The sequence below is a fragment of the Paenibacillus zeisoli genome, from assembly GCF_003994465.1.
Lineage (GTDB): Bacteria > Bacillota > Bacilli > Paenibacillales > Paenibacillaceae > Fontibacillus > Fontibacillus zeisoli.
On record NZ_RZNX01000010.1, the window covers coordinates 1 to 57,355 of the forward strand.

Here is a 57,355-nt window from a genome sequence, read left to right on the forward strand (position 1 = left end):
GGTTCGAGTCCTCTCGACCGCATATTGAATTGAAGGAACGATCTTTTTGCAGATTGCAAAGAGATCGTTCTTTTTTATCTAAGATATAAGAAGGCCCCCGGTCTCCCATTAGAGGAGTTCGGGGGCTTATTTTCGAGCTTATGAAGTAATCGTCTGAACCAGCAAATAAACATTAAGTGTAATAATGATTCCTGTTACGACCCAAGCTAGGATGTTAATCCACGTTTTGTTGGCGAACTCGCCCATCTTTATTTTACTGCCCGTAAATTTCACCAGAGGAACAACGGCAAAAGGGAGCTGTAAGGAAAGAATGACCTGGCTGAAAATCAATAAGTCCTGGACTCCAGAATCTCCATATATGGCAGTTACGATAACTGCCGGTATAATGGCGATCAAGCGCGTAATTAGACGGCGCAGCCACGGCTTGAGTCGGATATTAATGAAGCCTTCCATTACAATTTGACCCGCAAGTGTACCGGTAAGCGTCGAGTTCTGACCTGAGGCCAGAAGGGCTACTGCGAACATGATGCTTCCCAAGGTAGTTCCTACAATTGGTGTTAGCAGATGATAGGCATCACCGATGTCCGTAACTTCGGTCAGACCGCTGGTATGAAAAGCTGCTGCCGAGACGATGAGAATCGCGGAGTTAATAAATAGTGCAAAAGTTAAGGCGATCGTCGAATCCCAGGTCATATACTTGATGGCTTGACGTTTGCCGATGGCTGACTGGTCAAATTGACGAGTCTGAACGATAGAAGAATGCAGGTATAAGTTGTGAGGCATGACCGTAGCCCCGAGAATAGCAATGGCGACATAGAGCATCTGTGGATTGCTGATCACTTCAGCACTTGGAATATAACCCGTAAGAACACTCCCCATATTCGGACCTGTAAGGAACAGATCAATACCAAAGCAGACGGCAATGGTTGCAATCAGCACAATGATTAGCATTTCAAGGAACCGGAATCCTTTATTCTGCAGGATCAGAATCAGCAGGACGTCTACCGCGGTTATGATGACCCCGTATAGTAAAGGCAGGCCGAATAATAAGTTGAGCGCAATGGCGGTACCAATGACTTCTGCCAGATCACAAGCCGCGATGGCCAGCTCACACAAAATCCACAGTCCCCAGACAACCGGTTTGGAGTAATTGTCTCTGCAGGCTTGCGCCAAATCCTTCCCTGTGACAATTCCGAGCTTACCCGCCAGGGACTGAAGAAGTATAGCCATCAGGTTGGAAATTAAAATAACAGAGAGCAGCGTATAGCCGAATCGCGAGCCTCCTTCGATATCCGTTGCCCAGTTGCCGGGGTCCATGTAGCCAACGGCCACCATGTAGCCGGGCCCTGCAAAGGCCAGGAACTTTCTGAACCACTTGGCATTGGTTGGAATCCGAAGAGAGCGATGCGCTTCCGGAAGCGATGGAAGTCCTTGATTTGATCTCCAGCCGGGCAAACGCCCAGCGGTACTTTCTTGCAAATCCTCCATAGAAATCACCTCTTCATTGATAATTTAATCCGTTATTAGTGCTTTCACTCATATTGTACACCTACAATAGTTTTTGTCTAGGGAAACTTTTTGGTGAAAACGTTTTATTGCTAATTATTTTTAATGGGCTGTGATGCTTCGTGTTCAAAGGCATTTGTCCGGTATTTATATGTATGCCGCTCCGGAATAAAAGGCTACTTGGCCAGCAATAATAATAACGAACAATATTTAGCTTAGTTGACATGCCGCCTAAAATTATTTAATATGTCTAAGTACTGAAAAAAGATCGAAATTTAATTAAACGGGTGATGAGCATGTCTTACAGACCAATTGTTGAGAACGTGACCGAAGCCAGCAGCAACCAGAAGGATGGCTTGTACGAATTTATTGTCAAAATGGTCGATGGAACGAAGTGCCGCGTGTTCTATCATCGCTATCCGGAATGGAAGCTTACGAACATTAGCCGTCTTCTTCAAAGTCCTTGCCCGATTTGCCGCAAAGATTTCATTTGCAAATGCATGGATAACTTTGCCGGAGATATCGGACAACAGATCGTAGACGGACAATATTTGGATAAAGCGGAAGCCAAATAACACGGGCGTTAGGCAGATAAACAAGGTGCGGGGGTTAACCTCGCGCCTTTTTTCTATTAAGATAATAGAAGGTGCAGTACTGACCAGTGTAGCGCTCTTCTTTATATTTTAACCAAATTCTAGGTTGTCCTTGCACTTTGTATAAGCTGATACACAGGTAGGAGGGTGGATATGAGCCGTCTCAATCATATTGCAGATCAAGGACCGATTGTATTGGTAGACGGGGTTTGTCATCTGTGCCAGGGACTTACGAAATTCCTAATTAAACGTGACCATGCCGGGCGTCTGCGGTTTGCGTCCCTGCAATCGGACGCGGGGCAAAGACTTCTTGAACAAGGCGGGATGCCGCTTGATTCGTACAGTACATTTGTATTTATTGAAGACGGGCACTATTACACAGGTTCCAAGGCGGCTCTGAGACTCGCACGATTGCTCCCTTTTCCGTGGCCATTGTGGTATGTATTCGTCGTAATTCCGCCCTTCATTAGGGATGCGGTGTATGATATTGTTGCACGCAATAGGTATCGATGGTTCGGCAAGGATGATGCCTGCATGGTCCCGACTAAGGAGATCAGGGAAAGATTTCTGGATTAACAGATTAGCTGATAGTCAAATGTATAATAAGGACTTGCTAGCTTTATATAATTATGATATTCTAACTGTAAAATTAAGGAACAACGGCAACGGAAGCACCGTTCATGAACCGAGTTATCGGTTTTTGAACGGTGCTTTTTTTTGTTGTTCATTAGGGGGATGAGTAGATGGTTCCTGTAAGGATTGTGCTTGCCGTGCAGGATGAATTTTATATTGAAGCGTTAATGCATTACGTCAGGTGCAGTGAATTCAGCCAGAAGATAAGGGTAACGGCGTTTAGCAAGGTAGAGGCCTTTGTGAAGAGAATGATGGATGCCGGTGAAGTGCCTGATGCAGTTGTAGCAGATTCTATGTATCTGGAAGCCTGGACTCCTCCGGCAGGAGAGAGGGAGATACTCAGAATAAGCCTCATTGAAGGAGAGCGTGATAGGCAGGAAGGTGTTGTTGTTCTACATAAATATCAACCGCTGAAGGAGCTGCTCACCTCCATACTGACGGCTGTGCAAGGCCAGCGAAAGCCTTTGGCAACCCCTTCTGGCAGCACAAGTGTGATCGCAGTCTATTCGGTTAGCGGAGGCAGTGGCAAGTCAACTACAGCTCTACAGCTTAGTAGACAGCTCAGCTCAGAAGGGCTGGAGGTGCTGTATCTGAATCTGGAGAGTGCTGGAAGCGGGCTCTCCGAGGCTTCAGGAAGACAAGAGCAAGATATGAGTGGACTGGCCCGTCTTCTTTATGATCTGCAGGCTGCGGAAGATAAGGGGGAGAGGCTGGCCCTGTCTGCTGCAGATTATGTCATCCGTCAACCTGCGCTTCAGGTGGCTATGTTCGAGCCGCTCTCAAATTTAAATGAATTATTGGAACTTTCCCGTGAACATACGATGCGGCTTATTGATTGCCTTGTCAGCAGCGGTATCTATGACTATATCGTGCTGGATACGGATAGTTATCCGTCTGAGAGAACCGAGGGGATACTGGAGCGCTGCGATCAGCTGATCTGGTTGATCTTGGATGATATCGGCTCTGTTCACAGGACTGACCGATGGCTTGCTCACCTTGAGCGAACGAGGGGGGATCTCTATACGGCTCTAATTCAGAAGTCTATTTTCACTGTCAACCGGTACCTGGGAAATCTGGTGAACCAACTCCCGCTTGAGAAGGTAGTTCCTTATCTAACTCTGCCTTATATTCCTGCTTGGAAGCAGTTGGATTCCTGGGAGGTGCTGTTTCGTTCGCCGGAATATCAGCGTGATCTGATGAAGCTGTGCAGCCAGATTATGGAGGTGTCAGGCAGCCGAACTGATCCTGTGCTAGGAGGAGAATGGAAATGACGGAGCAGTGGTTCAGACAGCTTCGCGGCGAGATTAGAGCAGGTCTCGATGTCACTTCAAGTATGAGTGACAGTGAGCTCATGGAGCATATCGAGCTCCGGGTGCTTCGGGATAAGCAAGTCAAAGATCTGACCGCGGCGGATAAGAGGAAGGTAGTTCGCAGAGTCTACGATTCTTTTCGGGGACTAGACGTTCTTCAGCCTCTGGTGGAGGATAAGTCCATTACGGAAATTATGATTAACAGCCATCAGGAAATTTTTATCGAGCGTAAGGGGCATGTGAGCCAGATCGATATGAAATTTGAATCCAGAGAACGCCTTGAGGATATTATCCAGTCCATCGTGTCGGCAGTGAACCGCGTAGTGAATGAATCGACGCCGATTGTCGATGCCCGTCTCAAGGATGGATCACGGGTGAATGTGGTACTTCCGCCAGTTGCGCTGAAGGGACCCACCATGACGATTCGTAAATTCCCTGAGCAGCCGATGACTATGAATGATATTGTCGCTACTGGATCACTGAGCGAAGAAGCGGCAGTATTTCTCCAAGATCTTGTTCGGAGCAAATATAATATCTTCGTCAGCGGAGGAACAGGCTCGGGAAAGACGACCTTTCTGAATGCTTTATCTCAGTATATCCCTTCGGATGAACGTGTGATTACGATTGAAGACTCGGCAGAGCTGCAAATTACGACCGTCCCTAATCTTGTATCGCTGGAGACACGCAATTCGAATACAGAGGGCAAGGGTGAAATATCTGTTCGGGATTTGATTCGGTCTTCTCTGCGTATGCGGCCCAACCGGGTGGTCGTGGGCGAGGTGCGGGGGCAGGAGGCACTTGATATGTTACAGGCAATGAATACTGGGCATGATGGGAGTCTCTCTACAGGCCACGCGAACAGCACGTCTGATATGATCAGCCGGCTGGAGACTATGGTTCTGAGCGGAGCAGAGCTTCCGATCCAGGTGGTAAGGCAGCAGATCAGCTCGGCCATTGATATTTTTGTACATTTGTCCCGCTTAAGGGACCGTTCCCGCCGGGTGACTGAGATTTCAGAGGTGATAGGCATGAAGGACGGGGAAGTAATTCTGAACTCGATTTATGGTTTTAGGGAGACTGGAGAACAGGGAGGACGTATTCTTGGCGGACTAGTGCCAACGGGTAATTCTCTTCATCATACCTCCAAGCTTAGCATGGCAGGACTTCCAGGCAATAAATATGAAAGGGAGCGGCTGCCTAATGAAAGTTCATGCCCAGCGTAGCCATACACCCGTGAAAAGCAGTGCTGCATCAGTACTCCCCGATTACAAGGTGCACATTCTATCACCCCGTCAAAAGACGATCAGTATGATTGCAGGCGGAATCGTGCTTTTTACGGTAGGATATATATTCTTTCATGCCTGGCTTCTGTCCGCTATTGTGGGGATTGGCGGAGTACATGCCCCTAAATTCTGGAGTAAGTATCTTCTGACAAAAAGAAGAGAGGCGCTGTCCCTGCACTTCAAACAGGCTTTGTACTCTCTTTCTTCTTCGCTAGCGGCAGGCCGCTCGGTTGAGAATGGATTCCGCGAAGCGATCTCTGATCTGCGTCTTTTATATCCGGATGCACGAAATGATCTCATTTCGGAGCTTCATATTATTTGCACAAGAATGGAGTATGGGCAGCCTGTAGAGGAGGCGCTGCAGGATTTTAGCCAGCGTGCGGGGATCGAAGATATTACGAATTTTGCCGATGTGTTCACAACCTGCAAAAGAACAGGTGGCGATCTCGTAGAAATTGTGCGGCGGACCTCCGGCATTATTAGCGAGAAGCTGGACATCAGCCAGGAAATCTCCGTCATGATTGCACAAAAGCGATTTGAGTCCAAAGCGCTGCTCGGAGCACCGATCTTTTTCCTGCTGTTCATGAACTTCTCTTCACCGGACTATATGCAGCCCTTATACAGCGGTATTGGACTATTCATTTCGGGGATTGCTCTGCTCATGTTCGGAGGGTGCTTCTGGCTGATCAATAAGATTATGAATATACGAATATAGGAGGGCGCTTGATTGCTTACGTGGATAGTTGTTCTAAGTACACTCGGCGCCAGTTGGGGACTCTTGTATCACAAATCAGCACGATCTTTCAAGGACTGTGGAGAATTCCAAATGGATGGCCTCAGACTTCAGAAGCTGGCTCCCCCCATGCTCTACTTGTTGGATAGAGTGCGGTTTGCCGGACGCTTTCCGATGTTCTTTTTCAAAGTACAGCGGTCAGTCCAGAAAATGTGCGGAGAGCGTAGAGTAGGTGATTTCACGCTTATATTTCTGGCGGAGATGCTTTCCTATTCATGGCTTATGCTGACTGCAGGCACCATATTCTCTCTTCTCATGGGAGGGGATCCAGCTGGGTTTGGAATTGGAGTCATGCTTGCCGTGCTGATCCCGGCAGCGTTGGTTACAGATTTGCACCGGAAGGTCGTTAGAAGGGAACAGGAGATCATTGTGGAGCTCCCGGAACTGCTGAATAAGATTATTCTGCTTGTTGGGGCCGGGGAGACGGTGCAGAAGGCAATTCGGCATTGTCTTGAGCGCAAACGGGATCAAGATAACCACCCTCTCTACCGAGAATTGCTTCAAATGTCACGCGAGATGGATAGTGGATATTCGTTTCAGCAGGCCTTGGAAAGCTTCAGCAAACGCTGCGGCATACAGGAAGTATCCGCTTTTACCACGGCAGTGCTGCTTAACTTCCGTCGTGGGGGGAGCGATTTCGCACTCGCTCTTCGTGACTTGTCTCATTCTTTATGGGAGAAGCGCAAGGCGGTCAGCCGGACCCGCGGAGAGCAGGCCTCATCCAAGCTTGTGTTCCCTATGCTGCTGCTTTTTTTGATCATTGTTGTTCTGGTTGGTACACCGGCCTTTATGGCTATGAGCTTATAAAGAGATTAACTATTTGAACTTACTTAGGAGGAAATAGAATGTTGACGACAATTCAAGGGAAAATGAAGCGGTTGTGGAAGGATGAGAAGGGGCTCGGGATGCTTGAGATTATCTTGATCATCGCGGTAATTGTAATCATAGCCGTTATTTTTAGAGAACAGCTCTCTAATATTGTTAAGAACTTGTTGTCAAAGGCAGGATCGAAGACGGACGAATTTATGGATGGAGAATGATCCAAAGACTGAAGAGAGATATAAGAGGTAGTTTTACGCTTGAGGCCTCGTTAGTCATGCCAATTGTTCTGATGTGCACGATGCTGCTGCTGTTTCTCTGCCTATACTTGTACCAGACCTCCATTCTTCAGCAGACAGCTGCTGTTGCGGCTGAACGTGCGGCCAATACCTGGGATAACAGCTACAGGGATGCCCGAACGGGCGCCGTGCAAGCAGATAAGCATGATGGATTGTACTGGAGATTAACGGACGACTCGATGGTACAGGCTTTGTTCGGCTGGGCGGGCGGTGGGCAGCCATCCTCTCTCTCCCTGCCCTCGAGTGGGACAGGTGATTCACTGGCTGCAACCAAGCTAAGTCATACAGGTCAAGAGGTGCCATCACACATTAATGGAACGATGGAATACAGCAGGAATCTGCTGTTCAGAAGGGTGACTGTTTCGCTGGATAGGCTAATTCACCTAGCTCCACTGGAACGAGCCATGGACAGCGATCTGAAGCAGCTTGGACAAGCGTCCTCCTATGTTGTTGAACCCACAGAATGGATTCGTACTGTTGACCTGGGGAGGTACTATGCTGCCAAATTCAAGAGCCGGAAGGGATCGGGAGCAAGCTCGAAAGAAGCTGGAGCGGCTCTGAAGCAGTATGCCAAATAGAGTACCGGTCAGGAGTGAAAGAAGGGGAGTACATGTTTGACAAGGAGCGCTCTGAGCGCGGTGCTGTAACTATATTTTTGATTATTATTTTTGCTTTCATCTTTGCATTTGTCTCCATATTTATTGATTACTCACGAATGTCGGCTCTCCAGGCCCAAAGTGAGCAGATTTCCCATGCCGCGGTACGCTCTGTTCTCTCGGCTTACGACCCGGATCTCCTTGATCGCTATGGTTTATTTGCTTATGGAGGAACCGACGAGAACTACATTATGTCTAAAGTGCTTAAAGATGAGTTCAGCCTGCTCACCCGCAGTGATGACCTGTCGATTATGAAGGCGAAGCTGGATAGCTCATCGGTTCAGCTGGAGCGGCCGCTGGGAACCTACCCGGTCTTTACCCAGCAGATTCGTGAACAAATGAAATATAAGGCTCCCATTGACTTCACGATTGAGGTCGTGAATAAGTTTAAACCGATGTCGAGCGTGATGAAAGAAGCTTCCAATACGGTGGATGTGATGGGTAAACTTCAAAAGCTTTATGATGAGCGTGAGGATAAGCTTAATCAGCTGGTCGACCACCAGAAGAAATCTGCGGCCGCGGTACAGGAGCTTTCTTCATGGGTGACAAGTAGAGGGACCTCATCGATTCCGGATGAGCCGTTAAATGGAAGCATCTCTTCCCTAAGGGATGCAGCAGCGCAGTTCGAAGATTACAAATCCAAGACAGAAGAAGATAGTAAGAGAAAGCCAGTAGATAGAATGTATGATACACAAATTTCGTCCTATACAAATGGAGTTTCACAAGCTTTTAATCATGTAACCAGAGGTCACAGAAATGCGGCAGAGAAGCATCAAGATCATCTCCCTGCTGCCAAAGAGCTTGCTGAGCAAGTCAAGCTCATTAATGACCAGATGAAGCAAGTAATTATAGATTCAGAGAATCGCTCCGCGAATAACGGATATGACCAGGTAGGCACAGGTGTATCTGGAGCAGACCAGGCGGGAAGTGAAGAGATCAGGAAGATTAGGGAGCAGAGCAGGAAGCTTCTTCTTCCTGATAGTCTGCTTACCCAAATAGAGACGAATATTGAAGATCAAAGAGTGAGCTTTACTCGTCTTGATGGGCAAGTAAGTAGACTTCTAACACAGGAAGGATCGCTTCATAGCATTACAGGCAGTTCAGGGCCAATCAAGAATTCGATTATGACTACAGGACAAGAGGCAGATAATTATCTTCGAAAGTTTGTGGACTCGGGCGGAGCGCTAGATCAAGAGTCGAAGCAGATTGAGTCCTATAGAAGTTACGATGAGGCCCGTAAGAAAACGGAGCAGGAAGCTAAGGGAAAGCTTGAACAAGCTGGAAACATACTTAAGCAGTTATCCGGATTGAAGGATAAGATGGATGCCAAGCAAGAGGAGTTTAATACTCTCGAAGGCTATTTCAAAGAGAACATCAATTTAAATGCCACGGGCAGCTCCGGCGGGGCAGGCCAGGCCTCTTCAAGCAGTGACCCTTACGCTTCAGGCCAGCAATCGATGGACAATATGGATAGTCTATATGGATCTATGTCATCCCTTCTAAGCGGAATGACAGATAATTGTTACCAGATGGAATACGCAGCCGATTATTTTGAACACTTTGATGTGACGAAGCTGAAAGACATCGTGAAGAGCGGCGGCTCAGGTTCGCTTAACAGCGTGTTAGATCAATTTGGCCCTGAGCAGCAGGAAATGGAGTATATCCTTTATGGCTTTCATAACCCTGGAGGGAATGTTGCAGCGGCCTATGGAGAGATTTTTGCATCCAGATTGGCAGTTAGAACCATGGAAGGCTTTATTAAGAACAGCTCGGCGGGCAATCCACTGTTGATACTTGCCTTGGCCCTGCTGTACGGCATAGAACATGCTATTCAGGATATGGTGACCCTGTGTGAGAAAGGGAGTATCCCTCTAAGTGATTATTTCAAGGTTGAGCTTAGCTACCGGGATTATTTAAGGATATTTATGCTTCTTCACGGACAAAGTGATGAGCGGCTTTCCCGAATGCTTGCTTTGATCAGGCTTAATACCGGAATTAACCCTGATCAGCGGAACACTTATATTTCGAGTGAGGTTACGATCGCAATGCCGCTGTGGTTTTTGCCAGGGGTAGCCAAAGCCCTCAATGCGTCCGGAGTTCTTGAAGGACGGGTGGAAGGGAATCAATATTATGCGGTTAAAAAAGCGGACTACTCCTATTAGAGCGTGGCGTAATGTCCGGGGAAGTATTGTACTTGAGGCGTCGCTTGTACTGCCTGTATTTCTGCTGTTTATATTTTTTCTTATCTATATGGTGCAGATGACCGTGATTTCTACACAAATGCATAATGTGGTCTCGAATGCGGTGAAGCAGGTGTCTACTTCGATGTATCCTATCGCGCTGGCTGTTAAGTCCCAGGAAGATAAGGGAGAAGGGGAGGAAGACCAAGTCAATCTTCAGATGCCCAAAGTTTCATTATCCGAATGGGCTGCCAAATTCACCTCGCAAATGCAGCCTCCATTCTCGGATTGGGTTAGGGAGGCTGCTGCCAAAGGAGATGAACCGCTGCAGGATCTTAAGAATCAGCTGTCTGAAGCGCTTCTTGATCCAGTGATAAAGCCGCTGCTGCACCCTTTTACGGAGGGTACGATTCTTAACGAAGATCGGATGCATGTCAGTCAGGTCATTGTGCCGGATTTGAAGACGGGTAAGAACCCCTACTTTGGCCTAGAAATCAGCTATGAATTGCCTATTAAAGTGCCGTTCACCTCGGATAAGATTGTGCTTCAATCTAAAGCCGTGGAACGACTCTGGATTGGGGATACCAATGAGCAATCGGATGATAATGCGGCTGGGGAAGGAGCAGATAAGAAGGGTCAGGCGGCCGTGGTCTTGTCCAAGCCCGATCCTGCTTATACGGGGAACCAGGCACTTATTCAGGCAAGAGCCGAGCCTGGCAGTAAAGTGACTTTAACTGTGTACTACAAGAGTGGCAAGAGCGTCGCAAAATACCTGGGAGAAGCTGTTGCGGATTCATCAGGCAATTTGGAATGGAAATGGCTGATATCCGGGAACACCACACATGGGACTTGGACGTTTGTGCTGGAGACAAATGAAGGTGTGCGGACAACGGATAGTTTTCAGGTGACTGGAAAAGGCAGTAAGAAGTAAGTAATCGGAGGAGACTTTATGGAAATAGGATTTGTGGGTTGTTTGATTTTTCTGCTAGCGGCCTTTGTTACGGATATTAGATATATGAAGATTCCGAATAAGCTCACGGTTCCTGCGATGATAACGGGAGTAACGTACCAAATATGGACTGATGGCTGGGTCGGGCTTGCTAGTGGGCTTAAAGGGGCAGGCGTTGGATTCGGGATCATGCTAATCCTGTACTGGAGCGGAGCGGTAGGAGGTGGAGATGTGAAGCTGTTCGCAGGAATTGGGGCCTGGATGGGAACGGGCTTTACAGTTACCTCTCTGGTCTACTCTATTATTTTTGCCGGAGTCTTAGGCCTCGTGATTCTGATCTGGAGAAGAGAAGCCATTCGAAGGGTAAGAGGAGTGCTGAATAGTGTAATGGGGGCCATCATCCTTAGAGGGCTTGGACCCCTTAAGAGCAAGGAGAGCGATATGCTGAGCTTTCCCTTCATGCTTGCGGTGTTGCCAGGTGTGTTGACTGCTTACTACTACTTGTAAAGTTTAAGGAGGTCTTAAATTGCTAAGTTTGCAGACTGATTACGTACGCAGTGGCGGAACATATATGGTTCTCTCAAAAGAAGAGGGGCTCGTGCCAACTGAGCTCAGCCGAGTACAGTGCGGTATGATCGCTTCCACAGCAATTCCGCATCTGCTCCAACTCGACGTAAAGGAAGTCGATCTTAAAGTAAGTTTCCATTACGATATTACCGGCAAAAGAATGCTGTCGCAGTGTATGAAGAGTGAGAAGATCAGCATGCCGGAGTTCTACGTTCTCCTTCTTCAATTGGTAAATGCTCTGGATGAATCCAAGCAGTATATGTTACAGCCAGCGAATTACTGGCTTGAGGAGAATTACTTATTTGTAGACGGCAGCTTGAATTTCGGGAAAGTATTTCTTACGTACATTCCTGTGCAGGAAGAATTTAACTCGGAGCCGATCCAGAGTCAGATCCTCTCATTGATCATGAAGCTCATCACATCGGTATCCGTACTTGAGGGGACAGGTGTACAGAAAATCATGCAGTTCTGCGGAAGTGACCTGTTTTCCCTGGCTGGGTTTAGAAAGCTCCTCCGGGAGCTGCTTGCCGGAGATGGCGAGAAGAATTATCCTGAAGCTGAGAGTTCCAAGCGGGCTTTAAATTCTAACCATGAGCTGTTCATGAACAAGAGAAATCAGACAGTCAGCCAACCTTTTGCAAAGAACGCAAGCAGAAGCCTCCACCCGCTTGACCCTCCTATGAAGAGCATTATCCATGAGACGAATATGAAGAAGCAGGAAGAGGGAGACAATTCAGAGAGAGAGGAGCCGACGCAGGCCAAGAGCTCATCTTCAATTCGTACCTATGTCTTATTAGGGACAGGACTCTTTGTGGCACTGTTGTGGAAATTATTATACCTCGATAATCCCGGTACCTCTGGACTATACATGTGCGGGGGGATCAGCATTCTGGTGATTGCTGCAGTAATCTGGTTCTTAAGTGGACACAGACCTTTAACTGACTTGGGCAGTAAATTTAAGTCCAGACATGAGGAAGTAGAAGGTAACGGAGGATATGCAGGATCTTCTGTTGAACAGGCAGCTGGAGATCAAGGGAGATGGGGTAAATGGAACCTCGATGAATTTCTGAATGAGAATAAAAAAACAAACGAAGACACAGTTAGATCGAAGAGCTGGGATGAGACAGAATGGCGGTGGAATGATCAATTCCTGGTCCGGGAGCAGGGTGTAGCCAGCAGCTCATATCCGGCAGACGCAGAAATTCCTGATTTTAAGGAAACACAGAGTGGCGCACATAGTCCCGTAAGCTATGCCCCCACTAAAGCACCAGACTTAAGAAATGTGAATCATTCTGATGATGGAAGCAGCAGCTATTACGATCAGCTCAGCGGGAAGACGGAAATGCTTGCACCATCAAGACAAGCTACAGTTCTGCTTAATGGACAGGGAAATACGGGTGATCATCCCCAAACACCTTATCTGGAAAGGGTTGAGCAGGGAAGCGGGAATTCCGAGAAAATTATCCTTTCAGGAGTTACCTTTGTGATCGGCCGATCTGAGGAGGTCGTCCAATATGTTGAGAGGGCAGTTGGGACTTCACGCGCTCATGTTGAACTGACCATTCAGGGCAGGAAATGCTCAATTAGAGATCTGGGCTCAAGGAATGGGACCAAGCTTCAGGGGGAGGTTATCGCTCCATATAAGGAATACCCTCTTGAAGTTGGAAATACGTTCTCGATTGCTACAACAAGCTTCAAGCTATGCATGTGATAATACGCAGGGCCATGTCATTGTACTTTATATGTTCTCTTTTAAACCATTATTTCTGTCCTTTTAAATCATTAAGAGCTCCCATCAAAGTGGGAAATTGAAAAGTGAATCCAAGCTCCAGTGCTTTGCGGGGCATCACCCGCTGTCCGTCCAGCAGCAGTGTGGATTGCTCTCCTAACAGAGTCTTAAGCAAGAGAGCCGGAAGGGGGAACCAGTAGGGGCGATTGATTGCCTTTGCAGTTGTCCGGCCGAACTCCTCATTAGTTACAGGGGAAGGGCTAACGGCGTTGATGGGCCCGGCGACAGCCGGATTCATGACGGAGTAATCTATTAACCGAACCATATCCTTCAAATGAATCCAGGACATCCATTGCTGGCCGGTACCCACTCTTCCGCCTATCCCCAGCAGATAAGGCAAGCGCATAAGCGGATAGGCTCCTCCTTGATTGCCTAGAACCACACCGGTTCGCAGGGTGACCAAGCGAATAGCCTGGTTCGTCAAAGATTCGGCCTCATGCTCCCATTTCAAAGTAACTTCGGATAGGAAGTCCTGCTTAAGTGTAGGACTGTTCTCATCGAATACCTCAGTTAGTGAGGTTCCGTAAATACCGACTGCCGAACCTTGAACAATAACCCCAGGCTTATTTTGAAGCTTACCCAACAGGGCTGCGATCGCTTGAACTGATTGAAGTCGTGAGTCAAGAATCCTCTTCTTGCCTTTCTCTGTCCAACGCTGATTAAGTGAAGAGCCTGCCAAATTGACCAATGCATCCAAGCCTTCCATAGTCTCAGGTGACTTTTTGAGTTCTTCCCAGGTAATATACGTTGGGTTAGTAGCAGCCCTATTTCGATCAGATGCCGGACTTTTGCGTGTAACTATAATAATCTCATGACCTTTCTCTAGCCAGTAGGACACGAGAGCGCTCCCGATAAATCCGGTTCCTCCGCAGACAGCCATCCTCATATTGACCCCTCCTTTAATGAATGGAATTATAAACAATGACTACTTACTATTCACGATATAGGTATGTAATTAAATCCATACTAATAGGCACTTTCATCTGGCTACACTAAGCTTATAAAAAGAACCCACCGAGGCGCTAGGCCAAGAGGGTGGGTCCATTCAGGTCTTTCAAGCGAATCTCTATCATTTATTCATTAAGTGCTGGTAAGGCGAATAATCAATCTCATTCTTCTTAAGAAACTTAACCAGGAACTTGTTGTCACGCTTTGGCGTCGCTACAATATATCCTTTGATACAGTGATCACGAGTCACTTCAGATGCGCCGCTCTCTATCGCGATTTTGCCAATTTCAGCAGCGATGGAGTGTTTGGCAATATCCCGAAATGCCTGAGGGACGGGGGAAACCAGCTTATCCAGAAAAGCTTTGGCGTCGTCGGTCCACATCGGGCGGCTTCGCTCAACCCAGTAATTCTGCCAATCCAGCTTGGACTTGCCATCTGCCTTTGGCAGCACTTTCATAAATTTGCGGAACATGAAGAATCCGCCAATGGTCATGGCACCCAGCATAATAAATCCCCAGAAAACAATGGAGTTCATGAACCAGCGGTCAGGCGCAGACGACACCGCGATCGAGAAGACGTTCCAATGATACATCTATACTTTCACCTCAAATTTTCAAATTCACAATCAGTCTGTACATACCGGCACATTCGATTAATTATTAGGAATTATACCTTATTTCTAGATTTATTTCGATATTCACGCTAAAATATACTGAATCAAATTCATTAACTAAGGGGGATACAAAGAAGTGCTGAAGATCGGTTCCCATGTATCGTTATCCACTAAGGGATTGCTAACTGCCACGGGCGAAGCAGCCTCATATGGCTCAAGCTCTTTCATGATATACACAGGCGCACCGCAAAATACCCGCCGTAAGCCTGTTGACTCGCTATTTATTGAAGAAGGCAAAGCGGCTATGGCTGAGGCTAATATAGACGAGATTGTCGTACATGCCCCTTACATCATAAATTTGGGTTCTTACAAGGAGAATACATACCAATTGGCGGTCGATTTCCTTAAGGAGGAAATTCGCCGTACGCATGCATTGGGTGTAAGGAACATTGTGCTTCATCCGGGCGCATTCACGGACAAGGATGTAGATTATGGAATCGACCGTATTGCTGCAGGACTTAATAAAGTGCTGAACGGCACAACCGAGACGGATGTGAGCATTGCTCTTGAGACTATGGCCGGAAAAGGAACCGAGGTTGGACGAACTTTTGAGGAGATTGCCCGGATCATCGATCAGGTCGAGCATAAGGAACGTCTGACGATCTGCATGGATACGTGTCACATTCACGATGCCGGCTATGATATCGTTAATAACCTGGATGGTGTACTGGACGAATTCGACAGAATTATAGGTCTGGACAGAATCGCAGTGGTGCATATTAATGATAGTAAAAACCCGGTTGGTGCAGGAAAAGATCGCCATACTCCGATTGGCTCCGGCTGGATTGGATTTGAGGCGATTCGCCGTGTGGTCCACCACGAGAAGCTTCAAGGCCGTCCATTTATTCTGGAGACGCCTTGGATTGGCAAAGACGCTAAGACCCAGCGTCCGATGTACGAAGTGGAAATTGCCTTGCTTCGCGGAAATGTGGCCGAGCGTTTCGGAGAGAGCTTCCTATCCGACGTTGAACAAGTTCATGCATTCTTTAATAAGCAGGAAATTTACCCTCGTGCCTTCATTATCAGTACCTGGGAACTGCTTAAAAGTGATGCGAAGGCCAAAAAAGCAGATCCGCGAGAGCCGCTGGAACGTCTTTATGACGCTGTAGTAGAAGCGGGCTTGTTCCCAGAATTGACAGAAGAACAAATCAATCAGCGTATTATTGCCTGGCTGGCAGTAAATGAGCTTACGGTTTAGGTAAATTTAAGGAGGATTTTTGTAACAAATGGACACTCACATTAAAGCAGGTCTTCAGCCTGTAAAAGAATATCAACAACATCGCGCACGTATGCTGATTTCCTGTCCCGACAGTCCGGGAATCGTAGCAGCCGTATCCCACTTTCTTCATCAGCACGGAGCCAATATTGTTCAATCGGACCAATATACGATGGACCCGGAGGGCGGCATGTTCTTCATGCGCGTCGAATTTGACCTGAACGATCTGAGCGGCAAGTTGATGGGGATCAAGAGTGATTTTCAGGAAATAGCGGACAAGTTCCAGATGGATTGGAATATCTTCCCTCTGAACGAGAAGAAGAAATTGGCCATCCTCGTGTCGAAGGAGGATCACTGTCTCGTTGAGCTGCTGTGGCAGTGGCAGGCCGGTGATCTGGATGCGGAAATTTCTATGGTCATAAGCAATCACGCGGATATGCGGGAGTATGTGGAATCCTTTGGAATCCCATACCATCATATTCCGGTTACTCCCGATACGAAGAAAGAAGCGGAGCAGCGCCAGCTTGAACTGCTAAACGGGAAAGTCGATCTGATCGTGCTCGCCAGATACATGCAGATCGTCTCACCGGCTCTGATCGAGCCTTACCGGAATCGGATCATTAATATCCATCACTCCTTCCTTCCTGCGTTTGTCGGGGGTAAGCCTTATGCTCAGGCATATGACCGCGGCGTTAAGATCATTGGCGCAACCGCTCACTATGTAACCGAAGAACTCGATGGAGGTCCAATTATTGAGCAGGACGTTCAGCGTGTCAGCCACCGTGATAATGTAAGCGAGCTGAAGCGGATTGGCCGGACTATTGAACGGGTAGTACTGGCCCGTGCGGTAAAATGGCATATTGAGGACCGGATTCTCGTTCACCAGAACAAGACGGTCGTGTTTAACTAACAGAGATATATAATTAAAAGGCACCCTGGCAAGAACGGGATACAATCTCGTCTTTTGCACAAGGTGCCTTTTGGCATTCAGATTCTATTTGTATTCATTCACGGTCAAGATCGCTGGAGACTTCCCGCTTAACGATATCTTTGGTCTGCTCAAACAAATGTCCATCTTGGAGCATATCGATGAACTGCTGCATCCAGCTGTAGAACTCAACGGAGTGATAGAGTTTGTGTAGATCCTTGAGCGCATTCTGGCGGATATCCTCTGGAGTATCCGGATGAAGAATTAATTCTTTTAGATCGGGAAGGACTTGCTCAATGGTCTCCATCATCACATCTCGTTCTCTCTGAAGTTTAGTGGAGAAAAAATTGCGAAAGGTAACGTAAAAGTCACTCTGAGCACGGTACAGGTCCTTACGGTCTCTCTTGGTATCCAGCTTCTCGATCATTCGTGAGTCCAGCAGTGAACGGGCGGCATAGCTCATGTTGCTCTTGCTCATTCCCATTTTGTCTTTCATCTCTTCCAGTGTCATGGGTTCGTCCTCAAAGAACATGGTCCCATAAAGGGCACCGGCCGATGGAGTCACTCCATACAAATCCATAGTGACACTGATGGCCCCGATAACCCGGTTTCTAAGTTCGATCCACTCTTTATACTTTGGCTCATCTTCTCTCATGGCTTCCATACCTACCCACCATCCGAATTCAATAATTGTTGAATCTTTGTTCATTATAACGGCTATTTTGAACTATTACCTAGTAAAACTACTACTTTTACAATTTTAATCAAAAACATGTCGAGAATTTACCTGGTTTTGACCCTTGATTTTAAAATGAATGTACAATATTTATTATACACAAGAGTTATTAAGCGGATTATACGGCTTATTAATTAACAATTCAAAAAAAACTGTACATATGGATAGATAGGGGCTGTTGTAAGTTGAAGTTGAAGTTGAAGAGATTTCGCAAATGGGGAGAAATACAGGTTCTGTGGTTCGCCATACCCGCAATGATTCCATTGACCGTCTTTTGGATCCTACCTATGTTCTACATTATTTATCTGAGTATGACGGATTGGGATCTCATGAGTCCTGTTAAAACCTTTGTGGGACTTGAAAATTACACTTATCTCTTTAAAGATCCTGAATTCTACCAATCATTACAGACGACCTTGATCTTTACGGTGGGAAGTGTGATTCCGACCATGATCGGGGGTCTTTTGCTGGCCCTTCTACTTAGCAGCAAGCTGGCGGGCTCCGGCATATATCGAGCCATTATTTTCTCCCCATGGGTTACACCGACGGTAGCGGTATCTATCGTATGGGCCTGGATATTCGAGCCGCGTTCAGGAATGGCTAATGCCATTCTCAGTGAATTAGGCATGCAGACGGTTCCCTGGCTGCAGAATTCCGTTTGGGCGATGGTTGCCATCCTCATTGTGACTATTTGGAAAGGGTTAGGCTGGGTCATGGTATTCTATCTGATTGCCCTGCAATCCGTACCTGAGAGTTTGAGGGAGGCGGCACATATGGATGGTGCCGGGAGATTAACCTGCTTCTTCAAAGTCACTCTGCCATTGATCTCACCAACTACATTCTTTCTGTTCATCATTCAGACGATAGATTCCCTGCAGGCTTATGACCAGATCAATATTCTAACGCAAGGCGGTCCCGCGGGCTCAACGCGTACGGTGTTATATCTGTACTATCAGGCTGCCTTCGACCAGTTTAATGTGGGCCAGGCCTCGGCAGTCGCACTTTTACTCGTAGTCTTTACCGCCTTATTCTCTTTAGCATCCATGTTCATGTCCCGTAGAAGTGTTCACTATTTATCGTAAAGGAGATACCTCCATGAAATTAAGTCAATTGCTTCCGCGGCTCTCTCGTCACGCTTCTCTGCTTGTAATTAGCTTCGTCATAGCATTTCCATTCCTGTGGATGATCACAAGCTCGTTAAAGTCTGATGGGGAAATTCGACGCTTTCCGCCTGTGCTATGGCCTGAAAGGCCACTTTGGCACAACTTCTCAGCAGCCTGGGAGGCGGCTCCTTTTGGACAATATTTACTAAACAGCGTCCTAGTTGCGTTAGTGATTGTCCTAATCCAGATCATCAACTCGGCTATGATGGCTTATGCATTAACACATATGAATTTTCGGTTCAAAAATGCACTCATGGCGATCATTCTAACGAACTATATGCTTCCTGTATCCGCGACTTATCTACCGAGCTACATTATCTTGTCCAAGCTTGGTCTCATTGACACTTACACTGGGCTTATCATTTCCAATGCGGTCAGCATTTTCTCCATCTTCCTGATTCGTCAGGCTTTCATGCAGCTGCCCAAGGAGCTCGCTGAGGCGGCAAAGATTGACGGAGCGGGACATGTGCGTATCTTATTCTCAATTTTGTTTCCGCTTGCGCGATCCTCTTTTATCATTTTGGCACTACTGACCTTTATTACGAACTACAATAACTATTTCTGGCCCATGCTGATTACGAAATCGCCGGAATTAAGTCTGGTATCTGCGGGTCTCAGGTCCTTCTTTGTCGAGGGTGGGGGTTATGGTATGAAGTGGTCACTAATCATGGCAGGCAGCACTTTTACCATCCTGCCGCTGCTCATCCTGTTTGTTATTGCCCAGAAGTGGATCATTAAGGGGGTGAGCAATGCCTTCAGTGTGAATAAAGGATAGGAACCCATACAAATTCATCTTCAATTAAATTAGAGAAAAGTGGAGGTTAGTGAAAATCATGCGTAAATCTAAATCTATTATGGCATCCATTCTAGTACTTACTTTTATCCTTTTGTCCGCCTGCGGGAATAAGGGTCAAGCGGACTCGGCCGCCAAAGCGGCTGCAGGTGCCGCTAAAAGCTCGGAGCCTGTTGAAATTGAATTCTGGTACGGTCTTGGGGGTAAGCTTGGTGACAATATGAAGCGCTTGATTGACAAGTTCAATTCTTCTCAGAAGGAAGTTGTGGTGAAGCCCGTTGTCCAGGGGAACTACGATGAGACCAAGAAGAAGCTGCAAGCCGCAATGGCTTCCGGGAAGGTTCCTGCCGCTGTACTTTCTTCTGATATCAGCTGGGCTAAGAAAGGGCTATTCGCTCCGCTGGATGATCTTATTGCCAAGGAAGGATCTTTTAACAAAGACGACTTCATCCCAACCTTCCTGGATCAAGGGAAAACAGACAACAAACAGTACTTTATCCCTATGTATGGGACGACTCAACTGCTCTATTACAATAAGTCCATGTTTGAGAAGGCTGGGGTAACTGCCGAAGATATGAAGACCTGGGAAGGCCTAGCTGAAGCCGCTAAGAAATTGACGGTAAAGAGCGGTGACAATGTTAGTGTGTACGGCTGGGAACCTATGTGGGGTTACGAGAATCTGCTGGATGCCGTTCTCTGCAAGGGCGGCAAAGTGATTAGTGAGGACGGCAAGACTATCCTGATCGACAGTCCTGAATGGATTCAGACCTGGGACAGCTTCCGCAAATGGATTCATGAAGACAAGACGATGGCTATCCATTCCGGGGGTCAGGGCTGGGAATATTGGTATAAGACCATTGATGACGTCATGCAGGACCGTGCAGCAGGATACACAGGATCAAGCGGAGATCAGGGCGACTTGGATTTCACCAAATTGGCTGCTGCTCCGCAACCAGGTTGGAATGGACATACACCAGCTCCTGTAGCGTCAGCCATTCTTGCAGGTATTCCGGCAGCAGCATCACCTGAGCAGCAGGCGGCGGCAATGAAATGGTTCACTTTCTTCACAAGCGCACAGACTACAGCCGATTGGTCCATGAATACGGGGTATATCGCTGTTCGGAAATCAGCCATGGAAGAGCCGGCGTTCAAAGCTTTTGCTGAGAAAAATCCGCAGAGCAAACAGCCACTCCTGCAAGCTCAAACTGCCTCGGCCCCATTCATTGATCCTACTGGCGGGAAGATTACGGATGCACTCAAAATCGCTGCCGATAAGCTGGAAATTCAAAATTTACCGGCAGATCAAGTGCTTAAAGAGGCTAAAGATACAGCACAGCGCGAACTAGATCGTGTGCAAGGGAAATAATCATGAGATATCAGGAGATTGTAATCGAACAACAGGGACAGCAGGGAATCTTGTTTCATCACTCTTTCACGCTGGACAAATCTGGGGAATGGCTCGCGCTGCGAGCTGTTCACCCTCTCACACAATGGCTTCAGATATGGGTTAAAGATCCCCAGGGAACCATGCGGCTCCAGTATCTAGGCAAAGGGGAGGAGAATACACTTCTCCTCACAGCTGGGGCAGAGGATTCAAGCTGTGGCTCGGTGCCCGGAGCGATACCAGAGGGGGATTGGAGCGTTCAAGTGCTGGCGGTTAATCGTGAATCGGCCCCGGCGTACACTCTTCACATTCAAGCTGGGGAAGGAACACCGGAGATTGAGGGAACGCTTCATCCGGTAGGTGCGCAGTTATGGAGCAGTCTGTCTGCTGCATCAGGGGCACTAAATTATGAGAATTATGATTGGAACCGGATCTTCTCCAAGGAATCCCGGTGGTACCGCGGAGACTTCCATATGCATACTAGACTTACAGACGGGAAGCAGACGGCAGAGGAATTAAATGCTCAGGCAGTCAATCAAGGACTGGATTTCATTGTAGTTACCGAGCATAACTTTCTAACCACTGGCTGGCCGGAATCCGATCTGCTGGTTATTCCGGGGGTTGAAGTCACCTCCAGCCAGGGTCACTGCAACATTCTGGGCATTCGCAGATCGATTGACTGGATTAAAGATGGAGCAGCGCCTGTTTTTGAATCCGCGGCAGGAATGGAGTGCATTCTTGCAGAAGCGCGAAGCCAAGGTGCGGTGTGCAGCTTGAACCATCCGGAGCTTGCCCCTTGGGACTGGCAGCTGGATGTGCGTCTGGATGCGTTCGATACGATTGAGATCTGGAATGATCCAACCTTTCCGGATAACGAAAAGGCGACAGAAGAGGCTTTGAAGCTGTGGGATATTCTCTGGAAGAACGGAGTTATCTTGTGGGGCATTGGAGGAAGTGACACGCACAATCTTCCGCATGAGAGCTATGTTCCGGGCGGACTTCCCTCTTTGGTTGGCGACCCTGTCACCTGTTTGTGGAGTGACGAGTTGTCCGTTCAGGGAGTTCTTGATGCAGCCCGCTTGGGCAGAAGTTACGTAACAAGGGGTCCAGTTCTGGAGCCGCGTTTATATCAGAATGATTTGGCATATAGGCCTGGTGATCATGTGCTGCAAGAAGAACAATATAATTCACTATCTCTATATGAATATGAACTCCATGTACAAGAAGCCGGCGAGGGAAGCTATATCAGGTGGATGATCGATGGGCAGGAGATAGGCCGAACCGGATGTGGTCAAGAAGGGACCTATACCTACTCCTTTACATGGCCATCTGGGGAGTATCACTTCATCCGGGCAGAGATCCGTAACTCGTCAGGAAGTCTGTTGGCTTTTATCAACCCGATCTACCAAGGAACCCCGGTACCCAAGCTGAGTACCTGGGGGGAACTGAAGGCACAGATGAAGAACTAGGGAATGGGATATTGAATTGCAAATAAAAGGGGAGCCGGGAATGCCGAAGCTCAGAGTATCAGGCCGGGAATATGAAGTAGATGGCATATTGTTTGATAAGGATGGCACACTGCTTGAATTTCTGCCTCTATGGGGTAGATGGGCAGAGTTCTTGACAGACCAGGTTGCAGAAGCAATCCGCAGCATCGGAGGATTCCCGGTTCCGCTTGAAGTCAAGCGTGAATGGCTGGGCTTGGACATGAATGAACATGGCCGGATTACCGGATACGATCTTGGAGGACCGTTATCGATGGCTTCCATACCGGAAATTGAAGGCATACTTGCCTGGCAGCTGTACAAGCAGGGATTACCCTGGAATGAAGCTATAGCTAAAATTCGTATTTTCCGTATGAGAGCCACGAAATATATTGAACATGAGCGTCCTGTCTTTCCGGTGCAGGGGCTTCAAGGATTTCTCAGTCAATGCAATGAACTGAACGTACCGCTCGGTGTAGTTACTGCAGACCAAACCGATGAAGCGGTCAAACACTTAAGCTGGATGGGCATAAGCGGTTTTTTCAAAACTATTATGGGAAGTGACCTTGTATCTGAGGGAAAGCCCTCTACTGAAATTATCTATAAGGCATGTGGAGAACTGGGGACTGCTCCTGAAAGGACAGCTTTAATTGGGGATACCAGCGGGGATATGCAGATGGGGCAGGGTGCAGGTATGGCTGTTACGATCGGGCTCAGCCGAGACGGCAGTATATTGCATGGCGCGAAAGAAATGATAACTACTTACGAGGCTCTTGTAATTAATTAGGATATATCAAAGGAATGAAGCAAAATGGGCTGGTTATACTTAGGTGCTGCCATTATTCTGGAACTTACCGGTACCATGACTATGAAATATTCAGAAGGTTTCTCAAGGCTCCTGCCTTCGATTCTCATGTTTGTTCTATACGGATGCAGTTTTACCTTCTTGAGCTTCGCGGTTAAAACACTGGAGCTGAGCATGGCCTACGCCATCTGGTCCGGTCTGGGTACCGTGTTGATTACGACTGCGGGTGTTATTCTGTACGGAGAACGAATAAATTTGTTGAAAATTATTTGTGTGGCTTTGATTATTCTGGGTGTGGCAGGACTTCGTCTTACGTCTATTTCTGGCAAACCAGGTTGAAATAATAATGAATTAATTGGCCTTATCGAGATCATTCGGGCGTACGTTGGTGCCCCCGGCTCGGATAAGGCCTTTTTAATATTAACAGCATACCAGACAACTCGTATAGATTGGCCGTGCTTAGGGAAGTTGTAATCTAGTAGGATTTTGCTCATTCTGTCAGGAGGCATAATTCCTGTGCGAAAAATGGCGAGATAACGCGTTTCGTGGGATTTATGAACAGACAGTATGGAAATGGACCCCTTAATTGTGGTACAATGCATAAATAAGTCAAAATGACTTTTTCAATTTGGACGTTATGTTTGATCCCTTAATCAAACTTATCTAAAGACCTTTGAGGAGGAAACAATTTAATGGCTGATCAAATCAAGGAAATCGCTGACAACAACGTAATCGATAATTTGTCGATTGCCACAATCCGTACTCTCTCAATTGATGCAATTGAGAAAGCAAACTCCGGTCACCCGGGTATGCCGATGGGATCTGCTCCTATGGGCTATCAATTGTTCGCAAAAACAATGAACCACAATCCGGATCATCCGACTTGGATCAACCGTGACCGTTTCGTATTGTCCGCAGGACATGGTTCGATGCTTCTATACAGCTTGCTTCACCTTAGCGGCTATGATCTGTCCCTTGATGATCTGAAGCAGTTCCGTCAATGGGGAAGCAAAACTCCGGGTCACCCTGAATTTGGGCACACTGCCGGCGTAGATGCAACAACTGGACCACTGGGCCAAGGTATTGCTATGGCTGTTGGTATGGCGATTGCAGAAGAGAACCTGGCTGCGACATATAACAAAGACGGCTTCAAAGTCGTTGACCACTATACTTACGGCATTTGCGGCGACGGAGACTTGATGGAAGGGGTATCTGCTGAAGCTGCATCCCTTGCAGGTCACTTGAAGCTTGGCAAATTGATCTTCCTGTATGACTCCAATGATATTTCGCTCGATGGCGAGCTTAACCTGAGCTTCTCCGAGAATGTTAGACAACGTTTCGATGCTTATGGCTGGCAGACTTTGCTGGTTAAAGACGGGAACGACCTGAGCGCAATCGCAGCTGCGATTGAAGAAGGTAAGAAGGACACAGCTCGTCCAACTCTTATCGAAGTGAAGACCGTAATCGGATACGGCAGCCCGAACAAACAAGGTAAAGGCGGCCACGGCGGTACTCACGGTTCACCACTTGGTGCGGATGAAGCTAAGCTGACCAAAGAATTCTACAAATGGGTATACGAAGAAGACTTCTATGTACCTGATGAAGTACGCCAGCACTTTGCTGACGTTAAGAAGCGCGGTATTGAAGCGAACAAAGCTTGGGATGAGCAGTTTGCGAAATACAAAGCAGAATTCCCTGAACTTGCTGCACAATTTGAGCAGGCTATTGCCGGCGAACTTCCAGCGAACTGGGATGCCGAGCTTCCTAAGTACACTTCCGCAGACAAAGCGCTTTCTACTCGCGTAGCTTCCGGTAATGCACTTAATGGTCTGGTAAAAGGAGTTCCACAGCTTCTCGGCGGATCTGCTGACCTTGAGAGCTCTACAATGACTCACTTGAAAGGCCTTCCGGTTCTGACTTCGAACAGCTACGAAGGACGCAATGTGTACTTTGGTGTTCGTGAGTTCGGTATGGCTGCTGCTATGAACGGGATTGCTCTTCACGGCGGACTCAAAATCTTCGGAGGTACGTTCTTCGTATTTACAGACTACCTGCGTCCAGCAATCCGTCTTGCTTCTATCATGGGTCTTCCTGTTACTTATGTACTTACTCATGACAGTATCGCGGTTGGTGAAGACGGCCCGACACACGAACCGATCGAGCAGCTTGCTTCGATTCGTATTATCCCGGGTCTGACTGTTATCCGTCCGGCTGATGCTAACGAAACTTCGGCAGCTTGGGCATATACGACAGAGAACAAGAGCAACCCGGTTGCTCTGGTACTGACTCGTCAGAACCTGCCTGTGCTTGAGAATACGGCAGAGCTTGCCCGTGAAGGAATCAAACGCGGTGGTTATGTAGTATCCGATGCCAAAGACGGTAAGCCGGTTGCTCAGCTGATCGCTACAGGTTCTGAGGTTCAGCTTGCAGTTAAAGCTCAAGCAGCTTTGGCTGAAGAAGGTATTCAAGTTCGCGTTATCAGCTTGCCGAGCTGGGATCTGTTCGACAAACAGGATCAAGCTTACAAAGATTCTGTTATTCTCCCAGAAGTTAAAGCTCGTGTTGCCATCGAAATGGCTCATCCGTTTGGCTGGGAGCGTTATGTTGGCGAGAAAGGCTCCATTATCGGCATCAGCACGTTCGGTGCATCCGCGCCTGGTGACAAAGTGATTGCTGAGTATGGCTTCACTGTAGAGAATGTTGTCAAACACGTAAAAGCACAACTGTAATCAACGATAAACGACCGAAAAGGGGAACGGAAAACGATGCCGCAATTTCAAAATGTAACCGTAGATAAAGCAGCCAATATTTATTTTGATGGAAAAGTAACCAGCCGTGCCGTGTACTTGCAGGATGGAAGCAAAGTTACACTGGGTATCATGCTGCCTGGTTCTTATGAATTTGGAACAGACACGGAAGAGGTTATGCTTATTCAATCCGGAGATCTGAAGGTTCTTCTTCCAGATGAGACGGAGTGGAGAGAAATCAACGGTCAGGGCGAGTTCACTGTTCCCGCAGGTCGGAAATTCAAGCTTGAAGTGAGCACGGTGACGGATTACTTGTGTTCATATAAATAAATTACCCTCCCAAACCCTCCCTTCCAAGGGAGGGCCCCAAGGGCTACGCCCTCTGGACACCCGGAATGGGTCTAGGGAGATTGGCTGGCTGAACTTAGCTTTGGTAGAGCTGGGATCGCTTGCCGTCCCTTCGGGACCCGCTTTCAATGGGATGGGTTTGGTAACTGAAAAGACTGGCTTAACAAGCGGCTTCAAAGCTTACGGAGTTTAACTCGTGCTTTGGGGCCGCTTGTCGTCCTTTCAGGACCCTCTTTACGTGCTGCGAGTGGCGAATGGTGAAGCTGCATAGGGTTATGCGTTCCTGGGTGCTGGGAGGCGCTGTCCCTGCGGGATACGCTTGGGGCTGAGCAGAGATTGGTTACTTGGCGGGGTGTGGCACCTGGGATGTGGGCTGCGTGCTGGGGGACGCTGTCCCTATGGGATGCGCTTGGGGCTGAGCAGAGACTGTTTACTTGGCGGGACGTGGCACTTGGGATGTGAGCTCCGTGCATGGAGGTGCTGTCCATGCGGGATGCGCTGGGGCTGGGCAGAGACTGTTTACTTGGCGGGACGTGGCTCATGGGATGTGGGCTGGGTGCTGGGAGGCGCTGTCCCTGCGGGATGCGCTTGGGTTAGAGCAGAGACTGTTTACTTGGCGGGACGTGGCACTTGGGATGTGGGCTGCGTGCTGGGGGACGCTGTCCCTGCGGGATACGCTTGGGTTTGAAGCAGGGCTGAGTGGGCGCCTGGGTATGAATGCAAAAAGAAGGGCAGCCAAGGAGTNTCATGGGATGTGGGCTGGGTGCTGGGAGGCGCTGTCCCTGCGGGATGCGCTTGGGTTAGAGCAGAGACTGTTTACTTGGCGGGACGTGGCACTTGGGATGTGAGCTCCGTGCATGGAGGTGCTGTCCATGCGGGATGCGCTGGGGCTGGGCAGAGACTGTTTACTTGGCGGGACGTGGCTCATGGGATGTGGGCTGGGTGCTGGGAGGCGCTGTCCCTGCGGGATGCGCTTGGGTTAGAGCAGAGACTGTTTACTTGGCGGGACGTGGCACTTGGGATGTGAGCTCCGTGCATGGAGGTGCTGTCCATGCGGGATGCGCTGGGGCTGGGCAGAGACTGTTTACTTGGCGGGACGTGGCTCATGGGATGTGGGCTGGGTGCTGGGAGGCGCTGTCCCTGCGGGATGCGCTTGGGTTAGAGCAGAGACTGTTTACTTGGCGGGACGTGGCACTTGGGATGTGAGCTCCGTGCATGGAGGTGCTGTCCATGCGGGATGCGCTGGGGCTGGGCAGAGACTGTTTACTTGGCGGGACGTGGCTCATGGGATGTGGGCTGGGTGCTGGGAGGCGCTGTCCCTGCGGGATGCGCTTGGGTTAGAGCAGAGACTGTTTACTTGGCGGGACGTGGCACTTGGGATGTGGGCTGCGTGCTGGGGGACGCTGTCCCTGCGGGATACGCTTGGGTTTGAAGCAGGGCTGAGTGGGCGCCTGGGTATGAATGCAAAAAGAAGGGCAGCCAAGGAGTTATGGCATGCCCTTCTTTTGATTTGGTTTACAGCTTTTTACCGGCGATGGTCTGGCCGATCCAGCTCTCATAGATCTTGACGACGGCGGAGAGGTCCTCCTCGCCATAGCCCTGGGTCTGGCCGGCTTGGAACAAGCTCTTGGCCAGGTTCAGCATCGGAGACGGGATGGAGGCGCCATCGGTCAAGGATGAAGCGAGCTTGAGGTCCTTGAGCATGAGCTGCAGCGAGAATTGGTTGCTGAAGTCATGATCGATGATCTTCTGGCCTTTCAGATCAGCGGCTTTGCTTCCGGCAGAACCGAGCTGCACCAGTTCAAGGAAGGCGTCAGCGGGAAGGCCGGACTTAGAAGCAATCGCGAAGCCTTCGGCAAGAGCCAGGTTGTTGATGCCTACCATGGTATTGTGGGCAAGCTTGGCAACGGAACCTGTTCCGTTGTCGCCCATATGTAGGATTTTTTTGCCCATCGTTTCAAAGATGTCGGAGGTTGACTCCAGGGTATCCGCCGGGCCGCCGACCATGAATACAAGCGTGCCGCTGACAGCTGCCGGAGAGCTTCCGGTAACAGGTGCATCCAGGAAGGAGCCGCCAAGTGCTGTAATTTGGGAAGCAAGCTTTCTGGAAAGTGAAGGGGAGATGGTGCTGCAGTCAATCACAATGCTCCCAGGGTGTAGTCCTTGCAGAACGCCATTATCGCCTTCATATACCTCTGCGATCGAATTGTCATCGCTGACCATGGTAATGATAACATCATTGCCTTCAGCTGCTTCGCGAGGGGAGGAGACGGCTACTGCGCCTTCCTTAACTAAAGCCTCTGCCTTGGAGGCGGTGCGGTTATATACGGTAACAGAGTATCCCTTTTTCAGCAGATTGGAGACCATAGGCGCACCCATCGTACCTAAACCGATAAAGCCTATTTTCTTCATAACTTGTTCACCTTCTAATGTCGAATTGTGATCCACATTCTATTTTAGCACGCCTCACGGCCAGAGTGTACAATGTGCCCTTGTCTTCACCAGGAATATACAGTATTCTAGTTTTAAGTTGTTTCTTGGATAGGTAGATTAAACCATACAAATATAAACGGAGGTAGTTTTCGTCATGTCAAAAAAAGTAACTTTTGATTACAGTAAAGCCCTTACGTTCGTCGGTCAACATGAAATTGACAATCTTGCAGAGCCAGTTCGTGTGGCTCATGAACAGTTACATAAAGGAACAGGAGCCGGTTCTGATTACCTGGGCTGGATCAACCTTCCTACAGAGTATGACAAGGAAGAGTTCGCACGTATCCGTAAGGCTGCAAGCAAAATCCAAAACGATTCTGAAGTATTGATTGTAATCGGAATCGGGGGTTCATATCTTGGAGCGCGTGCGGCGATTGAAGCTCTGTCTCACTCGTTCTACAACACTCTGCCTAAGGACAAGCGTAAGACTCCGCAGATCTTTTTTGCCGGAAACAATATCAGCTCCACTTATGTCACACACCTGCTTGATCTGATTGAAGGCAAGGACTTCTCGGTCAACGTGATCTCCAAATCCGGTACAACTACGGAGCCGGCTATCGCTTTCCGTATTTTCCGTGCAGAGCTTGAGAAGAAGTATGGCAAAGAAGAAGCGCGCAAGCGGATCTACGCTACCACGGACCGTGCGAAAGGTGCCTTGAAGAAGCTTGCTGACGAAGAAGGTTACGAGACGTTCGTTATTCCTGACGATGTAGGCGGACGTTATTCCGTACTTACTGCTGTAGGTCTTCTCCCAATCGCAGCTGCTGGCATTGATGTTGAACAGATCATGCAAGGTGCTGCAGATGCTTCCAAAGAATTCAGCAACCCGAACCTTGCCGAGAATGCAAGCTACCAATATGCAGCAGTGCGTAACGCCCTGTATCGTAAGGGCAAAGTAACCGAGATTCTCGTGAACTACGAGCCATCCCTGCACTTTGTATCCGAATGGTGGAAGCAGTTGTTCGGCGAAAGTGAAGGTAAGGACTATAAGGGGATTTTCCCGGCGGCTGTGGACTTCTCAACAGATCTTCACTCGATGGGACAATTCATTCAAGAGGGTAACCGTAACATCTTCGAGACGGTTATTCAGGTGACCGATGTGGATCATCATATTACGATTGAATCGGATCCGGATGACCTGGACGGTCTGAACTTCCTGACAGGCAAGACCGTAGACTTCGTGAACAAAAAGGCATTCCAAGGAACCCTGCTTGCTCATACGGATGGTCAAGTACCTAACCTGATCGTCAACGTTCCTGACTTCTCTCCTTATTCCTTTGGTTATCTAGTGTATTTCTTCGAGAAAGCCTGCGGAATCAGCGGTTACCTGCTCGGAGTGAATCCATTTGACCAACCGGGTGTGGAAGCCTACAAGAAGAACATGTTCGCCCTTCTTGGCAAACCAGGCTACGAGAAAGAGAAAGCTGAGCTTGAAGCAAGACTTTCCGAATAGTCCGAGTTATTCCTACAATAGCAGCAAAAGATATATGTGCACAAAGAGCAGTTCGCCGCAAGCCGGCCGGACTGCTCTTGGCACATCATCATACGTCTGAAAGGTAATACGTTATGCTAGAGAGATATAGAACGGTCAGAGAATCGGGCAGCAAAGAAATTGTCATCAAGAAATCCAGATTCATTGGTCATATCATGCCAGTTGCATCAGAATCCGAGGCTATTGCCTTCATCGAGCAGGTTAAGAAAGAGCATTGGAATGCCACACACAATTGCTCTGCCTATATGATAGGTGAGCGTGACGAGATTCAGAAGCAGTCCGATGATGGGGAGCCAAGCGGCACAGCCGGTAAGCCTATTCTGGAAGTCATACGGAACCAGGGACTTAAGAATGTGGCTATTGTAGTTACCCGTTATTTTGGCGGGATTATGCTGGGAGCCGGAGGCCTGATTCGGGCTTATACAGACGGAGCCGTCGCAGCCATAGAGGCAGGGGGAGCAATAACCCTTGTTCTGCATCGCCAAGTCTATGTTGAAGTGGAGTATACCTGGCTCGGCAAGATTGAGAACGAGCTTAGAACACGAGGTGTCCGTACAGGACAATCTTCTTTTGCAGATAAGGTTACTTTATTATGTCTTCCTGAGGACCAGGACGCAGAAGACTTTACTGCCTGGATGATCGATCTAACACAAGGACAATCCGTAATTACAGAAGGTGAGAGGATTTACTTTATCGAAGGGGAATAATGCGAAATGGCAAGAAGAGCAGTGGAACAGGAGTTGTCTAGGGACAGGATCATGGATGCCGCCAGGCATCTGTTCATAACCAAAGGATATCGTGCGATATCGATGAGAAGTATTGGACAGCATCTGGGTTACAGCCACGGGTCCCTCTATTATCACTTTAAAGAGAAGGCAGAGTTATTCTATGCAATTGTTGTACAGGACTTCAATCATGTGGACCTGTTGTTTCGCCAGGTCATCAGCAGCCCCAAGGTAGAAGGCTTGACCAAGGTAGAACAGCTTATGCTGGAGTTCATCAAATTTGGAATGGATCACCCGCATCAATATGAGATTATGTTCATGCTCCGTGATGAAGAGATTTTATCCTACTGTCGTGCAGAGCAATCCAAGTGTTTTGACGTATTCTCATCCATTGTGAAGAAATACATGAGGGAAGAAGACCATCCTTTGGCTAATCATACGTCTGTTCCTCTTAGCATGTTTTTGGGTCTGCATGGATTCATTTCTTTCTACATTCAGGATCATCTTACATTTGAAGAGATTCAACCCGCTGCCATTGCCCATGTCAAAATGCTGAGTCATAGCCTCTAATTTCGCGTCGAGAGACGTTTTTATTTTTACTATATCGCTTTAACTGAGTACTTCTTTGTAGCTGTAATCCTTCATAACGTTAATATGGTGATGTACTATGTAATCATCAGAATTACAGCCCAGTCCGTTAAGCGGAGCTGGGCTGATTGTCATTCTTCGTATATTTTGACGTGATATTGTCTGGATCTTGGCCCATCAAATTCACAGAAATAAATGCCCTGCCATCTTCCCAGGAGAAGCCGTCCTTCATGAATAATGACGGTCTGTGAAGGACCTGTTGTAATCGACTTGAGATGGGAGGCTGTATTCCCTTCGGCATGACGATATTTAGGGTGTTCCCAAGGATAGACCTCGCCCAGCCGCATAAGCACATCGTGTCTCACATCTGGGTCTGCGTTCTCGTTGATGGCAATCCCGGCGGTGGTATGAGGGCAATAGATAACGGCCAGCCCTTCCTTAACTCCGCTCCTAGTGACAATGCTGGCTACTTCCCTTGTAATGTCCCGGAGTTCATCTCTTTTGCTGGTAGAAAGCTCAAGTGTAATTAGCATAAAGTCCCCTGCCTTTCTATTAAATTAGAGTAAAAAAGAAGCCGGGTAGGCTTCTTCTTATTCATAATTACCTTTGTTCATTCAGTCTGCGGTTCATCATATACCCATTACCTTGATGAATGACAAATTTGGAGCTTAGCTGCTCTGCGACCTCAGCGAATGAAACCGAGCAGCCAAGACAGAGACGATTGTCACGAATAGGAACTCCGCAGCATTCACAAGGATAAGTTAGATTCTTGCAGTTCTTGGGCAATCGGCCTTCTCTAATAAATTGAATGATAACAGACTTTTTAATTTTGGTAGAATGGCTTAACTCGTCGGTAGTAGTAGTTGGAGATCTCCAAAGCAGGTCCAGGCACAGGGCAAGCTCTGCATCAAGTTTTGCACTGCAGGTGGTGCATAAGTCCCTGAGATTTTTTCTATATACGGACCCACAATTAGGACAATTGCCTGTTAACAGTTCCATATTCATCATTCCTTGTAGGTGGTATAGGTAGAAAGTTCTAGTTATATCTTACTGTATGGCCTGGTATGTATCAATAGACTTGGAGAAAAATATATATGCAAGAGGCCAAGGTAACTTTCCCTTTCTATTATTAACAAAAAACGGTCTAATCTAAACATACGAAACAATTGACGATTGAAGCAGGTATTTGGTAAAGTAAGTGATAAGAATTAATACCCAGTAATTTGATAAGAATTTGTATTCATCGGTGATAGTATACGCCGGACAGTGATATATTCGAGTCGACCGTTTGATGTGAGGAAGGGACGTGAGTCAATATGCACGTAGAAGTCAAAAATTTGAATAAGCATTTCGGTTCTTTTCATGCAGTTAAGGATGTCAGCTTCGGCATTGAGAAGGGCCAGCTAATCGGTCTTCTCGGACCGAGTGGCGGGGGGAAAACCTCGATTCTGCGGATGCTCGCAGGGCTGGAGAGCCCGGACTCCGGCGAAATTCTATTTCACGGACAGCGTGTGAACCATCTAACACCTCAGGAGCGCGGAATCGGATTCGTATTTCAGAGTTACGCTTTATTTAAGCATATGACTGTATTTGATAATATAGCCTTCGGCTTGAAGGTGAAGAAAGCGCCTAAGGATAGCATTCGGGACCGAGTGATGGAGTTAGTGGAGCTAACGGGTCTAAAGGGATTCGAGCACCGTTATCCTCATCAGCTGTCTGGAGGACAGCGTCAACGTGTAGCCTTCGCCCGTGCGCTTGCGCCAGAGCCGCAGCTGCTTCTGCTGGATGAGCCTTTCGCGGCGATTGATGCCAAGATTCGGCAGGAGCTTCGTTCCTGGCTCCGAGAGCTTATTGAGCGCGTAGGAATTACCTCGATCTTTGTTACTCACGACCAGGAAGAGGCCATTGAGGTAGCCGATGAGATTATGATTATCAGTCATGGGCAATTGGAGCAAAAGGGAACACCTTGGGATATCTATAAGGACCCGTCAACTCCTTTTGTGGCCCAGTTCATTGGTGAATCTACTCAGGTAGACAATGCCGCCAAGCTAAAGGGATTTGATGAAGCTAGCAAGGGTGTTGATACAAAGGCGTTGATCCGCCCAGAGTATATTGAAGTAGGGACAAAGCATGAGTTCCAGGTGCTGTCTGCTACGGACAGCGGTATCGTGAAACATTTACATTTCCGCGGCAACCAGTGGCTGGTTGAAGTAGAGGTAGGCGGCTATACGTTAACAACCTACCGTTCACTGGAGAAAGAGAATCTGCATGTAGGACAGCAGGTTCAAGTGCTCGTGCATAGGGCATATCTCTATAATGAAAAGGGAAGCTGGATGGCTGAGAATCGGTTCAAGGTGGACCCGCTCACGGTGATTATTTAGCCAAATATATTCTATCGTTGGTATCATACGTTAAACTGACTATCTTAACCGAAGATTATTTCTTCGGTTTTTTGTTATTTTCTTTAAGGGAATACGGCTTATTGTGGTCCGAAAAATATTCTGGAATCTAACAATTTGTAACTAAAATGACGATATAAAAAAAGCAGAAAATCTCATTACCAGAGGGGAAATGCAGACGGGAGCATAACTGTTTTCTTACATGAATTATGAGGTTCAGCTGGGAACAACAAGAACGCAGCAAGATAACACAAGCAGGGGGATTATATGAAAAGTACAATGAAGTCGGCTTCTATTTTTTTATTATCTTTGACATTATTATTCACAGCGGCCATTCCACAACAGGCTAAGGCGGCTATTGCGGGTACAGGTTGGGAAAAAGTTGGGTCCAGCACAACAGACCTAGCTGATTATATAACGTTACTAATTGATGATACCGCACCGGTAAGTGACATGATGAATTTGGACAGCAGTTCAACGGGCGACGGATCCGGCTCTACAGTAAAAGGTACCCCGTACGTTGCTTTTGATAATGGAAGTACAGGGCATGTTACAGTAGCCAAGCTTGTGGATGGGACATGGACGCAGCTCGGCAGTAGTCCGATTACAACCAATCGTTCTACCCGGGTCAGGATGGTTATGGACCAGGGTACACCGTACGTTATTTATATTGATCAAAATAATCTCTACCAAACGGTGATCAAGAAGTTTAACGGTACAGCATGGGAGAGCGTGGGACCTGCCTTTGAAGGTAGTTATACACAATTAGCGGTTGATAAGGGTACCCCGTATATTTTTTACAGGGATTATAAATACGATGGTAAGGCCACTGTAAGAAAGCTTGAAGGAAACACTTGGGTGGATGTCGGTCCTGGAGGTTTCTCGGATGGAGGCGTCAGTGTTCCTTCACTTGCTGTTGATCAAGGCACGCCGTATGTGGCTTACCAAGATGATGCGCATGGTAGCAAATTAACGGTTATGAAATACAACGGAGAGTATTGGGAGCCAGTTGGGAATCCCGGATTCAGCGCGGGTATCGCCGGCGGAGGAAATAAAGGTGCCATTATTCTTCGTATCAAGGATGGAACTCCCTATGTCATGTTCTCGGATGGAGCTTACGCCGACGAGAGAGGCTATGGAAAAGCAACTCTTATGAAATTTAATGATGTAAAATGGGAAAGCGTAGGGTCAGCCGGGTTCTCAGCAGGCGGAACAGCCTCATTATCTTTTGTATTTAATGGGGATACTCCTTATGCAGGCTATACCGATGTAGTGAATGCAGCCAAAGCAACGGTTATGAAATTCAATGGTACTGAATGGGAAACAGTCGGCAAAGCAGGCTTAACGCCTTCTGATGCTGAAGATACTTCTATAGCGGTGGATGGCAATGGAACTCCGTTTGTTGCCTTCTCGGATTATACGCAAAATGCCAAATTATCATTAATGAAATACAACCCGCATGAGCTGCTGAACAGCAGTACGACACTATCCAGCTCCTTAAATCCATCGAAGGAATATCAGCAGGTTACGTTTACTGCTACTGTAACTGGGAACGATGAGGGCGTAACTCCAACAGGGAGCGTGCAGTTTAAAGACGGGGATAATTTACTTAACCAGGTTGGACTGGATGAATCGGGTAAAGCCACCTATTCTACGAGCAGCTTAAGTGTAGGAGGACATACGATTACAGCGGTTTATGGCGGTGATCCGATGTACGATGTCAGTACATCTGCATCGGTTACCCAGGAGGTCAATTCCAATATTGTAGTCAATAACCATCCGCAGCTTAGACCTACAGTAACTACGGTATCAAGTTATCCCAACCCTTCCACACCAGGCCAAGAAGTACAGATTAAGGTAAAGATTGCATCGAGCCCAAGTACTTCTGGTGATGTGCATGGAACGGTTATTATTAAGGATGGCTCAACTCAATTGGCTGAGATTGCGGTACAACCATTGGGGATATCGAATGGATATACATTTGCATATTATTCCACTAGCGATCTTGCGGTAGGAGATCACCCGCTTACCGCTGAATACAGCGGAGATGGTTTGTTTGGACCTAGTTCTACTTCTATGCCATATATCCATGTAGTAGGACAGGGGTCTTCGACTACGCCAACACCGTTACCAACACCGACACCAGTGCCAACGCCGACACCTGTGCCAACACCAACACCAACACCAGTGCCAACACCGGTACCAACACCGACACCGGCTCCACTACCGGAACCAGTGCCAACACCAGAGCCAAAGCCAACTCCGGCACCGGATGTTGAGGTTTTCAAGAAAGATGTATTGAAACGCGGTGCAGATGTTGAGCAGACTATTGAGAAGAAAGTGAATGAAGCGCTCAAGAATCAGAATTCTGGCTTCACACCTGTCGATACCAAGAATCATTGGGCAGAACAGACGATTGACATCTTCACGAAGCTGAACATTATTAGAGGCTACGAAGATAAGACGATTAGACCGAACCAAGACATGTCCAGGGGAGAGTTCGTTGCGATTCTCGCCCGCATATTTGATGTGGGCGGAACACATAATGCCGAGCTCAAGGATGTCAAGGGACACTGGGCGGAAAAGCCGATCGTGCAGTTTGCTCAAGCGGGAATCATCAGCGGTATCGGAAATGGAGCCTTCAACCCGAATAATGCAATCACCCGCGAAGAAATGGTCGTGATTCTATCAAGGATTGTTAACCTCCAAGGAGCTGCGCAAAGCTCGAACGGACTCGCAGCGAACCCGATTGAATTAGCGGCTGAAGCGGGAATTATTAAGGGCAGCGGCAACGGGAAATTGAATCCGCATGGCACTTCTCAAAGAGCAGAAGCGCTGCAGCTTATTCTTAATACACTCAAACTCAACTCCAAAATTAAAACGATGCTTGAATTGCTATAACAGGGCATCGGCTAAGAATTATTAGCTGTATCAGAAGGCGCCCCGATGAAATTCGGGGCGCTTTCTTCATGTGCAGACACCTAGATAAGGCTGTCCTGTTGAGCGCCCATTGCCATAGAAGAGGATGCCCTGCTTGGGTTAATAGCGTTCTTGTTGAGCTTTTCCCAGTGGGCTATAATAAAAAAAGACTTAATAACCAAGAACGTGGGCAGCGATGCAAATGCAAGTGGGAAATTACAAGTGGTAAGTTGAGGAGGAGTAAGGCTGTGGGAGATCAGCTTAGGTTCTGGGGGACTGGAGATGCGATGGGAGTCCCCCGGGTATACTGCGAATGTGCAGTCTGTGAAGAGGCGAGGACCACAGGCGTCAACAGGCGTTATCGTTCTTCCGTTATGGTGGATGTCGGTGATGAGTCTTTTCTGATTGACTGCGGCCCTGACTGGCGTGTCCAGATGGAGCAGCGCAAGCTGCGTTTTGTCCGGCATATCGTTGTCACCCATGCTCACTTCGACCATATTGGCGGTCTGCCTGAATGGGCAGATGCATGCAGGTGGCTGGAATGCAGAGGGCAGCTGTATGCGCCCCGTGAGGTGATTGGGCTCATCTTGAGGCAGTATCCGTGGCTCGGCGGCCATGTTGATTTCCATGAGATAGATGAGGGAATCTTGCTGGGTGGGTGGAGTATTCAAGGCTGGAAGGTATTCCATGGCAAGAACGGATACTCTTACGCCTATAGAATGGAGAAGGCGGGGTATGCCTGGGTCTACTGTTCGGATGCGATTGCACTTCCGCCGGAGGATCAAATCTTGATGCACGGCTTGGACTTACTCGTTCTGGGTACTAGCTTCTATAAAGAGGAGGCGCCCTTCTTTACCCGCTCGGTGTATGATATTACAGAGGCTTTGGAACTGCTGTCCGTATTGAAGCCAAGACAGGCAGTATTCACACATATGTCCCATGATATCGATCTGGGCCGAGATTATAAGCTGCCAGATCAGGTCACACTGGCACAGACAGAAATGGCTGTCCTACTTGAGAAGTAGGACAGCCATTTGTTCGTACATACTAAGCCTTATTGTTGTGAAAGGACAAATTTCTCAATAACCTCTTTGACTCCATCGTCATTATTGCTGGCTGTTACGTAATCTGCAAGCTCTTTGAGCGGGGCAATGGCATTGCCCATGGCTACACCAAGACCTGCAGCTTCAAGCATTTCATGGTCGTTCCAAGAGTCGCCGATCGCAATAGTCTCAGACAGGTCACATTTGAAGTGATCCGCAAGGAAAGCCAGAGCAGCGCCCTTAGTTCCTTCTTTATGCATGAACTCAAGGAAGTAAGGTTTGGATTTCGTAATATGAACCCCGTCTCCAAGCAGTTCGCGGAAGATAGGGATCAGCTCGTCGAGATAATCCGGCTCATCGATAATGAGCATCTTAGGTGTGGGCTGGGAGATCAGCTTCTCGAAATCAGGCTCGATATAGTATTGAGTGTTATTCAATTTGCTGTAATCAATCAGCTTCTGATTCTCTTCGCGGGAATATAGCTTATCGTCAATATAAGTTTGCAGGTGCAGATTATGTTCAATACAGTATTGGAACAGCTTGCGGGCAGCATCTATTGGCATGTAGCGCTCATACAAGACTTTCTCATCAAGCAGGTTCTTCACTAAAGCGCCCTGGTACGTAATGATAGGAACATTTAGTCCGGTCTGACGGGCGATTTTGTGAGCCGAGGCATACGCCCGGCCGGTTGCCAGTGTGACCACGACGCCAGCAGCTACCGCGTCTTCCAAAGCTTGCTGGGTTCCAGGCGTCACTTCCTTGTCATCATTAATGAGGGTATCATCGATATCGATGGCGATTAATTTATACTTTGACATTAGGTTTCTCTCCTTGTATCGCGCTGTGGGTCAGGCGCTGATTTCTTTATAGTCTTGGCTGTTAGCAGTAGGGTGGGGCACTGATTCAGGTGGTGAAGCAGCGGGCTGAAGCTCTGCTGCAATCATGCCTGTCAGGATACAGGCACACCCGATCAAGGCTGGCCATCCCAAATGCTCACCAGCAAATAATACTCCGGTTAGAGCTGCAAATACAGGCTCCATGGCGAAAATTACCGCAACCCGGGTCGGGGTGGTATGCTGCTGGCTAACCGTCTGAATCCAGAAGGCGAAAGCGCTGGTCGGGCCGATCGAGACAAGAAGGGCGATCAGCACCTCCGGGCGCAATAGCGTATTCCCCAGCTGGTTCATAGAACCCAGGTGCTCTGTCATCAACGAAGCTGCAAGACTTAGCAGGCCGGTAACTGCAAGCTGAATAGCGGCAAGGGGCAGCGCCGGGTACCTGGGGGCGTATATGCCTGTGAAGCCGATATGAAGCGCAAAAGCAAAAGCACATAGCAGAATTAGGCCATCTCCCCGGTTAGGAATGAAGCTGCTTCCGGAGAAGGTTAATAAATACAAACCAAAAGCGGCCAGCACAGCACTGGCCAGGCTTATCTTGGACAGCTTATGCCGAAGCAGCACAGCGGCGATGATGGGGACCATCACGACCGACAGGCCCGTAATGAATCTGGCATTTGAAGTTGTGGTATACAGCAGGCCAATGGTCTGAAAAGCGTAACCTCCAAATAGGAAGACGCCCAGCAGAGAGCCATGCAGCAGCATTTTGACCGATAGTTGTCTCCACTCTTTTCGGTAGAACACGGTAATGATCAAGGCTAGCAGCAGTGAGGCCCCGATAAAACGCACTGCATTGAAAGCCAGTGGGGGAAGGGCCTCAACTGCGGACTGGATCATCAGGAAGGTACAACCCCACATCATGGCAACGATCAGCAGACTAAGATCAGCAAGTCTGGAACGCGTAAGCATTATAAGGTATTCCTATTCTTCAAGGAACACAAGTCCAATGAAGTCGCTTAGTTCGATATTACCGAAATAGTGCTTCACGTCGGTATCCGCCAGAGCGTTAGTCACCTCATTCTCCTCATAACGGAGTCCCCGAAGTTTATCCTCGATATCAGCAACATCGCCTACACCGAAGAAATCACCATAAATCTTGATCTCGGCAATCCGGCCGTCCTTAATGTTCATTCTTAAGTCGATAATACCTACCGGGAATTTCTTCGTATGCTTCACATTGCTCTCTGGAGACAGTCCGTAGTTCCATTCCCAGTTCTGATAACGTTCTTTGGATATTTCATGAATTTTGTTCCAGTCTTCTTCGGTTAGCACATACTGGGGAACCTTGTCCACTTCCATGCCGAAGATATGCCGCAGCAGCTCTGAGCGGAATTCCTCAATCGTGATCTTCTTATCCAGAAAGTCGGAAATATTAGCCACCCGACTGCGTACAGATTTGGTGCTCTTGGACTTGAATTTCTCGGGATTGGCATGAAGGGATGCCTGCACGTTGTCGAGGTTCAAATTGAACATGAGTGTCCCATGGCTGAACATACGTCCCCGTGTGGAGAATTGGGCATTACCTGAGATTTTCTGTTCTCCAACTTGAAGATCGTTACGGCCGGTCAGTTCAGCATTTACCCCAAGCTGCTGAAGAGCTTCAACTACAGGCTGGGTGAATTTGCGGAAATTATGAAAGGATTGTCCATCATCCTTTGTAATAAAGCTGAAATTGAGGTTCCCTAAGTCGTGATATACGGCTCCTCCGCCTGATAGACGCCGGACAACCTTGACACCGTTATCCTTAATATACTCCGCATTGATCTCTTCAATGGTGTTCTGATGCTTGCCAATGATGACAGACGGAGCATTAATGTAGAAAAGCAAATAGGTTTCATCTGCCGGAAGATGCTTGAGCGCATACTCCTCTATGGCGAGATTAATGGCGGCATCCGTGATGCCCTGATTATCGATAAACAGCATCGCTCTCTTGTCCTCCGTATCTAGTCTATCTTTTGTCACTTACTTTCTCATTGTAACGCAATTATTCGGGGAAACCAAAGAAATTTGGCACAATATTGACGTAAAAAGCAGGCGCACGTCATAATGGGTACAATTACATCCTATATAGGTAGAACTCAAGTATTCACGCTCAGGCAATCGTATAAAGTTATTCTCAAGAAGAGATGCGGTTGCCAATGTGACCGCACTTCGCCCAAGAAGCTTAGTTGAGAAAGTTGGGTGCAGCGCGGATAGGAACAACATTTCATAGGCTGCCTTAAGGTGAATCAATAATTTAACTTACAGCAGATAAAGGAAGGTACCTTGATGATTGAAGTATACGGGCACGGAGGAGATTTGGAGACGGCTGCATACACCTATGGAAGAAGGGCCGGGGATTTCACCGATTTCAGCAGCAACATTAATCCACTTGGCCCACAACCTGGGCTTATGGAAGGCTTAACTGAGGCTCTATCCACAATTAGCAGATATCCTGATCCGGGACACCGGCAATTCAAGGGTGCCCTTGCAGAGAAGCTTGGTCTGGGTGAATCGTATCTCTCAATTGGCAATGGTGCAGCGGAGACTATGGCTCTAATTCTGCTTGCGCTGCAGCCGGGGACGGTAGGAATTGTGGAGCCCTGCTTCTCGGAATATCGAGCCCTGGCTGAACAGTTTGGTTCGAAAGTTATCTCAGTAAGAGGGCAGGCCGAGAATAATTTCCATGCAGACCCAAGGGATATGGAGCAGCTGATCAGGAGGTCCGATCTGGTCTTCCTCGGACAGCCGAACAATCCGAACGGAGTGCAGTACGGGATTGAGCTATTGCGACAGTACGCCCGGTTCGCTGAGCAGGAAGGGACATTTCTTGTAGTGGATGAAGCCTTCATCGACTTCATTGTGCCTGAATCCAGGCATTCTCTGTTGAATGAGATCAGCTTGTATTCCAGAGTTATCCTGGTCAGATCCATGACCAAATTCTATGCAATTCCAGGACTTCGGCTGGGTTATGGCATTGCTCATCCGGATATTATTCGTGCCATGACGAATAAACAGGTGACCTGGAGTGTGAATCAGCTCGCACTGGTTGCAGGCCAGATCTGTATGGCAGCTCCGCCTTCGTATGAAGCGTCCACGATCTCGCTGATTACCGAAGAGCGCCGACGTCTGCGAGAAGGTCTGGGACGTCTTGGATGCAGAACCTGGGCGGGAGAAGCGAATTTCCTTCTCGTAAGACTGCCGGATGGCTGGACAGCCAGCCAGATGCAGAACGAACTGGGGCAACGGGGGGTTCTTATCCGCAGCTGCGCAATGTATCCGGGACTTGGAGAAGGGGATATTCGGGTAGCGGTCAAGAATATGAAAGATAACAGTCTACTGCTTCGTGAGATGCAGGCTGTAATAGGAAATGGGCAGCAATAGATGATGAAGAAAATGAAGAAGAAGTAGAAGAAGTAGAAGAAGTAAATAAGTTAGGTGAAGAAGGAGCAAATGCAGTGAAGTAAGCGAAGTAAATGAGGTTGGGGAAGCTGATGGAGTAAAAGTTGTAGAGGCAACAAAAGCAAAGCAAAAACAACGTTAGGAGGAGCACCCGTCTGACTGGGTTTTGCATTCAGTCGGGGTCTTCACCAGTGAAGTTAGCTTAGCGAGAAGCTGAGTTATGTGGCTTAGTATGACCGGGCTTTTGGATACAGCAGTAAGGAAAAGAGGACGAGACAAGCTATCAGTTACATCATCTTTCCTGAGCAAAGTGCAATTAGTGACAAGGAGGAGAAGGGATGAGTACACCTTTCATACATACAGGAAATGAAGAAGCTCGGGCTTTCGGTGAGTATAGATCGCAAGCTTATCCGGGACTTCGGCTTATCCGCGGAGAAAGGCATATTTCCATGAATTTGCCTGGTCCAGTAGATGCCTTGGGCAGCGCGGTCTTTGGAGGCGGAATGGCTCGCCTGCAGAGGATGGTCAACATTTATGTGGATCGCTTCTATCGATGCGATGATCCAGAGCGGGATATCCGTGAGCTGCTCCAGCGGTGGGAATACCCGCTGGAAGAGACGGCTGGATTATTGACAGCCGTCCGGCTCGAACACGCAGCGGTGGCCGAGGAGCTGAACGACGAGGCCTCCGTATTTATCTGTGCCACGGCGGGCGTATCCAACGGAGCCCGTGCGGGCACTGCTCGTACCACGTTCCCGGCGGACTACGTCCCGGGTACGATCAATCTGATGATCGCGGTAGACGGCCGGATGACTCCGGCCGCGATGGTGAATGCGATCATCACCGCTACCGAGGCGAAGGCGGCTGCCCTCGCCGATCTGGGTGTTGCCGATGCCGAGAACGGCCTGCCGGCCACCGGCACCACCACCGACGCCGTGATCATCGGCGTCAGCCAGAACTCGGCGTACGGGCTGCTGCACCCGTACGCCGGCACCGCGACCCACATCGGCGGCCGGATTGGCCGCCTTGTCTACAGCGCGGTGCAGGAGGCGCTCTCCGCCGCGGGGTTCCGGCGGTGAGCGCCTGGTGGGTCCTGCCGGCCGCCTATTTGGTCGACCGGCTTATTGGCGATCCGCGGGCCATCCCCCATCCCGTGGTAGGGATGGGACGAGCGATTACGCGGATTGAGGCGGCGATTCGCCGCCGGGTGCCGGAGCGCCGCCTCAAGGCTGCGGGCTTGCTGCTGCCGGTGCTCGTGGCGGGCGGAGCCTTCGCCCTCACCTGGGGACTGATCTGGGGACTTGCCCGGATCAGTCCGTGGCTTGCCGCTGCCGCGGAGATCTGGCTGATCGCGACTACGGTAGCCGCGAAGGGCCTGAAAGACGCGGGGATGGACGTATATCACTGCCTGCGGCAAGATGACCTTCCTGCGGCACGCCGATCGCTTGGCATGATCGTAGGACGTGATACTGCCCATCTGGAATCCTCCGAAATTGCAAGGGGAGCGGTAGAGACCGTGGCCGAGAATATTGTGGACGGGGTGGTCTCGCCCCTGTTCTATGCCATCCTCGGCGGCGCGCCGCTTGCGATGGCTTACCGTGCGGTGAATACTCTTGATTCCATGGTCGGTTATAAGAATGAGAAATATCTGAATCTGGGCTGGGCGTCGGCCCGCCTAGATGATGTGGCGAATTATCTTCCGGCAAGACTGACTGCCCTCATGCTAATTGCCGTATCGAAGGGGCTGGGCCTCCAGGCCGGTCGCTCCTACCGGACCGTCCGGCGAGATGCGGCTTCGCATCCAAGTCCGAACAGCGGCTATCCCGAGTCAGCGGTGGCAGGTGCGCTGGGTATCCGCCTTGGCGGAGAGAATGTGTATCATGGGACGGCTTCTTTCCGGGCATATATGGGGGACAAGACCCGCGAGCTGGTTCCTGATGATATCCCCAAGACAGCGGCAATGCTGATGTGGGTGTCCAACCTTTTTGTACTTCTCGGATCCGCTATTCTTCTGTGGCGGGGAGGCAGTCTTCTGTGGATTTAACCGTGGAATGGATAATTGTGCGCCATGGACGTACAGAGTGGAATGTTGAGCGGCGCTATCTCGGACATTCGGATATAGCTCTGCTGCCGGGTGAAGATGCTGTTCTCAGTCAGCTGGCTTTAGAACTGCATGGATTGGAATTCAGCGCGGTTTATAGCAGCGATCTGCGCCGGTGCACGGAGACTCTGCAGAGGGTCCGGCCAGATCTGATGGATAAGGTTAGATTGGATCGTCGGCTTAGAGAAATGGATTTTGGCGCATGGGAGGGCAAGATCTATGACATGCTGAAGGACATTCCATCCTACAGGGAATGGATTGATCATCCTGAGAAGAATGCTCCACCGGGGGGAGAATCCTGGGATCATTTCAGCAGCAGGGTATCACAATTTTGTGCAGATGCCATGTCCGCAACTCTGTACTCTGCAGGACAATCTAATGATACAGGGAATCCCGCTTCTTCTAAGCGGCCGAGGGTTCTAATTATGACTCATGGCGGGGTGGTTCGCCTGTTAAGAACACTTCTGCTGCCGGGCGTAAGCTTTCGGGACTATCAGGCCGAGACAGGCAGCCTGCTAAGGATTCCTGTCCAGGTGAGCAGCACGAGATCTGGCAATGAGAAGCATGAGACCTCGTAACGAGGCAGCAAGAGTCTTTGAAATAAACAGCGCGAGGCTTGCAATTAGCAGCAAGAGTTTTCGTCATATACTGCACTGGGACTGCATTAAGCAGCACTAGTCTTCGCCATGAGTGCGGAATTAGCCTTCGCCATGAGTGCAGCATTAGCCTTCTCCATAAGTGACCAACTCCTTTCACTAAGCAGCATCGGGGCTCGAAACTAGTAGACCAATTCTTGCTGGGTTGGCTGTGTGATTATGGCTCAGACATCACAGCTCCTAACTGTATTCCCAACAAATGCATAAATTGTTGGAATTTCGGGTTGTATGACAGGGAGATTTCACCTATAATCCAGAAGAGTAGATTCACCTTGAACAAGCGAATACATAATTTTCATAAGGTCCTTGTATGATGGCTCTGCCATGATATGAGGTTAAAAGGGAAGCCGGTGCAACTCCGGCACGGTCCCGCCACTGTATACCGGGGACGAGCCCAAGCAACAGCCACTGTACTTGATAAGTATGGGAAGGCGGGCTATCGTCACTTAACTCGGAAGTCAGGAGACCTGCCTTGTGAATTCGTAACGGTCCTCCGAGGAAGGGACAACGTTCTGCCGGAATATGATTTGTCGGTTGTACTTCTCTTTGTGTAGAGATACAGGTTCACCGGACATGCTTTCGTAGACGTAGACCTGATCCATAGGATCAGGTCTTTTCTTTTTTTGTGACACGGGAAATGATCGAATTCGCTCATGAGGTTAAGGTGATATCTTTTGGAGTTGAAATATTGAATTACATATAAGGCAGCCGATTGCTGTTCGTAATTCTTAAGTTCAACTTATCCATATGGAATGAACTAGTTCAAATCCATATAGCAAGTTAAATAAGAAGGGGAGAGAAACACAATGAAATGGAACAAAATCTGGACCGTCGGGCTATTGGCATTTACGCTGGCGGTAACTGCAGGATGCGGAAATAAAGAGACGGAAGGAACACCGACCGCTGAACCGGCACAACAGGAAGCGAAGGCTCCTGAGCAGACTGCCCTCAAAACGACTTACCCGCTCAAGCTGAAAGATGCAACAGGGGAAGAGGTTACTTTTGATAAAGCTCCAGCCAAAATTGTATCCCTGGCTCCATCCGAGACCGAAGCTCTTTATGCAATCGGTATGGATAAGGAGATCGTGGGCGTAACGGATTTCGATGACTATCCGGAAGCGGTGAAGTCCAAGCCGAAGATGGGCGGTATGAAGGTGAATGCCGAGGCTATCGTGGCAGCGCAGCCGGATGTAGTCTTTGTAGCAGGGCTTACGGATGCTGAAACGATCAAGAATTTGCGTGGACTGAAGATCAAAGTATTCCAGTTCAACCCAAAGACCATTGATGCCGTTGTCCAGGACATTGAAACTTATGGTCAGATTACAGATCATCAGACAGAGGCTAAGAAAGTTACGGACCAAATGAAGAAAGAGCTTCAGCAGGTTACAGATGCGGTTAAATCGGTATCGAATGAACAGAAGAAGAAGGTCTACATCGAATTCTCTCCTGGTTATACCGTAGGTAAGGGCGAATTCATGGATGAAATGATCTCACTTGCCGGTGGCGTGAACGTGGCTGGCGATTTGACCGGCTGGCAGCAAATCAATGAAGAGAACATCATCAAAGCTAATCCGGATGTCATTCTCTACGCCAAGAGTGTGGTAGACGAGAACAACAAGACGCTGGCTGATATCATCAAAGCCCGCAGCGGCTGGAATGCCATCAAGGCCATCAAAGACAACCGAATTGTGGGACTTGATGACAACCTGCTCAGCCGTCCGGGTCCGCGGGTAACTCAAGGTCTGATCGAAGTCGCCAAAGCGATCTATCCGGACCTCGTTAAATGAATAAGAAGTTAGCGGGTTATTTGGGGGCCAGTCTTATTCTGCTGGTCCTTACCCTGCTGATCTGTGTAGGTACCGGCTCTGTCTCCCTGCCCATGGGGGATATTGCACGAATTCTGCTTCACAGGGTTCCTGCCCTGGGAGAATGGATTACACCGGATTGGACTACAGCTTCGGAACAAATCGTGCTGAATGTTCGGCTGCCGCGGGTGCTGCTTGGCTTAATTGTAGGGTCATCCCTGGCTCTTGCGGGTGCGGCTTTCCAGGGAGTTCTTCGTAATCCACTTGCTGATCCCTTCACACTGGGCGTATCCTCCGGATCTTCTGTAGGTGCGGCGGTGCTGATCTTCTTCGGTTGGCAGTTTTCGTTAGTCGGTATTTTCACGCTTCCGATGGTAGCTTTTGTTACCGGGTTTACTACACTGTTGATCGTTCTTGCCCTTGCGAAGGAAGGGGGAAGAATTCCGACTGAGAGCCTGATTCTCTCCGGAGTGGTTATGCAGACTTTTCTTGGAGCGGTTGTGGCGTTCCTGACAGCTATGTCCAAGAAGACGGTGAATGAAATTTTATACTGGACGATGGGAAGCCTGAGTCTTCGTGGATGGTCATATACGGCCATCCTTTTGCCGTATCTGGTGATTGGTCTGGTGATTATCTGGAGCGGGGCGCGCCGGCTGAATTTATTCGCGCTGGGTGAAAGGCAGGCAGCTCATTCAGGTCTTGATGTTGAGCGGACCAAGCTCGTTATGCTTGTTGTAGCCACACTGCTTACGGCAGCGGCGGTCTCTGTGGCCGGGGTTATCGGATTCGCGGGACTTGTAGTTCCCCATATGATCCGCCTAATCACCGGACCTGATTACAGGCTGATTGTTCCGCTCTCTGCTATCTGCGGAGGTATCTTCTTGATGTGGAGCGATTTGATCGCCCGAACCATCCTCGGCCAGGTCGAGATTCCGCTTGGTATTGTAACAGCATTTGTGGGCGCGCCGTTCTTCGCCTATCTTTTATACCGGAATAAGAAGCAGCGGGAGAGCAGACAGGAGCGTGGTATGATGTGAGCAGGATTGAACTAAGAGCGGTCACCAAGCAAATCGGGCAGAAGACTGTACTCCGGGATGTGAATCTTAAGATCGAGCAGGGACAATTCGTAGGGATTATCGGACCTAATGGCAGTGGGAAAACAACCCTTCTGCACACCATATCAGGTGTAGAGCAAATTGAATCCGGTGAAATCAACATAGATGACAGAGCGGTCAGTTCGTATAGACGCAGAGAGCTTGCCCGTAAGCTGGCGGTGCTTCAGCAGGATGGAATCCCCAATATCGCTTATCCTGTGGAGGATGTCATTGAGATGGGGCGGTTTCCATTTCTGGACTGGCTTGGCCGTGATCATTCTCCGGATATCAGAGAGGTTATGGACAGGATCATGACCAGGCTGGATCTGACTTCCCTTGCAGGTCGTCCCGTCGATGAATTGAGCGGGGGTCAGCGTCAGCGGGTGGCTTTAGGCAAAGTTATGGCCCAGCAACCCCAGGTGCTGCTGCTTGATGAACCTACAACTTATCTTGATATTCGATACCAGCTTCAATTTATGGAACTTGTGTCTGAATGGCAGAAGGACGAGAACCTGACTGTCGTTGCCGTTATGCATGATTTAAATTTGGCATCGATGTACTGCGACCGTTTGGTCGTTCTGCAGGAAGGAAGGATTGCAGCAGAAGGGACGCCGCATGAAATTCTGACGCCGGATACGCTGCACTCTGTATTTGAGGTTCGGTCAGCGCTGGCCGAGCATCCGGATTCAGGCGTTCCCCAGATCATGTTAAGACGAAAGGAGCAATTATAATGAATAGTTCAATAATGCAGCGGATTGGAGAAATTCATGCACTGGATATTCAGGCTACGGAGGAAGCCGTAAGCAGGCTGGACAATCTGACGAAGCCTCCAGGAAGCCTCGGCAAGCTCGAAGAGCTGGCTGCCCGCCTGGCAGGAATCACAGGTAAGGCGCTTCCTTCCTTCCCGAAGCGGGCTGTGGTTGTTATGGCTGGAGATCATGGGGTATGTGAGGAAGGAATCAGTGCCTTCCCTGCTGAGGTTACCCAGCAGATGGTCCTGAACTTCCTGAACGGCGGGGCAGCGGTTAACGTCTTGTCAAGACAGGCCAAAGCTGATGTGCTGTGCGTAGATATTGGCGTAAATGGGGATATTGATCATCCGGAATTGCTGAAGCGGAAGATCAGATATGGAACAGCCAATATGGCTGCCGGTCCGGCAATGAGCAGGGAAGAAGCCGAAGCTGCAATCCTGGCGGGGGCAGGTGTTGTGAGTGAAGCAATCTCGAAAGGGATAACCCTGTTCGTAACCGGAGAGATGGGAATCGGCAATACAACGGCCAGTTCTGCAGTGATGAGCGCTTTAACTGGCATTACGCCTCTGGAAAGTGTAGGACGGGGAACCGGACTGAATGACGAGCGGTTGAGACATAAGGCTGTGATCGTTCAAAGAGCGATTGAACTGAACAAACCTGATGCGGAGGATCCTGTGGATGTGCTGGCCAAAGTAGGAGGGCTCGAGCTTGCGGGACTGGTGGGAGTTATTCTCCAGGCTGCTGCCAGTCGTTGTCCTGTGGTCATTGATGGATTCATCTCCACCGCCGCTGCCTTGGCCGCGATACGAATAGCTCCCGAGGCTCGTGAGTATATGATTGCTTCGCACGTGTCTGAAGAGCAGGGGCACGCTTTGCTGCTGCGCGAAATCGGGCTTGTCCCGATGCTGGATCTGGGTATGCGTCTAGGTGAAGGAACAGGCGGGGTACTCGCGCTGCATTTGATCGATGCGGCCTGCCGGATTCCGGCTGAGATGGCGACCTTTGAAAGCGCCGGAATTTCTGGAGCTGATGAGGGCCTCCAATGAGTGTATTGATCACAGGGGGTGCCAGGAGCGGGAAGAGTGCATTTGCAGAGAGATGGTGCATGAAGCATGCCCCATCTGCAGTCTATATTGCTACTGCTCAAGTCTATGATGAGGAAATGCGTGAACGGGTGGCACTGCATCGTAGGCAGCGGTCAGAAGCTGATTATGCATGGACCACATTGGAGGAGCCTCTTCGGCTAACGGAGCTCCTTAAGGAACTTGTAGATTCACATCAGGCTGCTCCCATGGTTCTGGTGGACTGCCTTACCTTGTGGCTATCCAATGTTCTGCTCGGAGCCGGCGAGGGTTCTGATTCGACTGAGGTGGTTGAACGTGAGATTGAGCGGCTTGTGGAGGCCGTTAAGACCTATTCGGGTCAACTTGTTCTAGTCACGAATGAGGTAGGGAGCGGAATTGTGCCTGAATACCCTCTGGGCCGCCAATACAGGGACCTTGCGGGAAGATTGAACAGAAAGATGGCAGAGATCTCCGGGCAGGTATTTCTAGTCACGGCAGGAATTCCGGTAGAGCTGAAGAGCAGGGCGTATGAATTATGAGAGGCCGGGGACATGCAATCCTGGCCGCTTTTCAATTTCTGTCGCGTTTTCCGGTCACAGTCCAGCTGGACTTCACACCCGAGCTGCTTAAGCGAAGCACGAGATTCTATCCGCTTGTAGGTTCGGCTATTGGGATCGTAATCTGCCTGTTATCCTTAATCTCCGCTTGGGCGCTGCCACCCCTGCCAGCTTCGGTGGTCATCCTTATAGGCTGGGTCTACTTGACTGGTGGCCTTCATCTGGATGGCTGGATGGATGCGGCTGATGGACTGCTCAGCTACCGTTCCCGTGAGAAGATGCTGGAAATTATGAAGGACAGCCGGGTTGGAGCTATGGGAGTAATTGCATGTGTACTGCTGCTGCTGCTCAAGGTGACTTTAATTGCCTCACTTCTCGAGAAAGGGGCGCTGCCGCTGGCTCTTCTTACCGTTCCTCTATGGAGCCGCTGGTTCATGGTTCATGCGATAGCAGGCTGGCCTTCAGCGAGAGGTGTGGAAGGACTTGCGGGCCAATTTGACGGGATGAATTATAACTCATCCCGGATTGCTGCGCTGTTGGCTCTGCTATTGTCAGGGGCGGCCTTGGTACTCCTCCTGTTATCGGGATATGAAGCCGAACTGAACTGGGTTCAACTTGGAATCTGTTATGCAGCTGAGCCGGCAGCGGCCTGGCTAATAGGCTCACTGGCAGCTAGCAAGATCAGCAGCAGATTAGGCGGTCTTACCGGAGATATTTACGGGGCTTTGAATGAAGGGTTGGAAGTGCTGCTGATGCTGATTTTGGTGATTATAATTCATTAAGCATGAGTGGGGAGGTCAGACTATGAAAGAACAATCGGACCCCCAAGGTGCTGTTTTGATGATTCAAGGAACGGCTTCCGATGTGGGGAAAAGCATCATTACTACGGCGTTATGCCGTATTTTTAGGCAGGATGGTCTCCGCACGGCTCCCTTCAAGTCTCAGAATATGGCGCTGAACTCCTATGTGACAGAGGACGGCTTGGAGATCGGCAGAGCCCAGGGGGTTCAAGCTGAGGCCTGCGGAATTCAGGCCACGACCGATATGAACCCCATTCTGATCAAGCCGACCGGGGATATGCATTCCCAGATCGTCGTCCATGGCAAGCCGCTGGCCCATATGAGTGCAGCAGCTTATCGGGAGGATTTTCTGCCGGAGGCTAAGCGGACGGTGATGGAAGCATTGGGACGCTTGCGCTCTTCCTACGAGGTTGTCCTTATGGAGGGGGCGGGAAGCCCTGCGGAGATCAATCTTAAGGATCGAGATATCGTGAATATGAATCTGGCAGGATGGGCGGATGCGCAGGTCCTGCTTGTTGCTGATATTGACCGGGGCGGGGTATTCGCTTTCCTGGTAGGCACTCTCGAACTGCTGACTTCCGAGGAGCGTGCGAGGGTCAAGGGGTTTATTATTAACAAGTTCCGAGGTGATCCGGCACTCCTTCAGCCTGGGCTGGATTGGCTGGAAGAGAGAACCGGGATCCCTGTTCTCGGTGTTCTTCCCCATATTCCGGATTTAAATATTGAAGCAGAGGATTCGGTTGTGCTGGATAGCTGCTCCGGTATTGGAATCGTTGGCGGGATAGATATCGCCGTGATTAGGTACCCGAGAATTTCGAATTTTACGGATTTTGATACCTTAGCCGCCGAAGTGGACGTTTCCCTGCGCTATGTATCCAAGGCGTCTGAATTGGGTAATCCTGATGTCATCATTCTTCCAGGTACCAAGGATACGCTTGGTGACCTTTCTTACCTTCGAGAGCAGGGATTGGATCAGGCGATTCATGCAGCCATGCGACAGCCGGGGACGCGGCTCGTGGGGATATGTGGAGGTTATCAAATGCTGGGCAGACAGCTGACAGACCCTGACGCTTATGATTCAGGACGGGCAGGCCACGCTGCCGGACTTGACTGGCTGCCGATGACAACCGTGTTCCTGCCTGAGAAGAAGACGGTTCGTGTTGCTGGAACCCTGCTTGAAGATCATCCGGTCCCTCTTCATGCCATGCCTTCGATCGTCCAGATTCAAGGCTACGAAATACATATGGGCCAAACTGTCTGGATTGAAGGCTGCACGCCTAAGCCGTTATTCGAACTTTCCAGTATCCATCATGATCCTGAGCACAAATGGCAGGAGGGAGCTGCAAGCGAAGACGGCCGGGTGATGGGAACGTACCTCCATGGCGTGTTCGATAATGATGTGTGGCGCCGAGGCTGGCTGAACGGAGTGAGGGTGGACAAGGGGCTTGAGCCAATACATGACACTTTCTCGGCGGCAGACCGCAAGGAACAGGCTTTCAACCGCCTGGCCTCAATTACGCGCGAGCATCTGGATATGAGCCGGATTTATGAGATTGCAGGTTTAACAGATCGGGGAGCCGGCTAATAGTTCAAATACCACTCTGGATAAAAAAGGTAGCCATGCTCCCGAGGCCTGTGTTAGAGTAGTACTTGCTGTGCCTGAGTTAATTGGAACTTAAGACAGCCGCGGTTCGTAACCATCCCGCGTAACCAAAACTAGGAAGGAAGAGGACAATGTTTAATTTTAGCTGGGGCGCGCTTTTCGTTCTTGTGAATTTCACGTTCCTGTTGATGTGCTACAAGTTTTTTGGTAAAAAGGGGCTGTATGCCTGGATTGGGGTTGCGACTGTCATCGCCAACATTCAGGTAGCCAAAACGATTGATATGTTCGGTATTGTCATGACACTGGGGAACACAATGTATGTAAGTCTTTATTTGACAAGCGATCTGCTGAATGAGAAGTTTGGACGCGAGGAAGCGCGCAAAGCGGTCTGGTTCGGCTTCTTCACACTGATTATGACGACCGTCATTATGCAGATGGTGCTGGTCTTTGAACCTCAACCCGGTGATATTGCGCAGCCGGCTATGGAGACGATCTTCGGGCTTCTGCCCAGACTTGCGATCGGTAGTCTGACTGCCTACTTCATCAGTCAATTCCTGGATGTCCGTCTGTATGCCTGGATTAGGAAGTTCTATCCGAAACGGAATCAGCTGTGGATCCGGAATAACGGAAGCACGATGATCAGCTCATTTGTAGATACATTGATTTTTTGCACCATTGCTTTTGCGGGTCCCATGTACAGTCTATCCGACTGGCTGGAAATCCTGTTCACAACCTATGTCGCCAAGTTCGTACTGACCGCTGTCGGTACTCCATTCTTATATATCGCCCGGAATTTCAGGCACGAGGAAGACGAAGCTTCGCTTCTTCCATCCAGACAGTAACACACAGAAGTAGGCTGAATCGTACAGTCATTCTACATGAAGAAATCTCGCTCTATTAGAATCGGTTGGGGAACTTCCATTCTAACAAGGCGAGATTTCTTTTGCTTTTTTGGAAATTGAAGGTTGATCCATTATGAAGCAGTTCGAATGATTCTGAAGCAGCGTCAGCAGCCGCACTCCACGGGTTGGAATGCCAGCCTACTCAAGGATGGTGAGCGTCTTGGGGAAAGAGGTTAGAACCTCTACGCCATCCGCTGTCACCACAATATCATCCTCAATCCGGACTCCGCCAACACCCGCTACGTAGATTCCGGGTTCGACGGTGAATACATTGCCTTCTTGCAGAAGGGCTTGGTTCTGCCCGTGAATGGAAGGATACTCATGTACATCGATTCCCAGCCCATGTCCGAGACGGTGCATGAAATATTCGCCGTAACCCGCCTGTTCAATGACGCTGCGCGCAGCGAGATCTATGGACGCAAAGGATGCGCCCGGCTTGATGGAACGTATGGCCTGTTCATTGGCTTCAAGCACTGTATTATATATTCGGGTAAGCTCAGAAGAGGGTTCTCCGAAGGCAAAGGTCCGGGTAATGTCCGAGGCATATCCATCTGCATAAACGCCGATATCGTACATAAGCAGGTCGCCGTACTGCAGCTTTCTCGTTCCAGGCACGCCATGGGGAAGAGCCGTCTTCTCGCCCGTAAGTACCATGGAGTCGAAAGAAGGGCCGTCAGCCCCCAGTCTTCTGATCTGGTACTCAACTTCGGCTACGAGTTCATTCTCCGTAACCCCTTCCTTTACTTTGGACAAGCCTTCCTGCAGCACTTGCTCAATCAAAGCTACGGCATGCTTTATCTTGGCAATTTCATCTGCGGATTTGCGGACTCTCATGTCCTGAAGCCAAGGGCCGATATCCCGGTACCGTGCGAAGGTAAGGTGTTCCTGAAGCGACTCGAAACGGGCCAGCGAGAGGTGATTCTTTTCCAGAGCAATCGTTCCTGCAGACCCTTTCAGTGCCTGATTCAGAACAAGATAGGGGTTATCGGTATCGGTATGCGTATAAATAAGGTCAATATCAGAACCAGCGCGTGCAGCCTCTTCATCAAGAGCGGGAACGATCAGGAAGGGCTCTTCACCCAGAGTTATAGCGGCAGCAAGGAACCGTTCATGAGGATTGCTAAGAAATCTGGTCAAATAATAGACATGCTTGGGGTCGGTAATTAGGAGCGTATGTACCCCGTTCTCTTGCATTTGGTGTTCGAGTAGAGACCATTTCGTGTTCATAGCAGTACTTCCTTTCAAATATGAGAGATTAGAGCCTGTTTGATTTCCCGTATCTGCTCCAAATGGCGCTGTTCATGCAGGCCTACGAATTCCTCCCACTGCTTCAGATCCATAAGTCCAAATACCGGATGGGGAAAAGACAGCTGTGTAAGCTGCTCATCGCTACGTCCTTCGTACACCCGGATGAACGAAGCTCGTGACTGTTCCAGCTGATCCTTCAACTGCTCGAGGGACTTTGGTTCTTCAGTTGGAACCATATGAGGAGGGGCTTCGATACGGCGGGTTCGGTCAAGAGTCAAGTGAAAGGGCTTGGCACTCGTTGGAGCAGCCTGCCCCTGCTTCAGGGTTACACCAACCTGGTGAGCAATCCCGCGCTCCATCAGGTATAGATGATCAAGTATTTGGGCGATACTCCATTGTCCAGGGTTAAGGTGGGCGTTAAGCTGCTGATTATCCAAATCCTCTACAAACTCAAATATTTGCTGTCTGATTCGCTGATTATGCACGACCCGGTACGCCTCCTTTTGTAAATCATCATATTGTGATCATATCAGAACTCGCAAAGGATAAAAAATAATAATCATACAGTATACAGGATACGCTGCTGCTGCCCATGTTTAAATTTGCCGAGATTACGGTATAAAGGAGGTATCAAAGGATAAGAGGTGAGAAGCATGGAGGATCGCGGTAAAGTACAACAAGGGCCTTCTGGCATGGATAATCCGGAGCAGTATGAGACCGATCAGGAAAGCTTGTTTGACAAGTTCGAAAGTGAGCTGAATGTCGATTCGATCCCGGTGGAGGATTTGAATGAGGAAGTCAAGGAAGAGCGGAACAAAGAAGAAACCAAACATACTTCGTCTACTCAAAAGAAATATAAAGTGGACTTTGAGTAACGAGGTCCTGAATATATGGCAAAGACTCCGTCATCATCAGATTGACGGAGTCTTTGTGCTGCAATTAGGTTAGGAACACTAATGAAACTATGCGCAGCAGCATCTGCAAACAGTTAATCACAGAGCTCTTTAATAAGTCCCGCCGGGGTTCCGCCTTGCAGGACGCTCACCATATGCTCCGCGGCACGCATGGCCATGTCCAGGCGTGTCTTCTCTGTGGATGATCCAATATGGGGGAGCAGGACCACATTCGGCAAGGACAGGAGCGGATTATCCGGGTGGACGGGCTCCTTATCGAACACATCAAGTCCGGCTCCATAAATGGTCTTGTTCTGTAGTGCTCGAATGAGCGCTTCCTCATCCACCGTCTGTCCGCGTGAGGCGTTAACGAAGATAGCCGTCTCCTTCATCTTGGCGAATTCAGACTCTCCGATCATGTGACGGGTCTCGTCGGTGAGCGGAGTCATAAGCACAATGAAGTCGGATTGCTCCAGCAGCTCCTCCATGGTGACGTATACGGCATCATATTCTTGCTCAGCCTGCTCATTACGATTACGGTTGTGATACAGAATATCCATGCCGAATCCGAATTTGCCTCTGCGTGCAACGGCTCGGCCGATGCTTCCCATGCCTATGATGCCAAGCGTCTTGTGATGGACATCCAGTCCGAACAGACTTTCATTATCTCCGCGCTTCCAGCTGCCTTCCCGCACGTAGTTGTCCAATTCAGGGACACGCCGTGCGACAGACAGCATCATAGCCATAATGAGGTCAGCTACGGTGTCATTGAGCACATCGGGTGTGTTAGTGCCCTTAATTCCCCGCTGCTTCATCGCATCGAGATCAAAATTGTTATAGCCGACACTCATCGTACTCACCACCTTGAGGTGGGGAGCATGATCAAGCAGCTCGGCGTCAATCCTGCCGCCTGCGGTCAGCAGACCTTCCACATCCGCGATGTGCCCGGCCAGCTGTTCGGGAGTCAGGGGCTTCTCACCTTCCCATTTGCTGTATGTGCAGTGCTTGCCAACATACTCCTCCACTTCCGGTGGAACGGGTCTGGCTATGAATACTTTCGGTTTGGTTATGGTCATCATGAGGACTCCTCTCCGTTCGGGTTGTAGGCAGTTCTAACCTTTACTACTCATATTACCCTAAAAAGAGTCCCTCTGATAATAAGCCGCCCGCAGCCAGCCGGATCTTAACGGTTATCGATCTTCTCCGGATACATATCGTGGTTCATCATCCGGTGGTCGGCCATTTGTTCATACTTCGTGCCCGGCCGGCCATAATTGCAGTAAGGGTCAATGGAGATGCCGCCGCGAGGTGTGAATTTGCCCCAGACTTCAATATACTTAGGATC

General features: G+C 49.0%; 56 protein-coding genes and 1 riboswitch (1 of these 57 cut by a window edge). Of the genes, 43 read left to right on the forward strand and 13 right to left on the reverse strand.

The window, feature by feature from the left end; translation table 11 throughout:
- Positions 1 to 138 precede the first annotated feature (138 nt).
- Positions 139 to 1,488 carry an Nramp family divalent metal transporter gene (locus EJP77_RS17285; protein ID WP_127200512.1) on the reverse strand — a complete coding sequence of 450 codons (1,350 nt, stop codon included), beginning with the start codon at positions 1,486 to 1,488 and terminating at the stop codon, positions 139 to 141.
- A 314-nt stretch (positions 1,489 to 1,802) separates the two neighbouring features.
- On the opposite strand from EJP77_RS17285, the gene EJP77_RS17290 reads away from it, so the two are divergent.
- From EJP77_RS17290 to EJP77_RS17345, 12 genes are all read left to right on the forward strand, one after another.
- Positions 1,803 to 2,081: a hypothetical protein gene (locus EJP77_RS17290; RefSeq protein WP_127200513.1), complete on the forward strand. Its 279-nt coding sequence runs from the start codon at positions 1,803 to 1,805 to the stop codon at positions 2,079 to 2,081.
- Positions 2,082 to 2,252: 171 nt separating this feature from the next.
- Positions 2,253 to 2,675 (forward strand): thiol-disulfide oxidoreductase DCC family protein, encoded by a 423-nt coding sequence (locus EJP77_RS17295; RefSeq protein WP_127200514.1) that lies wholly within the window; start codon positions 2,253 to 2,255, stop codon positions 2,673 to 2,675.
- A 167-nt stretch (positions 2,676 to 2,842) separates the two neighbouring features.
- Positions 2,843 to 4,003 (forward strand): AAA family ATPase, encoded by a 1,161-nt coding sequence (locus tag EJP77_RS17300; RefSeq protein WP_127200515.1) that lies wholly within the window; start codon positions 2,843 to 2,845, stop codon positions 4,001 to 4,003.
- Entirely contained in the window at positions 4,000 to 5,265 is a 1,266-nt protein-coding gene (locus EJP77_RS17305; RefSeq protein WP_127200516.1) for a TadA family conjugal transfer-associated ATPase, read from the forward strand. The genes EJP77_RS17300 and EJP77_RS17305 overlap by 4 nt, the downstream gene beginning before the upstream one ends.
- Positions 5,243 to 6,040, forward strand: a complete 798-nt coding sequence (locus tag EJP77_RS17310; RefSeq protein WP_185897388.1) for a type II secretion system F family protein — start codon at positions 5,243 to 5,245, stop codon at positions 6,038 to 6,040. Before EJP77_RS17305 ends, EJP77_RS17310 begins: the two co-directional genes overlap by 23 nt.
- A gap of 12 nt (positions 6,041 to 6,052) precedes the next feature.
- Entirely contained in the window at positions 6,053 to 6,925 is an 873-nt protein-coding gene (locus EJP77_RS17315) for a type II secretion system F family protein (RefSeq protein WP_246021927.1), read from the forward strand.
- Positions 6,926 to 6,963: 38 nt separating this feature from the next.
- Positions 6,964 to 7,158, forward strand: a complete 195-nt coding sequence (locus EJP77_RS17320; RefSeq protein ID WP_127200518.1) for a Flp1 family type IVb pilin — start codon at positions 6,964 to 6,966, stop codon at positions 7,156 to 7,158.
- Positions 7,155 to 7,814 (forward strand): TadE/TadG family type IV pilus assembly protein, encoded by a 660-nt coding sequence (locus EJP77_RS17325; protein ID WP_127200519.1) that lies wholly within the window; start codon positions 7,155 to 7,157, stop codon positions 7,812 to 7,814. The genes EJP77_RS17320 and EJP77_RS17325 overlap by 4 nt, the downstream gene beginning before the upstream one ends.
- Positions 7,815 to 7,846: 32 nt before the next feature.
- On the forward strand, positions 7,847 to 10,054 hold the full coding sequence (locus EJP77_RS17330; RefSeq protein ID WP_127200520.1) for a hypothetical protein: 2,208 nt from the start codon (positions 7,847 to 7,849) through the stop codon (positions 10,052 to 10,054).
- Positions 10,023 to 11,003 carry a TadE/TadG family type IV pilus assembly protein gene (locus EJP77_RS17335; protein WP_127200521.1) on the forward strand — a complete coding sequence of 327 codons (981 nt, stop codon included), beginning with the start codon at positions 10,023 to 10,025 and terminating at the stop codon, positions 11,001 to 11,003. Before EJP77_RS17330 ends, EJP77_RS17335 begins: the two co-directional genes overlap by 32 nt.
- An 18-nt stretch (positions 11,004 to 11,021) precedes the next feature.
- Positions 11,022 to 11,528, forward strand: a complete 507-nt coding sequence (locus tag EJP77_RS17340; RefSeq protein WP_127200522.1) for an A24 family peptidase — start codon at positions 11,022 to 11,024, stop codon at positions 11,526 to 11,528.
- A 19-nt stretch (positions 11,529 to 11,547) separates the two neighbouring features.
- On the forward strand, positions 11,548 to 13,299 hold the full coding sequence (locus EJP77_RS17345; protein ID WP_127200523.1) for a DUF6382 domain-containing protein: 1,752 nt from the start codon (positions 11,548 to 11,550) through the stop codon (positions 13,297 to 13,299).
- Positions 13,300 to 13,348: 49 nt separating this feature from the next.
- Here EJP77_RS17345 and EJP77_RS17350 read toward each other — a convergent pair whose 3' ends face one another.
- Both EJP77_RS17350 and EJP77_RS17355 read right to left on the reverse strand, forming a co-directional pair.
- The gene (locus tag EJP77_RS17350; protein ID WP_127200524.1) at positions 13,349 to 14,263 is read right to left on the reverse strand and encodes a TIGR01777 family oxidoreductase; all 915 of its coding nucleotides are present in this window, start codon (positions 14,261 to 14,263) and stop codon (positions 13,349 to 13,351) included.
- Positions 14,264 to 14,446: 183 nt separating this feature from the next.
- Entirely contained in the window at positions 14,447 to 14,917 is a 471-nt protein-coding gene (locus tag EJP77_RS17355) for a DUF2621 domain-containing protein (protein ID WP_127200525.1), read from the reverse strand.
- 157 nt (positions 14,918 to 15,074) lie between these two features.
- Here EJP77_RS17355 and EJP77_RS17360 point away from each other — a divergent pair, with 157 nt between their 5' ends.
- Positions 15,075 to 16,196, forward strand: a complete 1,122-nt coding sequence (locus EJP77_RS17360; protein WP_127200526.1) for a deoxyribonuclease IV — start codon at positions 15,075 to 15,077, stop codon at positions 16,194 to 16,196.
- A gap of 28 nt (positions 16,197 to 16,224) precedes the next feature.
- Complete coding sequence (gene purU / locus EJP77_RS17365) at positions 16,225 to 17,124, forward strand: formyltetrahydrofolate deformylase (RefSeq protein WP_127200527.1); 900 nt, start codon at positions 16,225 to 16,227, stop codon at positions 17,122 to 17,124.
- A 94-nt stretch (positions 17,125 to 17,218) separates the two neighbouring features.
- On the opposite strand, the gene EJP77_RS17370 is transcribed toward purU, so the two are convergent.
- Positions 17,219 to 17,806: a GbsR/MarR family transcriptional regulator gene (locus EJP77_RS17370; protein WP_246021929.1), complete on the reverse strand. Its 588-nt coding sequence runs from the start codon at positions 17,804 to 17,806 to the stop codon at positions 17,219 to 17,221.
- 326 nt (positions 17,807 to 18,132) lie between these two features.
- Here EJP77_RS17370 and EJP77_RS17375 point away from each other — a divergent pair, with 326 nt between their 5' ends.
- The 10 genes from EJP77_RS17375 (at position 18,133) to EJP77_RS17425 (ending at position 28,170) form a co-directional block, all read left to right on the forward strand.
- Positions 18,133 to 18,960 (forward strand): carbohydrate ABC transporter permease, encoded by an 828-nt coding sequence (locus tag EJP77_RS17375; RefSeq protein WP_185897392.1) that lies wholly within the window; start codon positions 18,133 to 18,135, stop codon positions 18,958 to 18,960.
- Positions 18,961 to 18,973: 13 nt separating this feature from the next.
- Positions 18,974 to 19,816, forward strand: coding sequence for a carbohydrate ABC transporter permease (locus tag EJP77_RS17380; protein WP_127200528.1), 843 nt, complete (start codon positions 18,974 to 18,976; stop codon positions 19,814 to 19,816).
- A 58-nt stretch (positions 19,817 to 19,874) separates the two neighbouring features.
- Entirely contained in the window at positions 19,875 to 21,200 is a 1,326-nt protein-coding gene (locus EJP77_RS17385; protein ID WP_127200529.1) for an ABC transporter substrate-binding protein, read from the forward strand.
- A gap of 2 nt (positions 21,201 to 21,202) precedes the next feature.
- Complete coding sequence (locus tag EJP77_RS17390; RefSeq protein ID WP_127200530.1) at positions 21,203 to 22,687, forward strand: CehA/McbA family metallohydrolase; 1,485 nt, start codon at positions 21,203 to 21,205, stop codon at positions 22,685 to 22,687.
- A 40-nt stretch (positions 22,688 to 22,727) separates the two neighbouring features.
- Complete coding sequence (locus tag EJP77_RS17395) at positions 22,728 to 23,489, forward strand: HAD family hydrolase (RefSeq protein WP_127200531.1); 762 nt, start codon at positions 22,728 to 22,730, stop codon at positions 23,487 to 23,489.
- A 24-nt stretch (positions 23,490 to 23,513) separates the two neighbouring features.
- The gene (locus EJP77_RS17400; protein WP_127200532.1) at positions 23,514 to 23,846 is read left to right on the forward strand and encodes a DMT family transporter; all 333 of its coding nucleotides are present in this window, start codon (positions 23,514 to 23,516) and stop codon (positions 23,844 to 23,846) included.
- Between the two features lie 353 nt (positions 23,847 to 24,199).
- The gene (gene tkt, locus EJP77_RS17405) at positions 24,200 to 26,236 is read left to right on the forward strand and encodes a transketolase (protein WP_127200533.1); all 2,037 of its coding nucleotides are present in this window, start codon (positions 24,200 to 24,202) and stop codon (positions 26,234 to 26,236) included.
- 36 nt (positions 26,237 to 26,272) lie between these two features.
- On the forward strand, positions 26,273 to 26,584 hold the full coding sequence (ppnP, locus tag EJP77_RS17410) for a pyrimidine/purine nucleoside phosphorylase (RefSeq protein ID WP_127200534.1): 312 nt from the start codon (positions 26,273 to 26,275) through the stop codon (positions 26,582 to 26,584).
- A gap of 897 nt (positions 26,585 to 27,481) precedes the next feature.
- Complete coding sequence (locus EJP77_RS17420; RefSeq protein ID WP_127200536.1) at positions 27,482 to 27,808, forward strand: hypothetical protein; 327 nt, start codon at positions 27,482 to 27,484, stop codon at positions 27,806 to 27,808.
- On the forward strand, positions 27,781 to 28,170 hold the full coding sequence (locus EJP77_RS17425) for a hypothetical protein (protein WP_127200537.1): 390 nt from the start codon (positions 27,781 to 27,783) through the stop codon (positions 28,168 to 28,170). The genes EJP77_RS17420 and EJP77_RS17425 overlap by 28 nt, the downstream gene beginning before the upstream one ends.
- Here EJP77_RS17425 and EJP77_RS17430 read toward each other — a convergent pair.
- A complete protein-coding gene (locus EJP77_RS17430) occupies positions 28,118 to 29,014 on the reverse strand; it encodes an NAD(P)-dependent oxidoreductase (RefSeq protein WP_127200538.1) in 897 nt (298 codons plus the stop codon). The two genes, EJP77_RS17425 and EJP77_RS17430, sit on opposite strands and share 53 nt — an antisense overlap.
- Before the next feature lie 175 nt (positions 29,015 to 29,189).
- Between EJP77_RS17430 and EJP77_RS17435 the strand changes: the two genes are divergently transcribed.
- From EJP77_RS17435 to EJP77_RS17445, 3 genes are all read left to right on the forward strand, one after another.
- Entirely contained in the window at positions 29,190 to 30,545 is a 1,356-nt protein-coding gene (locus tag EJP77_RS17435) for a glucose-6-phosphate isomerase (RefSeq protein ID WP_127200539.1), read from the forward strand.
- Positions 30,546 to 30,658: 113 nt separating this feature from the next.
- The gene (locus EJP77_RS17440; RefSeq protein ID WP_127200540.1) at positions 30,659 to 31,291 is read left to right on the forward strand and encodes a YigZ family protein; all 633 of its coding nucleotides are present in this window, start codon (positions 30,659 to 30,661) and stop codon (positions 31,289 to 31,291) included.
- Between the two features lie 6 nt (positions 31,292 to 31,297).
- Positions 31,298 to 31,879 (forward strand): TetR/AcrR family transcriptional regulator, encoded by a 582-nt coding sequence (locus tag EJP77_RS17445; RefSeq protein WP_127200541.1) that lies wholly within the window; start codon positions 31,298 to 31,300, stop codon positions 31,877 to 31,879.
- Between the two features lie 149 nt (positions 31,880 to 32,028).
- Here the strand turns inward: EJP77_RS17445 and EJP77_RS17450 are convergent, their stop codons facing one another.
- On the reverse strand, positions 32,029 to 32,430 hold the full coding sequence (locus EJP77_RS17450; protein WP_127200542.1) for a secondary thiamine-phosphate synthase enzyme YjbQ: 402 nt from the start codon (positions 32,428 to 32,430) through the stop codon (positions 32,029 to 32,031).
- A gap of 783 nt (positions 32,431 to 33,213) precedes the next feature.
- Between EJP77_RS17450 and EJP77_RS17455 the strand changes: the two genes are divergently transcribed.
- The 3 genes from EJP77_RS17455 (at position 33,214) to EJP77_RS17465 (ending at position 38,240) form a co-directional block, all read left to right on the forward strand.
- The gene (locus EJP77_RS17455; protein WP_127200543.1) at positions 33,214 to 34,278 is read left to right on the forward strand and encodes a sulfate/molybdate ABC transporter ATP-binding protein; all 1,065 of its coding nucleotides are present in this window, start codon (positions 33,214 to 33,216) and stop codon (positions 34,276 to 34,278) included.
- A gap of 285 nt (positions 34,279 to 34,563) precedes the next feature.
- Complete coding sequence (locus EJP77_RS17460) at positions 34,564 to 37,197, forward strand: Ig-like domain repeat protein (RefSeq protein WP_127200544.1); 2,634 nt, start codon at positions 34,564 to 34,566, stop codon at positions 37,195 to 37,197.
- A gap of 305 nt (positions 37,198 to 37,502) precedes the next feature.
- Entirely contained in the window at positions 37,503 to 38,240 is a 738-nt protein-coding gene (locus EJP77_RS17465) for an MBL fold metallo-hydrolase (RefSeq protein ID WP_127200630.1), read from the forward strand.
- Positions 38,241 to 38,269: 29 nt separating this feature from the next.
- On the opposite strand, the gene EJP77_RS17470 is transcribed toward EJP77_RS17465, so the two are convergent.
- Genes EJP77_RS17470 through lplA form a run of 3 tightly spaced genes read right to left on the reverse strand, consistent with a single transcriptional unit; the run spans position 38,270 to position 41,077 of the window.
- Positions 38,270 to 39,076 (reverse strand): Cof-type HAD-IIB family hydrolase, encoded by an 807-nt coding sequence (locus tag EJP77_RS17470; RefSeq protein ID WP_127200545.1) that lies wholly within the window; start codon positions 39,074 to 39,076, stop codon positions 38,270 to 38,272.
- 30 nt (positions 39,077 to 39,106) lie between these two features.
- A complete protein-coding gene (locus EJP77_RS17475; RefSeq protein WP_127200546.1) occupies positions 39,107 to 40,063 on the reverse strand; it encodes a DMT family transporter in 957 nt (318 codons plus the stop codon).
- Positions 40,064 to 40,075: 12 nt separating this feature from the next.
- Positions 40,076 to 41,077, reverse strand: a complete 1,002-nt coding sequence (lplA, locus tag EJP77_RS17480; protein ID WP_127200631.1) for a lipoate--protein ligase — start codon at positions 41,075 to 41,077, stop codon at positions 40,076 to 40,078.
- 345 nt (positions 41,078 to 41,422) lie between these two features.
- Between lplA and EJP77_RS17485 the strand changes: the two genes are divergently transcribed.
- From EJP77_RS17485 to EJP77_RS17540, 12 genes are all read left to right on the forward strand, one after another.
- Entirely contained in the window at positions 41,423 to 42,517 is a 1,095-nt protein-coding gene (locus tag EJP77_RS17485) for a pyridoxal phosphate-dependent aminotransferase (protein WP_127200547.1), read from the forward strand.
- Positions 42,518 to 42,984: 467 nt separating this feature from the next.
- Positions 42,985 to 43,614, forward strand: a complete 630-nt coding sequence (locus EJP77_RS17490) for an adenosylcobinamide amidohydrolase (RefSeq protein WP_342773033.1) — start codon at positions 42,985 to 42,987, stop codon at positions 43,612 to 43,614.
- Positions 43,611 to 44,579 carry an adenosylcobinamide-phosphate synthase CbiB gene (gene cbiB / locus EJP77_RS17495; protein WP_127200549.1) on the forward strand — a complete coding sequence of 323 codons (969 nt, stop codon included), beginning with the start codon at positions 43,611 to 43,613 and terminating at the stop codon, positions 44,577 to 44,579. The genes EJP77_RS17490 and cbiB overlap by 4 nt, the downstream gene beginning before the upstream one ends.
- Positions 44,570 to 45,214, forward strand: a complete 645-nt coding sequence (locus tag EJP77_RS17500; RefSeq protein WP_127200550.1) for a histidine phosphatase family protein — start codon at positions 44,570 to 44,572, stop codon at positions 45,212 to 45,214. The genes cbiB and EJP77_RS17500 overlap by 10 nt, the downstream gene beginning before the upstream one ends.
- 361 nt (positions 45,215 to 45,575) lie before the next feature.
- Positions 45,576 to 45,781, forward strand: a riboswitch (cobalamin riboswitch).
- Between the two features lie 317 nt (positions 45,782 to 46,098).
- Positions 46,099 to 47,079, forward strand: coding sequence for an ABC transporter substrate-binding protein (locus tag EJP77_RS17505; RefSeq protein WP_127200551.1), 981 nt, complete (start codon positions 46,099 to 46,101; stop codon positions 47,077 to 47,079).
- The gene (locus EJP77_RS17510) at positions 47,076 to 48,134 is read left to right on the forward strand and encodes a FecCD family ABC transporter permease (RefSeq protein ID WP_127200552.1); all 1,059 of its coding nucleotides are present in this window, start codon (positions 47,076 to 47,078) and stop codon (positions 48,132 to 48,134) included. Before EJP77_RS17505 ends, EJP77_RS17510 begins: the two co-directional genes overlap by 4 nt.
- The gene (locus tag EJP77_RS17515; protein WP_127200553.1) at positions 48,131 to 48,922 is read left to right on the forward strand and encodes an ABC transporter ATP-binding protein; all 792 of its coding nucleotides are present in this window, start codon (positions 48,131 to 48,133) and stop codon (positions 48,920 to 48,922) included. The genes EJP77_RS17510 and EJP77_RS17515 overlap by 4 nt, the downstream gene beginning before the upstream one ends.
- Complete coding sequence (gene cobT / locus EJP77_RS17520; protein WP_127200554.1) at positions 48,922 to 49,989, forward strand: nicotinate-nucleotide--dimethylbenzimidazole phosphoribosyltransferase; 1,068 nt, start codon at positions 48,922 to 48,924, stop codon at positions 49,987 to 49,989. The genes EJP77_RS17515 and cobT overlap by 1 nt, the downstream gene beginning before the upstream one ends.
- The gene (cobU, locus tag EJP77_RS17525) at positions 49,986 to 50,546 is read left to right on the forward strand and encodes a bifunctional adenosylcobinamide kinase/adenosylcobinamide-phosphate guanylyltransferase (RefSeq protein WP_127200555.1); all 561 of its coding nucleotides are present in this window, start codon (positions 49,986 to 49,988) and stop codon (positions 50,544 to 50,546) included. Before cobT ends, cobU begins: the two co-directional genes overlap by 4 nt.
- Positions 50,543 to 51,346 (forward strand): adenosylcobinamide-GDP ribazoletransferase, encoded by an 804-nt coding sequence (gene cobS / locus EJP77_RS17530; RefSeq protein WP_127200556.1) that lies wholly within the window; start codon positions 50,543 to 50,545, stop codon positions 51,344 to 51,346. The genes cobU and cobS overlap by 4 nt, the downstream gene beginning before the upstream one ends.
- Before the next feature lie 22 nt (positions 51,347 to 51,368).
- A complete protein-coding gene (locus EJP77_RS17535; RefSeq protein ID WP_246021930.1) occupies positions 51,369 to 52,949 on the forward strand; it encodes a cobyric acid synthase in 1,581 nt (526 codons plus the stop codon).
- 149 nt (positions 52,950 to 53,098) lie between these two features.
- Positions 53,099 to 53,809 carry a queuosine precursor transporter gene (locus EJP77_RS17540; RefSeq protein ID WP_127200557.1) on the forward strand — a complete coding sequence of 237 codons (711 nt, stop codon included), beginning with the start codon at positions 53,099 to 53,101 and terminating at the stop codon, positions 53,807 to 53,809.
- A gap of 198 nt (positions 53,810 to 54,007) precedes the next feature.
- Here the strand turns inward: EJP77_RS17540 and EJP77_RS17545 are convergent, their stop codons facing one another.
- Together EJP77_RS17545 and EJP77_RS17550 are read right to left on the reverse strand one after the other, a co-directional pair.
- Complete coding sequence (locus tag EJP77_RS17545; RefSeq protein ID WP_127200558.1) at positions 54,008 to 55,096, reverse strand: M24 family metallopeptidase; 1,089 nt, start codon at positions 55,094 to 55,096, stop codon at positions 54,008 to 54,010.
- A 14-nt stretch (positions 55,097 to 55,110) separates the two neighbouring features.
- Positions 55,111 to 55,602 (reverse strand): DinB family protein, encoded by a 492-nt coding sequence (locus EJP77_RS17550; RefSeq protein ID WP_127200559.1) that lies wholly within the window; start codon positions 55,600 to 55,602, stop codon positions 55,111 to 55,113.
- A gap of 168 nt (positions 55,603 to 55,770) precedes the next feature.
- Here EJP77_RS17550 and EJP77_RS17555 point away from each other — a divergent pair, with 168 nt between their 5' ends.
- Entirely contained in the window at positions 55,771 to 55,992 is a 222-nt protein-coding gene (locus tag EJP77_RS17555; protein WP_127200560.1) for a hypothetical protein, read from the forward strand.
- Between the two features lie 113 nt (positions 55,993 to 56,105).
- Here the strand turns inward: EJP77_RS17555 and EJP77_RS17560 are convergent, their stop codons facing one another.
- Together EJP77_RS17560 and queF are read right to left on the reverse strand one after the other, a co-directional pair.
- Complete coding sequence (locus tag EJP77_RS17560) at positions 56,106 to 57,089, reverse strand: 2-hydroxyacid dehydrogenase (RefSeq protein ID WP_127200561.1); 984 nt, start codon at positions 57,087 to 57,089, stop codon at positions 56,106 to 56,108.
- Between the two features lie 104 nt (positions 57,090 to 57,193).
- Positions 57,194 to 57,355, reverse strand: the 3' end of a protein-coding gene (gene queF, locus EJP77_RS17565; RefSeq protein WP_127200562.1) for a preQ(1) synthase. Its footprint extends 336 nt past the window's final position; the window shows 162 of its 498 coding nt (coding positions 337-498); the start codon falls outside the window, past its right edge; the stop codon is at positions 57,194 to 57,196.

Excerpts from the sequence above, each read along its gene's own strand:
- EJP77_RS17285 (WP_127200512.1), bottom strand. The coding sequence starts at position 1,488 with ATGGAGGATTTGCAAGAAAGTACCGCTGGGCGTTTGCCCGGCTGGAGA.
- EJP77_RS17290 (WP_127200513.1), top strand. The coding sequence starts at position 1,803 with ATGTCTTACAGACCAATTGTTGAGAACGTGACCGAAGCCAGCAGCAAC.
- EJP77_RS17295 (WP_127200514.1), top strand. The coding sequence starts at position 2,253 with ATGAGCCGTCTCAATCATATTGCAGATCAAGGACCGATTGTATTGGTA.
- EJP77_RS17300 (WP_127200515.1), top strand. The coding sequence starts at position 2,843 with ATGGTTCCTGTAAGGATTGTGCTTGCCGTGCAGGATGAATTTTATATT.
- EJP77_RS17305 (WP_127200516.1), top strand. The coding sequence starts at position 4,000 with ATGACGGAGCAGTGGTTCAGACAGCTTCGCGGCGAGATTAGAGCAGGT.
- EJP77_RS17310 (WP_185897388.1), top strand. The coding sequence starts at position 5,243 with ATGAAAGTTCATGCCCAGCGTAGCCATACACCCGTGAAAAGCAGTGCT.
- EJP77_RS17320 (WP_127200518.1), top strand. The coding sequence starts at position 6,964 with ATGTTGACGACAATTCAAGGGAAAATGAAGCGGTTGTGGAAGGATGAG.
- EJP77_RS17325 (WP_127200519.1), top strand. The coding sequence starts at position 7,155 with ATGATCCAAAGACTGAAGAGAGATATAAGAGGTAGTTTTACGCTTGAG.
- EJP77_RS17330 (WP_127200520.1), top strand. The coding sequence starts at position 7,847 with ATGTTTGACAAGGAGCGCTCTGAGCGCGGTGCTGTAACTATATTTTTG.
- EJP77_RS17335 (WP_127200521.1), top strand. The coding sequence starts at position 10,023 with ATGCGGTTAAAAAAGCGGACTACTCCTATTAGAGCGTGGCGTAATGTC.
- EJP77_RS17340 (WP_127200522.1), top strand. The coding sequence starts at position 11,022 with ATGGAAATAGGATTTGTGGGTTGTTTGATTTTTCTGCTAGCGGCCTTT.
- EJP77_RS17350 (WP_127200524.1), bottom strand. The coding sequence starts at position 14,263 with ATGAGGATGGCTGTCTGCGGAGGAACCGGATTTATCGGGAGCGCTCTC.
- EJP77_RS17355 (WP_127200525.1), bottom strand. The coding sequence starts at position 14,917 with ATGTATCATTGGAACGTCTTCTCGATCGCGGTGTCGTCTGCGCCTGAC.
- purU (WP_127200527.1), top strand. The coding sequence starts at position 16,225 with ATGGACACTCACATTAAAGCAGGTCTTCAGCCTGTAAAAGAATATCAA.
- EJP77_RS17370 (WP_246021929.1), bottom strand. The coding sequence starts at position 17,806 with ATGGAAGCCATGAGAGAAGATGAGCCAAAGTATAAAGAGTGGATCGAA.
- EJP77_RS17375 (WP_185897392.1), top strand. The coding sequence starts at position 18,133 with ATGATTCCATTGACCGTCTTTTGGATCCTACCTATGTTCTACATTATT.
- EJP77_RS17380 (WP_127200528.1), top strand. The coding sequence starts at position 18,974 with ATGAAATTAAGTCAATTGCTTCCGCGGCTCTCTCGTCACGCTTCTCTG.
- EJP77_RS17385 (WP_127200529.1), top strand. The coding sequence starts at position 19,875 with ATGCGTAAATCTAAATCTATTATGGCATCCATTCTAGTACTTACTTTT.
- EJP77_RS17390 (WP_127200530.1), top strand. The coding sequence starts at position 21,203 with ATGAGATATCAGGAGATTGTAATCGAACAACAGGGACAGCAGGGAATC.
- EJP77_RS17395 (WP_127200531.1), top strand. The coding sequence starts at position 22,728 with ATGCCGAAGCTCAGAGTATCAGGCCGGGAATATGAAGTAGATGGCATA.
- EJP77_RS17400 (WP_127200532.1), top strand. The coding sequence starts at position 23,514 with ATGGGCTGGTTATACTTAGGTGCTGCCATTATTCTGGAACTTACCGGT.
- tkt (WP_127200533.1), top strand. The coding sequence starts at position 24,200 with ATGGCTGATCAAATCAAGGAAATCGCTGACAACAACGTAATCGATAAT.
- ppnP (WP_127200534.1), top strand. The coding sequence starts at position 26,273 with ATGCCGCAATTTCAAAATGTAACCGTAGATAAAGCAGCCAATATTTAT.
- EJP77_RS17420 (WP_127200536.1), top strand. The coding sequence starts at position 27,482 with ATGCGCTGGGGCTGGGCAGAGACTGTTTACTTGGCGGGACGTGGCTCA.
- EJP77_RS17430 (WP_127200538.1), bottom strand. The coding sequence starts at position 29,014 with ATGAAGAAAATAGGCTTTATCGGTTTAGGTACGATGGGTGCGCCTATG.
- EJP77_RS17435 (WP_127200539.1), top strand. The coding sequence starts at position 29,190 with ATGTCAAAAAAAGTAACTTTTGATTACAGTAAAGCCCTTACGTTCGTC.
- EJP77_RS17440 (WP_127200540.1), top strand. The coding sequence starts at position 30,659 with ATGCTAGAGAGATATAGAACGGTCAGAGAATCGGGCAGCAAAGAAATT.
- EJP77_RS17445 (WP_127200541.1), top strand. The coding sequence starts at position 31,298 with ATGGCAAGAAGAGCAGTGGAACAGGAGTTGTCTAGGGACAGGATCATG.
- EJP77_RS17450 (WP_127200542.1), bottom strand. The coding sequence starts at position 32,430 with ATGCTAATTACACTTGAGCTTTCTACCAGCAAAAGAGATGAACTCCGG.
- EJP77_RS17455 (WP_127200543.1), top strand. The coding sequence starts at position 33,214 with ATGCACGTAGAAGTCAAAAATTTGAATAAGCATTTCGGTTCTTTTCAT.
- EJP77_RS17460 (WP_127200544.1), top strand. The coding sequence starts at position 34,564 with ATGAAAAGTACAATGAAGTCGGCTTCTATTTTTTTATTATCTTTGACA.
- EJP77_RS17465 (WP_127200630.1), top strand. The coding sequence starts at position 37,503 with ATGGGAGTCCCCCGGGTATACTGCGAATGTGCAGTCTGTGAAGAGGCG.
- EJP77_RS17470 (WP_127200545.1), bottom strand. The coding sequence starts at position 39,076 with ATGTCAAAGTATAAATTAATCGCCATCGATATCGATGATACCCTCATT.
- EJP77_RS17475 (WP_127200546.1), bottom strand. The coding sequence starts at position 40,063 with ATGCTTACGCGTTCCAGACTTGCTGATCTTAGTCTGCTGATCGTTGCC.
- lplA (WP_127200631.1), bottom strand. The coding sequence starts at position 41,077 with ATGCTGTTTATCGATAATCAGGGCATCACGGATGCCGCCATTAATCTC.
- EJP77_RS17485 (WP_127200547.1), top strand. The coding sequence starts at position 41,423 with ATGATTGAAGTATACGGGCACGGAGGAGATTTGGAGACGGCTGCATAC.
- EJP77_RS17490 (WP_342773033.1), top strand. The coding sequence starts at position 42,985 with ATGAATTTGCCTGGTCCAGTAGATGCCTTGGGCAGCGCGGTCTTTGGA.
- EJP77_RS17505 (WP_127200551.1), top strand. The coding sequence starts at position 46,099 with ATGAAATGGAACAAAATCTGGACCGTCGGGCTATTGGCATTTACGCTG.
- EJP77_RS17510 (WP_127200552.1), top strand. The coding sequence starts at position 47,076 with ATGAATAAGAAGTTAGCGGGTTATTTGGGGGCCAGTCTTATTCTGCTG.
- cobT (WP_127200554.1), top strand. The coding sequence starts at position 48,922 with ATGAATAGTTCAATAATGCAGCGGATTGGAGAAATTCATGCACTGGAT.
- cobU (WP_127200555.1), top strand. The coding sequence starts at position 49,986 with ATGAGTGTATTGATCACAGGGGGTGCCAGGAGCGGGAAGAGTGCATTT.
- cobS (WP_127200556.1), top strand. The coding sequence starts at position 50,543 with ATGAGAGGCCGGGGACATGCAATCCTGGCCGCTTTTCAATTTCTGTCG.
- EJP77_RS17535 (WP_246021930.1), top strand. The coding sequence starts at position 51,369 with ATGAAAGAACAATCGGACCCCCAAGGTGCTGTTTTGATGATTCAAGGA.
- EJP77_RS17540 (WP_127200557.1), top strand. The coding sequence starts at position 53,099 with ATGTTTAATTTTAGCTGGGGCGCGCTTTTCGTTCTTGTGAATTTCACG.
- EJP77_RS17545 (WP_127200558.1), bottom strand. The coding sequence starts at position 55,096 with ATGAACACGAAATGGTCTCTACTCGAACACCAAATGCAAGAGAACGGG.
- EJP77_RS17555 (WP_127200560.1), top strand. The coding sequence starts at position 55,771 with ATGGAGGATCGCGGTAAAGTACAACAAGGGCCTTCTGGCATGGATAAT.
- EJP77_RS17560 (WP_127200561.1), bottom strand. The coding sequence starts at position 57,089 with ATGATGACCATAACCAAACCGAAAGTATTCATAGCCAGACCCGTTCCA.